The 57671-nt window shown below is 64.3% G+C and carries 51 protein-coding genes; 21 read left to right on the plus strand and 30 right to left on the minus strand.

The window, feature by feature from the left end:
• Window positions 1-127 precede the first annotated feature (127 nt).
• The 11 genes from AC1DXS_RS15995 to AC1DXS_RS16045 form a co-directional block, all read right to left on the minus strand.
• A complete protein-coding gene (locus AC1DXS_RS15995; protein ID WP_477738467.1) occupies window positions 128-1114 on the minus strand; it encodes a 2-hydroxyacid dehydrogenase in 987 nt (328 codons plus the stop codon).
• Window positions 1111-2412 (minus strand): citrate transporter, encoded by a 1302-nt coding sequence (locus AC1DXS_RS16000; RefSeq protein ID WP_477738468.1) that lies wholly within the window; start codon window positions 2410-2412, stop codon window positions 1111-1113. The genes AC1DXS_RS15995 and AC1DXS_RS16000 overlap by 4 nt, the downstream gene beginning before the upstream one ends.
• 52 nt (window positions 2413-2464) lie before the next feature.
• The gene (gene pncB, locus AC1DXS_RS16005) at window positions 2465-3661 is read right to left on the minus strand and encodes a nicotinate phosphoribosyltransferase (protein WP_477738469.1); all 1197 of its coding nucleotides are present in this window, start codon (window positions 3659-3661) and stop codon (window positions 2465-2467) included.
• 101 nt (window positions 3662-3762) lie between these two features.
• Window positions 3763-4119, minus strand: coding sequence for an FKBP-type peptidyl-prolyl cis-trans isomerase (locus AC1DXS_RS16010; RefSeq protein WP_477738470.1), 357 nt, complete (start codon window positions 4117-4119; stop codon window positions 3763-3765).
• Between the two features lie 75 nt (window positions 4120-4194).
• On the minus strand, window positions 4195-4851 hold the full coding sequence (locus AC1DXS_RS16015; RefSeq protein ID WP_477738471.1) for an ABC transporter ATP-binding protein: 657 nt from the start codon (window positions 4849-4851) through the stop codon (window positions 4195-4197).
• Window positions 4844-5599 (minus strand): ABC transporter ATP-binding protein, encoded by a 756-nt coding sequence (locus tag AC1DXS_RS16020; RefSeq protein WP_477738472.1) that lies wholly within the window; start codon window positions 5597-5599, stop codon window positions 4844-4846. The genes AC1DXS_RS16015 and AC1DXS_RS16020 overlap by 8 nt, the downstream gene beginning before the upstream one ends.
• Window positions 5599-7482, minus strand: coding sequence for an ABC transporter permease (locus AC1DXS_RS16025; RefSeq protein WP_477738473.1), 1884 nt, complete (start codon window positions 7480-7482; stop codon window positions 5599-5601). The genes AC1DXS_RS16020 and AC1DXS_RS16025 overlap by 1 nt, the downstream gene beginning before the upstream one ends.
• Before the next feature lie 13 nt (window positions 7483-7495).
• Window positions 7496-8242 carry a nitroreductase gene (locus AC1DXS_RS16030; RefSeq protein WP_477738474.1) on the minus strand — a complete coding sequence of 249 codons (747 nt, stop codon included), beginning with the start codon at window positions 8240-8242 and terminating at the stop codon, window positions 7496-7498.
• Complete coding sequence (locus AC1DXS_RS16035) at window positions 8239-8682, minus strand: acyl-CoA thioesterase (protein WP_477738475.1); 444 nt, start codon at window positions 8680-8682, stop codon at window positions 8239-8241. Before AC1DXS_RS16035 ends, AC1DXS_RS16030 begins: the two co-directional genes overlap by 4 nt.
• A gap of 6 nt (window positions 8683-8688) precedes the next feature.
• Window positions 8689-9675 (minus strand): NAD(P)H-binding protein, encoded by a 987-nt coding sequence (locus tag AC1DXS_RS16040; RefSeq protein WP_477738476.1) that lies wholly within the window; start codon window positions 9673-9675, stop codon window positions 8689-8691.
• Window positions 9676-9757: 82 nt separating this feature from the next.
• The gene (locus AC1DXS_RS16045; protein WP_477738477.1) at window positions 9758-10705 is read right to left on the minus strand and encodes a histone deacetylase family protein; all 948 of its coding nucleotides are present in this window, start codon (window positions 10703-10705) and stop codon (window positions 9758-9760) included.
• 278 nt (window positions 10706-10983) lie between these two features.
• Here AC1DXS_RS16045 and AC1DXS_RS16050 point away from each other — a divergent pair, with 278 nt between their 5' ends.
• Window positions 10984-11532: a phasin family protein gene (locus AC1DXS_RS16050; protein WP_477738520.1), complete on the plus strand. Its 549-nt coding sequence runs from the start codon at window positions 10984-10986 to the stop codon at window positions 11530-11532.
• A 158-nt stretch (window positions 11533-11690) separates the two neighbouring features.
• Here AC1DXS_RS16050 and AC1DXS_RS16055 read toward each other — a convergent pair whose 3' ends face one another.
• Window positions 11691-12566, minus strand: a complete 876-nt coding sequence (locus tag AC1DXS_RS16055; protein WP_477738521.1) for a patatin-like phospholipase family protein — start codon at window positions 12564-12566, stop codon at window positions 11691-11693.
• 132 nt (window positions 12567-12698) lie between these two features.
• On the opposite strand from AC1DXS_RS16055, the gene AC1DXS_RS16060 reads away from it, so the two are divergent.
• Window positions 12699-13742 carry an extracellular solute-binding protein gene (locus AC1DXS_RS16060; RefSeq protein ID WP_477738478.1) on the plus strand — a complete coding sequence of 348 codons (1044 nt, stop codon included), beginning with the start codon at window positions 12699-12701 and terminating at the stop codon, window positions 13740-13742.
• A gap of 180 nt (window positions 13743-13922) precedes the next feature.
• Window positions 13923-14690, plus strand: coding sequence for a 3-hydroxyacyl-CoA dehydrogenase (locus AC1DXS_RS16065; RefSeq protein ID WP_477738479.1), 768 nt, complete (start codon window positions 13923-13925; stop codon window positions 14688-14690).
• An 18-nt stretch (window positions 14691-14708) separates the two neighbouring features.
• On the opposite strand, the gene AC1DXS_RS16070 is transcribed toward AC1DXS_RS16065, so the two are convergent.
• Entirely contained in the window at window positions 14709-15641 is a 933-nt protein-coding gene (locus tag AC1DXS_RS16070) for a LysR family transcriptional regulator (RefSeq protein WP_477738480.1), read from the minus strand.
• Between the two features lie 127 nt (window positions 15642-15768).
• On the opposite strand from AC1DXS_RS16070, the gene ggt reads away from it, so the two are divergent.
• Complete coding sequence (gene ggt, locus AC1DXS_RS16075; protein ID WP_477738481.1) at window positions 15769-17637, plus strand: gamma-glutamyltransferase; 1869 nt, start codon at window positions 15769-15771, stop codon at window positions 17635-17637.
• A gap of 7 nt (window positions 17638-17644) precedes the next feature.
• Here the strand turns inward: ggt and AC1DXS_RS16080 are convergent, their stop codons facing one another.
• Window positions 17645-18538 carry a YihY/virulence factor BrkB family protein gene (locus AC1DXS_RS16080; protein WP_477738522.1) on the minus strand — a complete coding sequence of 298 codons (894 nt, stop codon included), beginning with the start codon at window positions 18536-18538 and terminating at the stop codon, window positions 17645-17647.
• A 181-nt stretch (window positions 18539-18719) separates the two neighbouring features.
• Between AC1DXS_RS16080 and dnaG the strand changes: the two genes are divergently transcribed.
• A complete protein-coding gene (dnaG, locus tag AC1DXS_RS16085) occupies window positions 18720-20732 on the plus strand; it encodes a DNA primase (RefSeq protein WP_477738482.1) in 2013 nt (670 codons plus the stop codon).
• A 388-nt stretch (window positions 20733-21120) separates the two neighbouring features.
• A complete protein-coding gene (rpoD, locus tag AC1DXS_RS16090; RefSeq protein WP_477738483.1) occupies window positions 21121-23622 on the plus strand; it encodes an RNA polymerase sigma factor RpoD in 2502 nt (833 codons plus the stop codon).
• Window positions 23623-23953: 331 nt separating this feature from the next.
• Here rpoD and AC1DXS_RS16095 read toward each other — a convergent pair whose 3' ends face one another.
• The 14 genes from AC1DXS_RS16095 to AC1DXS_RS16160 form a co-directional block, all read right to left on the minus strand.
• The gene (locus AC1DXS_RS16095; RefSeq protein WP_477738484.1) at window positions 23954-24856 is read right to left on the minus strand and encodes a dienelactone hydrolase family protein; all 903 of its coding nucleotides are present in this window, start codon (window positions 24854-24856) and stop codon (window positions 23954-23956) included.
• Window positions 24857-24910: 54 nt separating this feature from the next.
• Window positions 24911-25999 carry an aldose epimerase family protein gene (locus AC1DXS_RS16100; RefSeq protein ID WP_477738485.1) on the minus strand — a complete coding sequence of 363 codons (1089 nt, stop codon included), beginning with the start codon at window positions 25997-25999 and terminating at the stop codon, window positions 24911-24913.
• The gene (locus tag AC1DXS_RS16105) at window positions 25996-26904 is read right to left on the minus strand and encodes a TRAP transporter substrate-binding protein (protein WP_477738523.1); all 909 of its coding nucleotides are present in this window, start codon (window positions 26902-26904) and stop codon (window positions 25996-25998) included. Before AC1DXS_RS16105 ends, AC1DXS_RS16100 begins: the two co-directional genes overlap by 4 nt.
• A gap of 210 nt (window positions 26905-27114) precedes the next feature.
• Window positions 27115-28092: a Bug family tripartite tricarboxylate transporter substrate binding protein gene (locus AC1DXS_RS16110; RefSeq protein ID WP_477738486.1), complete on the minus strand. Its 978-nt coding sequence runs from the start codon at window positions 28090-28092 to the stop codon at window positions 27115-27117.
• Window positions 28093-28191: 99 nt separating this feature from the next.
• The gene (gene glxR / locus AC1DXS_RS16115; RefSeq protein WP_477738487.1) at window positions 28192-29082 is read right to left on the minus strand and encodes a 2-hydroxy-3-oxopropionate reductase; all 891 of its coding nucleotides are present in this window, start codon (window positions 29080-29082) and stop codon (window positions 28192-28194) included.
• Window positions 29083-29148: 66 nt separating this feature from the next.
• The gene (gene garL / locus AC1DXS_RS16120; protein WP_477738488.1) at window positions 29149-29931 is read right to left on the minus strand and encodes a 2-dehydro-3-deoxyglucarate aldolase; all 783 of its coding nucleotides are present in this window, start codon (window positions 29929-29931) and stop codon (window positions 29149-29151) included.
• Window positions 29932-29994: 63 nt separating this feature from the next.
• Entirely contained in the window at window positions 29995-30981 is a 987-nt protein-coding gene (locus tag AC1DXS_RS16125; protein ID WP_477738489.1) for a Bug family tripartite tricarboxylate transporter substrate binding protein, read from the minus strand.
• Between the two features lie 61 nt (window positions 30982-31042).
• Window positions 31043-32146, minus strand: a complete 1104-nt coding sequence (locus tag AC1DXS_RS16130) for a lactonase family protein (RefSeq protein ID WP_477738490.1) — start codon at window positions 32144-32146, stop codon at window positions 31043-31045.
• 55 nt (window positions 32147-32201) lie between these two features.
• Entirely contained in the window at window positions 32202-33776 is a 1575-nt protein-coding gene (garD, locus tag AC1DXS_RS16135; RefSeq protein ID WP_477738491.1) for a galactarate dehydratase, read from the minus strand.
• A gap of 15 nt (window positions 33777-33791) precedes the next feature.
• Window positions 33792-35090, minus strand: coding sequence for a TRAP transporter large permease (locus tag AC1DXS_RS16140; RefSeq protein ID WP_477713416.1), 1299 nt, complete (start codon window positions 35088-35090; stop codon window positions 33792-33794).
• A 7-nt stretch (window positions 35091-35097) separates the two neighbouring features.
• Window positions 35098-35586 (minus strand): TRAP transporter small permease, encoded by a 489-nt coding sequence (locus AC1DXS_RS16145; protein WP_477738492.1) that lies wholly within the window; start codon window positions 35584-35586, stop codon window positions 35098-35100.
• A 116-nt stretch (window positions 35587-35702) separates the two neighbouring features.
• Complete coding sequence (locus AC1DXS_RS16150; protein ID WP_477738493.1) at window positions 35703-36674, minus strand: TRAP transporter substrate-binding protein; 972 nt, start codon at window positions 36672-36674, stop codon at window positions 35703-35705.
• A gap of 54 nt (window positions 36675-36728) precedes the next feature.
• Complete coding sequence (locus AC1DXS_RS16155) at window positions 36729-37622, minus strand: SMP-30/gluconolactonase/LRE family protein (protein ID WP_477738494.1); 894 nt, start codon at window positions 37620-37622, stop codon at window positions 36729-36731.
• Between the two features lie 15 nt (window positions 37623-37637).
• Window positions 37638-38447: an NAD-dependent epimerase/dehydratase family protein gene (locus AC1DXS_RS16160; protein WP_477738495.1), complete on the minus strand. Its 810-nt coding sequence runs from the start codon at window positions 38445-38447 to the stop codon at window positions 37638-37640.
• Window positions 38448-38673: 226 nt separating this feature from the next.
• On the opposite strand from AC1DXS_RS16160, the gene AC1DXS_RS16165 reads away from it, so the two are divergent.
• The 5 genes from AC1DXS_RS16165 to AC1DXS_RS16185 all read left to right on the plus strand — a co-directional run bounded on the left by AC1DXS_RS16165 (window position 38674) and on the right by AC1DXS_RS16185 (window position 43660).
• Window positions 38674-39447: a FadR/GntR family transcriptional regulator gene (locus AC1DXS_RS16165; protein ID WP_477738496.1), complete on the plus strand. Its 774-nt coding sequence runs from the start codon at window positions 38674-38676 to the stop codon at window positions 39445-39447.
• Window positions 39448-39510: 63 nt separating this feature from the next.
• Window positions 39511-40878 (plus strand): glucarate dehydratase, encoded by a 1368-nt coding sequence (gene gudD, locus AC1DXS_RS16170; protein WP_477738497.1) that lies wholly within the window; start codon window positions 39511-39513, stop codon window positions 40876-40878.
• 168 nt (window positions 40879-41046) lie between these two features.
• Complete coding sequence (locus AC1DXS_RS16175) at window positions 41047-42039, plus strand: Bug family tripartite tricarboxylate transporter substrate binding protein (RefSeq protein WP_477738498.1); 993 nt, start codon at window positions 41047-41049, stop codon at window positions 42037-42039.
• Between the two features lie 79 nt (window positions 42040-42118).
• A complete protein-coding gene (locus tag AC1DXS_RS16180; RefSeq protein ID WP_477738499.1) occupies window positions 42119-43180 on the plus strand; it encodes a Gfo/Idh/MocA family protein in 1062 nt (353 codons plus the stop codon).
• Window positions 43181-43339: 159 nt separating this feature from the next.
• Window positions 43340-43660 (plus strand): winged helix-turn-helix transcriptional regulator, encoded by a 321-nt coding sequence (locus AC1DXS_RS16185; protein ID WP_477738500.1) that lies wholly within the window; start codon window positions 43340-43342, stop codon window positions 43658-43660.
• Window positions 43661-43767: 107 nt separating this feature from the next.
• Here the strand turns inward: AC1DXS_RS16185 and AC1DXS_RS16190 are convergent, their stop codons facing one another.
• On the minus strand, window positions 43768-44781 hold the full coding sequence (locus tag AC1DXS_RS16190; protein WP_477738501.1) for a Bug family tripartite tricarboxylate transporter substrate binding protein: 1014 nt from the start codon (window positions 44779-44781) through the stop codon (window positions 43768-43770).
• A 182-nt stretch (window positions 44782-44963) separates the two neighbouring features.
• Here AC1DXS_RS16190 and AC1DXS_RS16195 point away from each other — a divergent pair, with 182 nt between their 5' ends.
• A complete protein-coding gene (locus tag AC1DXS_RS16195) occupies window positions 44964-45665 on the plus strand; it encodes a GntR family transcriptional regulator (protein WP_477738502.1) in 702 nt (233 codons plus the stop codon).
• 1 nt (window position 45666) lies between these two features.
• Here the strand turns inward: AC1DXS_RS16195 and AC1DXS_RS16200 are convergent, their stop codons facing one another.
• Window positions 45667-46257 (minus strand): carboxymuconolactone decarboxylase family protein, encoded by a 591-nt coding sequence (locus AC1DXS_RS16200; RefSeq protein ID WP_477738503.1) that lies wholly within the window; start codon window positions 46255-46257, stop codon window positions 45667-45669.
• Between the two features lie 172 nt (window positions 46258-46429).
• Here AC1DXS_RS16200 and AC1DXS_RS16205 point away from each other — a divergent pair, with 172 nt between their 5' ends.
• The 9 genes from AC1DXS_RS16205 to AC1DXS_RS16245 all read left to right on the plus strand — a co-directional run bounded on the left by AC1DXS_RS16205 (window position 46430) and on the right by AC1DXS_RS16245 (window position 57321).
• Window positions 46430-46765 (plus strand): winged helix-turn-helix transcriptional regulator, encoded by a 336-nt coding sequence (locus tag AC1DXS_RS16205; RefSeq protein ID WP_477738504.1) that lies wholly within the window; start codon window positions 46430-46432, stop codon window positions 46763-46765.
• 125 nt (window positions 46766-46890) lie between these two features.
• The gene (grpE, locus tag AC1DXS_RS16210; RefSeq protein ID WP_477738505.1) at window positions 46891-47451 is read left to right on the plus strand and encodes a nucleotide exchange factor GrpE; all 561 of its coding nucleotides are present in this window, start codon (window positions 46891-46893) and stop codon (window positions 47449-47451) included.
• Between the two features lie 162 nt (window positions 47452-47613).
• Window positions 47614-49560 carry a molecular chaperone DnaK gene (gene dnaK / locus AC1DXS_RS16215; RefSeq protein ID WP_477738506.1) on the plus strand — a complete coding sequence of 649 codons (1947 nt, stop codon included), beginning with the start codon at window positions 47614-47616 and terminating at the stop codon, window positions 49558-49560.
• Window positions 49561-49760: 200 nt separating this feature from the next.
• Window positions 49761-50900, plus strand: coding sequence for a molecular chaperone DnaJ (gene dnaJ, locus AC1DXS_RS16220; RefSeq protein WP_413328200.1), 1140 nt, complete (start codon window positions 49761-49763; stop codon window positions 50898-50900).
• A gap of 163 nt (window positions 50901-51063) precedes the next feature.
• Window positions 51064-52287, plus strand: coding sequence for a glycerophosphodiester phosphodiesterase (locus tag AC1DXS_RS16225; RefSeq protein WP_477738507.1), 1224 nt, complete (start codon window positions 51064-51066; stop codon window positions 52285-52287).
• Window positions 52288-52494: 207 nt separating this feature from the next.
• Window positions 52495-53601, plus strand: a complete 1107-nt coding sequence (locus tag AC1DXS_RS16230; protein WP_477695463.1) for an S-(hydroxymethyl)glutathione dehydrogenase/class III alcohol dehydrogenase — start codon at window positions 52495-52497, stop codon at window positions 53599-53601.
• Window positions 53602-53728: 127 nt separating this feature from the next.
• Entirely contained in the window at window positions 53729-54601 is an 873-nt protein-coding gene (gene fghA / locus AC1DXS_RS16235; protein WP_477738508.1) for an S-formylglutathione hydrolase, read from the plus strand.
• A 44-nt stretch (window positions 54602-54645) separates the two neighbouring features.
• A complete protein-coding gene (locus AC1DXS_RS16240) occupies window positions 54646-56352 on the plus strand; it encodes a phosphoethanolamine transferase (protein ID WP_477738509.1) in 1707 nt (568 codons plus the stop codon).
• 186 nt (window positions 56353-56538) lie between these two features.
• Complete coding sequence (locus AC1DXS_RS16245) at window positions 56539-57321, plus strand: transporter substrate-binding domain-containing protein (protein ID WP_477738510.1); 783 nt, start codon at window positions 56539-56541, stop codon at window positions 57319-57321.
• Window positions 57322-57671: the final 350 nt, after the last annotated feature.

Below are 57671 nucleotides of genomic sequence, written 5' to 3' on the forward strand. Positions count from 1 at the left end.
TGCAAAGCCTTGACGGGGTCTACCCCGCCTGCGTTTTGCGCCTTGCTCAAGGCCTTTTTGACTCGCAACGCATCTTGCAAACATAGTATTAACAGGCCCTATTGTCCGCTTGTCGCCTTCTTCCTGCTTATTGACCGGCCAGTACCGCGGGATTGAGCGGGGTCAGCGGCTTCTTGCCGCTGAAAAACGCGATCAGGTTGTCGGCGGCGAGGCTCGCCATGGCCATGCGCGTGGGAATGGTGGCGCTGGCGATATGGGGAGTCAACACCACATTGGGAACGGTCAGCAAGTCCGGATGCACCTTGGGTTCGCCCTCGAAGACGTCCAGCCCGGCGGCCGCGATGCGCTTGTCACGCAGGGCCGCGGCCAGCGCGGCATCGTCCACGATGCCGCCGCGTGCGATGTTGATCAGGTTGGCGGTTGGCTTCATCAAGGCCAGCTCCGCGGCGCCTATGGTGTGATGAGAGGCTGGAGTGTAAGGCAGGACCAACACCAGGTGGTCGGCTGTCCTGAGCAGCTCGTCCTTGCCGACGTAGCTGGCCTTGCATTCGGCTTCCAGCGTCGCGTCCAGGCGCGAACGGTTGTGGTAAATCACCTTCATGCCGAAACCGTGGGCCCCGCGTTTGGCAATGCCCTGCCCTATGCGGCCCATGCCCAGGATGCCCAGGGTCGCGCCGTGGATGTCGGAGCCGGCAAACATGTCATAGCTCCATTTGGTCCATTTGCCGGCGCGCAGGTAATGCTCGCTCTCCGTCACGCGGCGGGCCGTGGCCATCAGCAGCGCGAAGCCGAAATCCGCCGTGGTCTCAGTCAGCACGTCGGGCGCGTTGGTGGCCAGCACACCGGCCGCCGTCATCGCGTCGATGTCGAAGTTGTTGTAGCCCACGGCCATGTTGGCGCAGATTTTCAGGCCCGGGCAAGCGGCCAGCACCTCGGCGTCAATTTTGTCGCCGCCTGTGGTGAAGGCGCCGTCCTTGCCCTTGAGGCGCTCGGTCAGTTGGGCCTTGGACCAGGTCTCGTCGTTCTGGTTGGACTCGACCTCGAAATGCCGCTCCAGGCGTGCAATGACTTCGGGGAACACGGCGCGTGCGACGAGGATTTTGGGTTTGTTCATGGTGTTCGGGAAGGAGTGGAGGACGATGCTACCGGCTCAGAAGACGAACCAGTAGCCGATGTAAAAGGTGAAGTGCCCGCAGCTTGCCGGACCCGTGGCGCGTCGGGATGCCAGCCCAGCACGGCCAGCAGCACGAAGAATCCGATCACGTAGCCCAGCGCCACATGCCAGCCGCCCTTGAGCCAGGCGACGACGGACTTGGCCTCGGGGTAGATACCGGCCAGCGCCACGCCGGCCGAGGACCCAAACCACAACATGCTGCCGCCGAAGCCGACGGCATAAGCCAGGAAGCCCCAGTCGTAGCCGCCCTGGTGCAGGGCCAGCGCCGTGAGCGGGATGTTGTCGAACACCGCGCTCACGAAACCCAGGCCGAAAGCGGTTTGCCAGCTGGCGGCAGGCAGGTGCTGCACCGGCATCATGGACGCGCACAGCACCAGCGACAGCAGGAAGACGCTGCCGCGCGCGGCCTCGGGCAACAGGCCCCAGTTGGAGCGGCGCCAGGGCGTGGTCAGCGCGATCGCCACCCACACGGCGATGCCTATCACCGGAAGCCGCTCGAGCACCGCGGGGTCACGCAGGTTGAAGTACACATTGGCGGCCACCGCCGACAGCAGGATGATGGCGACGATGCCCAGGCGCGCCCAGTGCAGGTGCGCGCCCGGCACGGCGTCCTTCATGATGGGCTGGAAGGCGTGCTGCTGGCGCGCCGCGACCACGCCGAAGATGGCCAGCGCCACCACAGCGCCCACATAAGACTCAAACACCTGGCCGGGTGAAACGCCGGCAATCCACATCATGGTGGTGGTGGTGTCGCCCACCACGCTGCCCGAGCCGCCTGCGTTGCTCGCGGCCACGATGGCGGCCAGGAAGCCGATATGCACACGCTTGCGGTACAGCACAGCCGCCATGGTGCCGCCTATCATGGCCGCCGCGATGTTGTCGAGGAAGCTGGAGATCACAAAGACCAGCACCAGCATCACGAAGCCGCCCTTCCAGTCATCGGGCAGGTAGCGCGGCAGCAGCGCCGGGATGCCGCTTTTTTCGAAATGGTCAGACAGCAGCGCGAACCCGAGCAACAGGCCCAGCAGGTTGGCCAGCGTCACCCACTCATGCACCAGCAATTGCAGCAGGCCGCCCAGGCCGGGCACGCCGGAGAAATCGCCCAGCGCGAGTTTGTAGAGCGTGATCAACGCCAGCCCCGCCAGTGCAACCTTGAGCGTGTGGTGGTGCCACAGCGCCACACCGAGCAGCGTCAGGCCGAACAACACGAAATCAAGGGGAACGCCTGCAATAGTCACGCGCTGGTTTTTGAGGTAGGAGTTATCAGGTAGATGATAAGTAAGCTGTGGATTATGCCGGTGAGGCGATTTCAAACACCTGGCGCAGGTAGGCCAGGTATTTTTCGTCGTCGCACATATTCTTGGAAGGGGTATCTGAAAGCTTGGCCACCGGCTGGCCGTTGCAGCGGATCATCTTGATGACGATCTGCAGCGGCTCGTAGCCGAGGTCGTTGGTCAGGTTGGTGCCTATGCCGAAGGCCAGTTGGCAACGGCCCTTGAACTGGTGGTACAGCTCTATGGTGCGCGGCACCGTGAGGCCGTCGCTGAAGATCAGCGTCTTGGTCTTGGGGTCGACCCGGTTCTTGGTGTAGTGCGCGAGCATGCGCTCGCCCCACTGGAAGGGGTCGCCGCTGTCATGGCGCGCGCCGTCGAACAGCTTGCAGAAATACATGTCGAAGTCGCGCAGGAAAGCGCTCATGCCGTAGACGTCGGACAGCGCGATACCGAGGTCGCCGCGGTATTCCTTGGCCCACGATTCAAAAGCGAAGACCTGGCTGTCGCGCAGCCGCGGACCCAGCGCCTGGCAGGCCTGCAGGTATTCGTGCGCCATGGTGCCCAGCGGCGTCAGGCCCAGTTTCATGGCAAACAACACATTGCTGGTGCCGGCGAACTGGCCCTGCGCCCCCGTGCCGAGTCGGCCCACCAGGGTGCGCAGCACTTCTTCGTGCCAGGCCTTGCCGAAGCGCCGGCGTGTGCCGTAGTCGGCGATCTTGAGCGCCCCCAGGCCTTCGGCCTGCAGCTCGCCGATCTTGGTGTCCAGCCGCCTGCGGCCTTCGCTGAAGTCGGCCTTTTTCTGCGTGTTGCGGAAGTAAACCTCGTTGATGATGGCCAGAACCGGGATCTCGAACAGGATGGCGTGCAGCCAGGGGCCCTTGATGGACACCTCGATCTCGCCCGAGGGCAGCGCCGTGACGCTCACGTATTTTTCATTGAGCCGGAAGATGCCGAGGAAGTCGACAAAGTCGCTCTTGATGAAGCGCATGGCCTTGAGGTAGGCCAGCTCGGCATCCTGGAAACGCAGGTTGCACAGGCCGCGGATTTCCTCGCGGATCTCGGTCACGAAAGGTGCAAGATCGCCGATGCCCTCGGCGCCGGCATTGCGGCATTTGAACTTGTACTCGACCTCCGCGCCCGGAAACTGGTGCAAGACCACCTGCATCATGGTGAACTTGTACAGATCCGTATCCAGCAGACTTGTGATGATCATGGAGAACGCTTGAGGGCCGCGGCGCTTGGGGCGCCTTGGCGGTTAATCAGGTGAACAAGCCCGGCGCGAATGCCACGCCAGGACCTTCAACTTGCGCTGGCTCAAGTGCCGAGGAAATCCACTTCAAACAGCAAGGTTGCGTTGGGCGGAATCACGCCGCCGGCGCCGCGCGCGCCGTAGCCCAGCGCAGCCGGGATGATCAGGCGGCGCGTACCGCCCACCGACATGCCCTGCACACCTTCGTCCCAGCCGCGGATGACCTGGCCCGCGCCCAGCGAAAACTCGAAAGGCTGGCCACGATCCTTGCTGGAGTCGAACTTGGCGCCCTGCACGCCGTCGTTGTACAGCCAGCCGGTGTAGTGGACCTTGACGTTCTGGCCGGCCTTGGCGATGGCGCCCGTGCCCAGCACGGTGTCTTCGTACTGCAGGCCGGAAGGAGTGGTGGTGATGTTGCTCATGGGGTCCTTAAGGGAAAGGGGAGGATAAAAAAGAAGGGAAGAAGAGGAAAAGATGGGAAAGAAGCGGGTCTTTCTTCACGAACCCCTGACTTTACCCGCAACCAGCAAAACCAGCCTGTCAGCACGGGTAGCAAGCAGCTGATTCTGTTCGGCCACGAGCAGGCCCAACCCTTGCTGGCGCAACGCCAGCAGCGCATCGCGAATCGATTCGACGAGGACGGGGGCAATGCCCTCGCAAGGCTCGTCGAGCAGCAGGATGCGCGGGCCGGTCATCAGCGTGCGGGCAATCGCGAGCATCTGCTGCTCACCGCCGCTCATCTGCGCGGCCGTACGCCCCAGCATGGACTTGAGCGCGGGGAACAAATCGAGCGCCCTCGCCTCCTGCGCCTCAACATCACGGCCCGCCGCGATGCGCAGGTTCTCGCGCACCGTCAGTTCGGTGAAGAGGCGGCGGTCTTCGGCCACATAACCCAGGCCGGCCTGCGCGCGGCGATGCGTTTCCCAGCGCTCAATCGGCGCCAGGCCCGTGCCCTGAGGGCCAGCCGGGTCGCGGTAGCGGATGAGGCCTTCGGTGCGCACTTCCAGGCCCATCACGGATTTGAGCAGTGTGGACTTGCCGGCACCGTTCAGGCCCTGCAGCACCACCAGCTCGCCCGGCGCGACCTGGAGCGACACCCCGAACAGCGCCTGGGCCGGGCCGTAAAAAACATTGAGCTTGTCGACCTCAAGCACGGCCTGCCCCTTCGCCGCCTTGGCCCAGGTAGCGGCTGCGCACCACCGCATCGCGCGAGATCTCTTCGAACGAACCCTCGGCCGCCAGCCGGCCTTCTATCAGCACCAGCACGCGGTCCGCCACGCCGGCCACGGCGTCCATATTGTGTTCGGTATAAAGCACGGCCATGCCCTCGCCTGCCAGGCGCCTGACCAGTTGCATCAGCTCGGCGCGCTCGGGCCCGGCCAGGCCGGCGGCGGGCTCATCCAGCAGCAGGAGCTGCGGCCGCGCCGCCAACGCCACGGCGAGTTCGAGCCGTTTCTTCGCGCCATAGGGAAGGCTCAGCACGTCCTGCGCGGCCACTGCCTGAAGCCCGGTCTGCTCCAGCAACGCCAGGGCGGGCTCGCGCGCCTGGTCGTCCAGCTTGCGGAAAGCGGAGATGGCTCGCCATCCCTGGCTCGCCCGTATTGCCAGTTGCACGTTCTGCAGCACCGTGAGCGCTTCAAACACCTGGGCCACCTGGAAGGTGCGCGCCACGCCCAGACGCAGGCGCGCCTGCGGGCTGAGCCCTTGCAACGGCTGGCTGTTCCAGGCGATGTCACCGCCCGTGAGCGCGTACTGGCCGGCGATGCAGGCAAAGGTGGTGGACTTGCCGGCGCCGTTGGGGCCTATCAGCGCCACGCACTGGCCGGGCAACACCTCAAAGCCCACGCCGTCCACGGCGCGCAGGCCGCCGAAATGTTTGATGAGTTGCCTGACCTGCAGCATCAGGCAGATCTTTCAGGGCTGCGCCGGCGCCAGACCTCGGCAAGGCGTGGCAGCAAACCCAGCAGCCCGGAGGGCGAGGCCACCATGATCAGCATGATGAAGACACCCAGCAGGCCGCGCCAGTAATTCACCTCGCGGCCCAGTTCAGCGCCGGCATAACTCAGCACCATGCTGCCCGCCACAGCGCCCCAGAGCTGGTGCACGCCGCCCAGCAGGACCACCAGCAAGGCATCAACGGAGGTGGAGACCGCCGCAAGCGAGGGAAACACCGCCCCCTTGTGCGCGGCGAACAGGCCGCCGGCCAGGCCGGCCAGCACGGCACTCTCCACAAAGATACGGTACTTGAGCCAGCCCACCGCCAACCCAGAAGCAGAGGCACGCAGAGGCGCATCCCGCAGGGCCTGCAGCGCGCCGCCCATGACGGAGCGGCCCAGAAAGCGAAGGGCCGCCACGGCCACCAACGCCAAAAACACGAGCAGCGCGTAAAACACCGGCCGGCCTTCGTCGCCGACCAGCGTGAGGCCGATCAGGCCGTTGTCGCCGCCGGTGAGATCCACCCATTGCGTGGCGCCGGCCCAGATCACCTGCGCGAGCGCCAGCGACAGCATGGCCAGGTACACCCCGCTGCTGCGCACCACCGCCGCGCCGAACACCGCGGCCACGGCCAGGGCCGCGCCGCAACCGGCCGCCAGTGCCAGCGGAAGCGAGGCGCCCCAAAAGCTGTGCGACAGCGCCGCGCCGTAAGCGCCCAGCGCGAAGAACGCGGCATGGCCAAAGCTGACCAGGCCACCCAGCGCCATCATGGACTGCAGGCTGATGCCGAAAATCATGAGGATCAGCGCATCGGCCGCCAGTGCCTGCCAGTAAGGCCCGCCCATCCAGGCCAGGGCGGCAAGCAACACCACGGCAGCCACGATGACCGAGGACCCGATGGCGCCCATCGCCAGGCCGTGAAACTTCTGGGCTGCCTCACGCACGCCACTGCCGGCTTCCTGCGCCGAGACCGCCTTGCCATTGAGCCCCTGGGGCCGGAACACCAGCACCACGGCCATGGTCAGGAACACGATGACCAGCGTGGCCTGCGGAAACACATTGATGCCAAAGGCATGGACCAGCCCTATCAGCAGGGCCGCCACAAACGCGCCGCCTATGCTGCCCAAGCCGCCGGTGACCACCACCACAAAGGTTTCCACGATCACATTCATGTCCATCTGCAAGTGCGCGGGCTCACGAGGCAACTGCAGCGCGCCGGCCAGGCCGGCAAGCGCGCAGCCCAGCACCACGGCGCCCAGCATCAGCGGGCGCGGGTTGACGCCCAGCGCGGCGAGCATGGAACGGTCCTGTGTGGCCGCGCGCAGCTGCTGGCCGAAACGCGAACGCCGCAGCAGCAGATGCAGGCCCAGCCAGACCAGCGGGCCCAGCGCGATCATCGCGAGCTGGTAGACCGGAAAGAACTCGTCGCCGATTTGCACCGAGCCCTTGAGACCCGGGAAGCGCGGCGCGAACACTTCGTCGGGACCGAAGCCCCACTGCATGGCATCGTGCATGGCCAGCGTGAGGCCGAAGGTAGCGACCAGTTGGTACAGCTCAGGCGCGCCGCTCATGCGCCTGAGCAGCAAGAACTCGGCCGCGGCGCCCGCCAGGCCCGCGCAGGCCGCGCCCATCAGGATCGCCAGCAGATACAGCGGCGCGCTTTCACCCCAGGCGGGAAACCAGCGGGTGACCCAGTGCGCCGTGAACAGCGCGCCCAGCATGAAAAAACTGCCATGCGCGAAATTGACAATGCGCGTCACGCCGAAGATCAGGGTGAGGCCCGCCGCCATCAGGAACAGCGTGGTGGCGTAAGACAGTCCACCRAGCAGCTGGACCAGGGAAAAAGTCATCCAGTCAGCCCAGTCAATCTAGCCAGGTGGTGAACTCGGTGGCCGGCACGCGCGGCGTTCTGAAGGTATTAACCAGCGCCGCCTCATCGGCATAGCCCAGCGACATGCCGCAGACCAGCATCTCATCAGGACCCGCGCCTATATGCGGCAGGATGATTTTGCCGAAGCCGTTCCAGGCGGCCTGCGGGCAGGTGTGCAGGCTCAGGCCGCGCGCGGCCACCATCAGGTTTTGCATGAACATGCCGTAGTCCACCAGCGAGCCCCGGCCCATCACGCGGTCCAGCGTGAACATCAGGCCCACGGGCGCATCGAAGAACTTGAAGTTGCGGTGGTGCTGCGCATGCATCCTGTCCTTGTCGCCCTTGGTGATGCCCAGCAGGCCGTAAAGGCCCCATCCGTTGGCGCGGCGCCGGTCTATATAGGGCGAGACCCACTTCTCGGGGTAGTAGTCGTATTCCTCCTGGTACTCGGCCGCCAGCGCCGGGTTGGCGTGCAGCGCGTCGTGGGCATCGCAAACCTTTTCGACCAGCGCATCGCGGCTCGCGCCCTGCAGCACATAGGCCTTCCAGGGCTGGGTGTTGGTGCCCGACGGTGCGCGGCTGGCAAGCTCCAGCAGGTGGGCGATGGTTTCGCGCGGCACCGGTTTCGGCAGAAACTGGCGTATGGACTGGCGGCTCAGGATGGCTTCGTCCACCGCGTTGCGCGCATCGCCGGCCTGGCGCGGGGTGATGTAGGGAAGCACGGGCGGTGCCTGGGTCATCGGAGGGTCTCCAGTACGGAAAGCAGTTCGGGCGGAAGCGGCGCCGGCCGGCGCGTGGCGCGGTCGACGTAAACATGGATGAAATGGCCCCTGGCGGCGCACAGCTGGTTTTCGTCGCCGGGAAATAGAGCCACCTCGTAGCGCACGCTGGACGAGCCCACATGCGCCACACGGATGCCGGCCACCACGGGCTCGGGAAAAGCCAGCGGCGCGAAGTAGTTGCACTGGGTCTCTATCACCAGGCCGATCACGCTGCCGCTGTGGATGTCAATGGCACCGCGTTCGATCAGCAGGCCGTTGACCGCGGTGTCGAACCAGCTGTAATAAACGACGTTGTTGACGTGGCCGTAGAGGTCGTTGTCGGACCAGCGGGTGCCGATGTCGCGAAAAGCTTTGTAGGCGCTACGGGCTTCGGCTTGCGGTCGTGTCGGAGAACTCATGAGGACTTATTTTGCCAGCGCGGGCCGCGCCGGGCTCAGGGGCATTTTTAACCCGATCGCCGCGGGCTCACGCCCCAGCAACTCGGGCAGCCGGTTCGGCACAGGGATGTTGTCCCGCTGCAGCAAGATCCAGTGCCCATAAGAGAAGGGCGAGAAATGCAGCACATCGCAGGCATGCGCGCCCAGCCGTGCCGCCCAGTTGGGCAGCGGCAGTTGGAGCGCGCGGGTGGCGGCGTAGTCGGCGCGCAGTTCGCGCAGGTATTCCGCATAGCCATAGCGGCGGCTGCCGCCGAGTTCGACTTCACGATGCGCGGCCAGGGCAGGCAAAGCCGCCAGGGCGGCAAACGCCAGGCCGAGGTCGGTGGCCGTCATGGCCGCGATGCCGCCACGCGCGCCGCGCGGGATGGCATGCACCGGCGAGCGCGACAGGCCGCGCAGCCAGCGCGCGCCAAAGCCGCCCTCGCCATCGAGCAGCGAGGGGCGCACGATGGCGTAATCGCTGCCCGAGGCTGCGATGGCGCGCTCGCCCAGCAGCTTGCTGGAAAGAAAGCGGCTTTTGGCGCCTTCGTGCAAACCCAGGGCCGAGGTATGTATGAAGCGTATGCCCGCCTTGGCACAGGCGATAGCCAGTGCCGCAGGCGCGCGGTGGTGCACATGGTCGTAAGACTCATTGGGCCGCTGACGCAGAATGCCCACGCAATTGACAACCACATCGACGTCTTTGAGCAGCGCGGCCCAGGCGTCAGGCTGCAGCAGTTGTTCGAAACGCGCCGCACGCATATCCGCAAAGGGATAGGCGGCTGCGTGGCGCTCGGGATGACGGCTGCCTATCGCGACCTGCGCGCCCGCAGCGTGCAGCGCCGCCACGGCATGGCGGCCGATAAAGCCGGCGCCGCCCAAAACGAGTACGCGAAGGCGCGACGCTGTTTGAAGATCATCGGGAATATCGGTGGTGTGGGGGGCGTCAGGGATTTCGGCGGTGGGCAGCGGCATGTCTTGCTTCTTCTATGTCCAGGGTCTATGTCCACGGGTCGGGGGCGAATCTCTGGCAATGTAGCAGCAATGTCTGGCGAGGTCAGGGATTCCAGCGCGCCCAGTATTCGAGTGCCAGCGTGTAAGTGTTCATCTGCACCTGCACGGTCTCGTCGATGTTGACGCCGTAACCGCCCGCCATCGCAAACGCCAGCGGGATGCGGCGCTGCCAGGCCCAGTCGAAGACGCGTCGGTCGCGCGCCTCCAGGCCGTCGAAGCTCAAGGCCAGGCGGCCCAGGCGGTCGCCCTCGTAGGGGTCGGCGCCGGCCAGGTACAGGACCAACCCGGGCTCGAAGCGCCGCTCGAGTTCGTCCAGCGCATGCTCCAGCGCCTGCAGGTAGGCCGCGTCGCCGCAGCCGTCGGGCAGGTCCACGTCGAGGTCGCTGGCTTCCTTGCGAAAGGGAAAGTTCTTTTGCCCATGCAGCGACAGCGTGAACACGCTAGGGTCATTGGCGAAGATGCTGGCCGTGCCGTTGCCCTGGTGCACATCGAGGTCGATGATGGCGACCTGCAGCGGCTTGCGCCCATGCCTGTGCTGCCGCGCCCATTCCGCCTGCATCAGCCGGGCGGCCACGGCCGCATCGTTGAACACGCAAAACCCGCCGCCCTTGTGCGCATAGGAGTGGTGCGTTCCTCCCGCGAGGTTGGCCGCAATGCCTTCCCCTGGCCGGCCGGGCGAGCCCATGGCCACGCGGGCCGCCGCAACGGTGGCGCCGGCCGAGCGGCGCGCGCGTTCGGCCATGCCCGGGCTCCAGGGAAAGCCGATCTCGCGCTGGGCCGCGGCCGGCAGGGTCCCGTGGCTGATGGCGTCTATGTAGTCTGGCGTGTGAACCAGCGCCAGTTCACCGTCCGTCGCGGCCGGCGCCTGCGTCATGCGCACCCGCGGGCATTCGTTGACCAGGCGGTCGCGCAGCAAACGGTACTTGGCCACGGGAAAGCGATGGCCTGCCGGAAGCGGCAAAACAAAGTTATCGGCGTAAAAGGCTTGCAAGATGGCGAGTGTGTGGCGATGTCAGGGTTGAGACCATTGTGGCCTTGAGCCGGGCACGCAGCAAAACGGGTGCATGCAGGCAATTCAAGTAAACCTTTTTGGGTACTTTTCAGTGCTGTTTCAGAGCGTTACCTAGGGCTTGACCTCTAAATTGGTGCACCGCAACATAAAATACTTGCAATGGTGCACACAGTCCCTATACTTGGACTTATGTTGCAGTGCAGCAATTCAGCGCAAAGCAACACCATTGCCCTCACCTAAACCTATTTTGGAGATTCATTATGCTGACCGCTGAACAAGTCCTCGCTTCCCACAAAGCCAACATCGAAACCCTGTTTGGCCTGACCCACAAAGCCTTCGAAGGCGTTGAAAAGCTGGTCGAGCTGAACGTGCAAGCCACCAAGGCTGCCCTGGCTGAAAGCGCCAACCACACGCAAGCCGTGCTGGGCGTGAAAGACGCACAAGAACTGCTGGCCCTGCAAGCCGGCTTGGTCCAGCCCCTGGCTGAAAAGACCGCCGCTTACAGCCGCCACCTGTATGACATCGCTTCGGCCGCCGGCGCTGAACTGGGCAAGACCTTCGAAGGCCAAGCCGCTGAAGCCCAGAAGAAGTTCGTCGGCCTGGTCGACAACGCCGCCAAGAACGCCCCCGCCGGTTCCGAAACCGCTGTGGCTGTCCTCAAGAGCGCCGTTGCCGCCGCCAACAACGCTTTCGAGTCGGTCCAGAAGGCCGTCAAGCAAGCCAGCGACATCGCTGAAGCCAACTTCAACACCGTGGCTGCTTCCGCCGTGAACGCCACCAAGACGACCGCCGCCAAAAAGCGCTGATCGCAGCGCCTGGCGCGCCAACCTTCATGGAGCCTGTTTCGCGAATCCTGTTTGACTGAACAGGTTTCAAGCCAGTTGTCTCCTCGGGTCCTTTCCGAAATTCATTTTCACGGACCCCTTAAAGCCCGATCGCACGATTGGGCTTTTTTTTGCCTGCGCTATTTCTGCGCCGTGACCGCCGCTGCGAGTTTTGCCTTCAGCTGCGGCAGCGCCGCCAGCATGGCCGCCCTGCCCGCATCGATGGCGCGCTGGCGCGCCGAGAAGTCGGCGCTTTTGAGGCCCGTCAGCGAAGGCCGCACGACCACATCGGCGTCCTTGAGCTCGTACTGGTTGATGCTTTTGCCCATGATGGCAAAGGTCTGCAGCAGGATTTGCAGGGTGTCGCCAGCGGGGTTGCCTTCCGGCGGGCTGGAGATGTCGACCGCGACCACGATGTCGGCGCCCATCTGCCGCGCAAAGCGCACCGGCACCGGAGAGACCAGGCCGCCGTCCACATACTCGCGGCCGCTGATCTTGACCGGCAGGAACACCGCCGGCACTGCGCTGGATGCACGCACCGCCGTGCCGGTGTCGCCGCGCTGGAAGAGCACGGCCTGGCCGCTGTTGAGGTCAGTGGCAACGATGCCCAGCGGAATCGCCATGTTTTCCATGGTGCGGTTGGCGACCAGGTCGTTCACATAGCGGGCCAGCGCATCGCCGCGAAACATGCCGCGGCTGAAGATGGGCAGCATCCAGTCGGTGATGGCGACCTCCTCCATATTGAGCGCCGTCTGCTGCAGCTGCGCGCTGGTCTTGCCGCTGGCATAGAGCGCCGCCACCAGGCTACCGGCCGAGGTGCCGACCACCTGTTGCGGCTTGAGCCCGGCCTCCTCCAGCACGGCGATCACGCCCACATGGGCAAAGCCGCGCGCCGCGCCGCCGCCCAGTGCCAGGCCGATGCGCACCGGCTTTTTTGCGGCCTCGGCCGGCGGTGCCAGCACGGGTGCGCCGGGGCCCTGGGGCGTGGTGCAACCAGCCAACAGCAGCACCGCCATGGCCACGCAGGCGCTTGCATGCCGCGCCGGCCCGCGCGAAAGCTTGCCCACCGTAGGGACTCTACCAAGAATGATTCTTATTTGCTTTATCATGGCCGGGCTTTAAAAACACCTGTAAGGAAGTGGAAAGTCATGTTCAAAAAAGTGGTTCTCTCGTCGCTGCTGTTGCTGGCAGGTTTGGCCTCGGCGCAGGAGCAGGTGGTCAACCTGTATTCTGCCCGCCATTACCAGACCGACGAGAAGCTCTACAGCGATTTCACCAAGGCGACCGGCATCAAGGTCAACCGTGTGGACGCCGACGACGCCGGCATCCTGGCTCGGCTGAAGGCGGAAGGCGCGGCCTCTCCCGCCGACGTGATTTTGCTGGTCGACGCGGCCCGCCTCTGGAAGGGCGATGCGGACGGCCTGTTCAAGCCCATCAAATCGCCGGCCCTCGAGGCCGCCATTCCTGCCAAGCTACGCGCCAAGGAAACGGCGGAAGGCACGACCTGGTTCGGCTTTTCGACTCGCGCCCGCGTGGTGGTGTTCGACAAGCTCAAGGTCAAAAAGGCCGACGTCGATACCTATGAAAAGCTGGCCGATCCGAAGAACAAGGGACTGCTGTGCACCCGCTCGGGCGCCCATCCTTACAACCTCTCGCTGTTCGGCGCAGTGACCGAACACCTCGGCGAGGCCAAGGCGGAGGAGTGGCTCAAGGGCCTGGTGGCCAATATGGCGCGTGACCCCAAGGGCGGCGACAGCGACCAGATCAAGGCCGTGGCCAGCGGCGAATGCGGCATCGCATTGACCAACACCTATTACCTGGCGCGCATCATGCGCTCCAATGCAGCTGAAGACAAAGTCGTGGCCGACCGCGTCGGTGTGGTCTTCCCCAACCAGTCCAGCTGGGGCACCCACGTGAACATCGCCGGCGCGGCGGTCGCCAAAAATGCCAAGAACACGGCCAACGCCGTCAAGTTCATGGAATACCTGGCCAGCCCGAGCGCACAGGAATACTTCGCCAACGGCAACAACGAATGGCCCGCCGTGCCGGGCCTGGGCGTCAGCAACCCGGCGCTCAAGGCCATGAGCCCCTCGGGCAATGGCAGCTTCAAGTCCGAAACCATTCCGATCAGCGCCGTGGGCAACAACCAGCTCAAGGTGCAGCAGATGCTGGACCGCGTCGGCTACAAGTAAAAACACAAACCCAGCGCCTTGTTTTTGCGAAAGCCCGGCCGCCGAAAGGCGCCGGGCTTTTTTCATGCGCCATAATTGACGTTTACGTTAACGTCATATCGTCCCGGCTTATGCAGGGCCAAGCGTTCACACAAAGCTTTATCAACCCTCACTCTTCATTCTTTCATTCAAGGAATCACCATGGAAATCGCAGGCAAAGTATTTATCGTCACCGGCGGCGCATCGGGCCTGGGTGAAGGCACGGCGCGCATGCTGGTGGCCAACGGCGCCAAGGTCGTCATTGCCGACATGCAGGCCGACAAGGGCGAAGCCATCGCCAAAGAACTGGGCGCCGACAAGGCCGCCTTCGTCAAATGCGACGTGAGCCAGGAAGCCGACGGCCAGGCCGTGGTGGCCAAGGCGGTCGCCATGGGCAARCTGATGGGCCTGGTGAAYTGCGCCGGCATCGCGCCCGCCGAAAAAACCGTGGGCAAGAACGGCGCGCACGGCCTGGCCCTGTTCAGCAAGACCATCACCGTCAACCTCRTCGGCAGCTTCAACATGATCCGCCTGGCGGCCGACGCCATGTGCAAGAACGAGCCCGAAGCCACCGGCGAGCGCGGCGTACTGATTTCCACCGCCTCGGTCGCGGCCTATGACGGCCAGATCGGCCAGGCCGCCTACAGCGCCTCCAAGGGCGGCATCGTCGGCATGACCCTGCCGATTGCCCGCGACCTGGCACGCAACGGCATCCGCAACATGACGATTGCCCCCGGCATCTTCGGCACGCCCATGCTCTTCGGCATGCCGCAGGAAGTGCAGGATTCGCTGGCCGCCGGCGTTCCCTTCCCTTCGCGCCTGGGCACGCCGCAGGACTACGCGCGCCTGGCCAAACACATCATCGAAAACGACATGCTCAACGGCGAAGTGATTCGCCTGGACGGCGCGATCCGCCTGGCGCCGCGCTGAACTTCACGCTGAGCGTGTTCAGGCCGCGGGCAGGTGCAGCGCGGCCAGCCTTTCGGTCAGCAGCGCCGACAGCTTGTTGATCACCTCGTTGACGCGGGCCGGCACATACTGCCGGCTCGGCACCACCGCATAGAGCGGCGCCGGCTCGCCCAGGTAGCCCGCGAACAGGCGCACCAGCTTGCCGCCTGCGAGAGAGGCCATGAGGTCTATCTCCGACTGATAGACGATGCCCCGTCCCTCCAGCGCCCATTGCAGTGCGATGGAGGCGTCGTTGCAGGCCAGCGGCCCGGCCACGCGTACCTGGAAAGGCGCGCTGGCCTCCCCCTGCAATTCGAACTGCCACTGGTCCTGTCGGCGCTCGCGCACATGGCAGACCAGGCAATCGTGCTGCGCGAGTTCGCAGGGTTGCACGGGTGTTCCGCGGCGCGCCAGGTACTCAGGGCTGGCACAGGCCACGCGGCGGGCCGGCGCCAGCAGGCGCGCCGAATGCGTGGAGTCCATGAGCGGCCCATTGCGCAACGCGACATCTATGCCTTCGCGCACCAGGTCCACACGCACGTCGCTGATCTGCAGGTCGATTTCAATGCCGGGATGGAGCGCGGCAAACTCCGCCAGCCAGTAAGCGAGCATCTCGCGCGCCAGCATGGCCGTGGCCGTGATGCGTATGCTGCCCGTGAGGCCGAAAGTGCCGGCGCGCACCTTGGCCTGGCCTTCGGACACCAGCTCGAGCGCGCGCCGCGCATGGTCGACCATGACCGCGCCTTCGGCCGTGGGCCGGACGGCACGCGTGGTGCGCTCGAACAGGCGCACACCCAATGAAGTTTCCAGCCGCTTGATCGCCGCGCTCACGGCCGCCGTGGAGAGCCGGCAACGCTTGCCCGCCGCCGTGAGGCTGCCGGTTTCCGCAGTGGCCAGCAGCACACGCAGGGTATCGAGATTGTCAAATTCCATGGAAGAGTGATTTCTTCTAAACGCCATTGTGAGGCGCGGAGGCCCTCGATATATTTCCCAGCGGGCGAGGGCACAGAACTCAACGGCCCGACCCCCGACAAGCAACAACGACATTCAAGGATATCCCATGAGACACGCCTTCCCGGCGCTCGCAGCCACCGCGCTGCTGGCCGCCTGCGCCAGCAGCCCCTCCTCCTTCACCTACCAGGTCCCGGCCGACGAAGTCGCGCGCGGCGCCAAGTACATGCAGCCAGAAGGTTCTTCGGGCTTCACGCCCAAGCCAGGCTGGGCCACGAAGAAGTTCGCCGTGGCCGCCGCCAACCCGCTGGCCACCGATGCCGGCTACCAGGTGCTCAAGGCCGGCGGCTCGGCCATAGACGCGGCGATTGCCGTGCAGATGGTGCTCACACTGGTGGAGCCGCAGTCCAGCGGCATAGGCGGCGGCGCCTTCCTGCTGCATGCCAGCGGCGGCAAGGTCGAGGCCTTTGACGGCCGTGAAACCGCGCCCGCGGCCGCCGATGAAAAGCTCTTTATCGGCGCCGACGGCAAGCCCCTGGCTTTTTACGACGGCGTGGTCGGCGGCCGCTCCGTCGGCACACCCGGCACCGTGCGCATGCTGGAGATGGCCCACAAGCAGTACGGCCGGCTTCCCTGGGCCCAGCTGTTCGCGCCGGCCATCCAGCTCGCCGAAGGCGGCTTCAAGGTCAGCCCGCGCCTGAACACCCTGCTCAAGGGCGAGCAGCACCTGAAGAAGGACGCCACGGCCGCAGCCTACTTTTACAAACCCGACGGCAGCCCGGTGGACGTGGGCCAGACCCTGCGCAACCCGGCCCTGGCCGAGGTGCTGCGCCAGATCGCGGCCAAGGGATCTAACGCACTGCTCGAAGGCCAGGTGGCGCAGGCCATCGTCGCCAAGGTGCAGGGCCACCCGACCAACCCCGGCAAACTGGCCCTGGCCGACCTGGCCGGCTACCAGCCGAAAAAACGCGAACCGATCTGCTCGGACTACAGCGCCGCCGGCAAGGCCTACCGCCTCTGTGGCATGCCGCCACCCAGCTCGGGCGCGATTGCCGTCGGGCAAATCCTGGGCATCCTGAACAACACGCCGGCAAGCACCCTGGGCCTTGTCACCGGCAGCGGCGGCGTCCCGGGCTCGGTCTCGCCCACACCTTCGGCCGACTGGCTGCACCTCTACACCGAAGCCTCGCGCCTGGCCTTTGCCGACCGTGGCCAGTACCTGGGCGACCCGGACTTTGTGCAGCCGCCGGGCGGCAGCTGGATGAGCCTGCTGGCTCCGGCCTACCTGAGCGAGCGCGCCAAACTGATACAGCCCACAGGCCCCAGCATGAAGACCGCCAAACCCGGCGTGCCCGGCGTGGTGAAGACGGCGTACGCGCCCATGCCCGACCAGCCCGAGTACGGCACCTCGCACATCAGCATCATCGACGGCTACGGCAACGCGATCGCCATGACGACGACGATTGAAGACCAGTTCGGCTCGCGCCTGATGACCGACGGCGGCACCGGCAAGGCCGGCGGCTTTTTGCTCAACAACGAACTCACCGACTTCAGCTTCGCCCCGGCGGACGCCGAGGGCAAACCCGTGGCCAACCGCGTGCAGCCCGGCAAGCGCCCGCGCTCGTCCATGGCCCCCACGCTGGTCTTCGACAAAAACACGGGCCAGCTCGTCATGAGCGGCGGCAGCCCCGGCGGCGCGCTCATCATCCACTTCACGGCCAAGACGCTTTACGGCACGCTGAACTGGGGCCTGAACGCCCAGCAGGCAATTGACCTGCCCAACTTCGGCTCGCTCAACGGCCCCAGCATCCTGGAAGAAAAACGCTTCTCGCCGGCCACCGTCGAGGCGCTGCGCAGCCGCGGCGCCGAGGTGCGTGAGCAAACCATGACCAGCGGCCTGCAGGCCATCCAGAAAACGCCGGAGGGCTTCTTCGGCGGCGCCGACCCCCGGCGCGAAGGCCTGGTGCTGGGAGACTAAGGGCACATCAGCCCAGCCGCATGGGTTTGGCGGGCTGGTCCTGCCGGCCCGTGCCCAGGCGCTCGTACTCCGAAATCACCTGCGCGCCCAGCAGCAGCAAGGTGGCCGCGACTTCCAGGCTCAGCAGCACCACGATAGCGGTGGTGAGCGAGCCGTAGACCAGGCCGACCTGCGACAGCGTGGAGAAATACCACACCAGCAAATGCCGCGTCAGCTCCCAGAGCAGCGCGGCGGTGACGCCGCCCAGCAGCGCATGCCGCCATTGCAATCGGCCCACCGGCATCACCATGTACAGCGAAGTCAGCAGCAGCACCTCGCCCGCCAGGCCCAGCAAATACAGCAGCACGCCGGAAAACCCGCTGAGCGACCATTCCCAGCCCAGGAAGTCCAGACTTTTTTCGCCGAGCGCTTCCAGGCTCCCCGACACCAGCGTTACCAGCAGCAAGCCCAGGCCCACAAACAGGATGTAGCAATAGGGCAGGATGGCCGACACCAGCAGATGCCGGCGCCGGATCGCCACACGGTGCAAAAAGATGACCGACATCGCGTTTTCCAGCACCGTGAACGCCAGCGAACTGAAAAACAGCATGGTCGCTAGCAAAACCCAGCCCAGCAGTTCGCGGTGGGCCAGGAAGTTGGCCAGCTCGGCCGTGATGAAGCCGCCCTGCCCCGGCGCAAGCCAGCCGATGTAGCGGCCCAGCGCCTCCAGCAAGGCCTCCTGGGCTATCACATGCGACAGCGCGATGGCGATCAGGATCAGCAGCGGGACGATGGACAGCAGCGCGTAATAGGCCACCGCGCCGGCCAGCAGCAAGCCCTGGTTGGCGCGAAAACCCTTGAGCACCCGCAGCGCGAAGGCGCCGGGATGACTGAAAACATAGGCGAGATTGGGGGCAAGCATCATTGGAAACCCCGCTCCCGGGGCGGCAGGGAAAAGCCCATTGTGGAAACTGCCGGGCCGCCCCGCTGCCACCGGATGCCGCCAATGCGTGTCAGCCCGGCGCCCATTCCCCTTCAAGGCCATAGGGGCCGGCAGCCCCCGGCCAGGGACGCGTGTGCTAAATTGACCCCCCTTCCTCCCCATGGCCATCCCACAAACATTCATCCAGGAATTGCTCGCGCGCGCCGACGTGGTGGACATCGTGGGCCGCCATGTGCAGCTCAAAAAGGGCGGCGCCAACTTCATGGGGCTGTGCCCCTTCCACGGCGAAAAATCGCCCTCCTTCAGTGTCAGCCCGTCCAAGCAGTTCTACCACTGCTTCGGCTGCGGCAAGAACGGCAATGCCATCAGCTTCCTGATGGAGCACGCCGGCATGACCTTTATCGAGGCCGTCAAGGACCTGGCCCAGCAATACGGCCTGCAGGTCCCCGAGGACGACGTCTCGCCGCAGGACCGTGCCCGCGCCGCGCAGATGCGCGAGCAGCAGGCCACGCTCACCAGCGTGCTCGAAAAAGCCGGCATCGCCTACATCAAGGCCTTGCGCAACTCCGAGCGCGCCATCGACTACTTCAAGGGCCGGGGCGTTTCGGGTGAAGTCGCCAAAACCTTCGGCCTGGGTTATGCACCCGAGGGCTGGCGCAGCCTGGCCAGCGTGTTTCCCGACTACAACGACCCGCTGCTGGTCGAAAGCGGCCTGGTCATCACCGGCGAGCCCGGCGAGGAAAACGCCGCCGGCGAAGCCAAACGCTATGACCGCTTTCGCGACCGGGTCATGTTCCCCATCCGCAACGTGAAGGGCGAATGCATAGGCTTCGGCGGCCGCGTGCTGGGCGACGACAAACCCAAATACCTCAATTCACCCGAAACCCCGGTCTTCAGCAAGGGGCGCGAACTCTACGGCCTGTTCGAAGCCCGCACCGCCCTGCGCGAGCACGGCTACGCGCTGGTCACCGAAGGTTATATGGACGTGGTGGCGCTGGCCCAGCTGGGCTTTGCCAACGCGGTAGCCACGCTGGGCACCGCCTGCACGGCCGACCATGTGCAAAAGCTGTTCCGCTTCACCGATTCCGTGGTCTTCAGCTTCGACGGCGACAGCGCAGGCCGCCGCGCCGCGCGCAAGGCGCTGGACGCCGCCCTGCCCTTTGCCACCGACGTGCGCACCGTCAAATTCCTGTTTCTGCCGGCCGAGCACGACCCCGACAGCTACATCCGCGAACACGGCAAGGAAGGCTTCGCGGCCTACGTCAGCAAGGCCGTGCCGCTGAGCCGCTTCCTGCTGGAAGCCGCCGCCGAGGGATGCGACCTGGACACCGCCGAAGGCCGCGCCCACATGGCCAGCAATGCCCGCCCGCTGTGGAGCCTGATGCCCGACGGTGCCTTAAAGCGCCAGCTGCTGGCCGAGATCGCCGACAAGGTGCTGATCGACAGCCGCGAGCTGCTGCAGCTGTGGCAGCCCGCCGCTAGCGGCTACAAATCCGGCGGCAAAAACAGCGGCGGCCCGCGCTCTGGAGGCAAGGGCCATAGGCAGGACGCCGCGCCGGCCCCCGTGCGCCATGAAGAGATGCCCGACCCGAGGAACTACCCGCCGGACTATCTCGAGGAGCGCGACTACAGTGCCTCCGAGCCGTCCGGGTATTCGGGGTCTTCCGGCTATCCGCCCCCATCGGCCCCGGGGCGCAGCTTTGGCGAGCGCGGCAGCAACACCCGGGCACCGCGCCGCGTGGCCGGGCGCATCCTGCCGGCCAGCCGCGAAGACCGCGTGCTCCGGCTACTGCTGACCGAGGCCCAGACCTGGGACAGGCTCAGCACCGAGGAGCACCACCTGCTGGTCGAGCTGCCCGAGCCCCACGGCCCGCTCTTTGTCTGGCTGGAAAGCCAGTTGCACGAACACGGCCCCCAGCCCTGGGCGGCCCTGCGCGAGGGCCTGCGCGGCCACGCTTACGAGAGGCACGCCACGGCGCAAATCGCGCAGATTCCCGAAGGCATAGAAAGCGACTGGACCGAGGTGAGAAACATCCTGGACCAGTTGCTGCGCCTGCGCCGCCAGCAGGAAATGAGCGAGCTGGCGGCCCGCGCCGCCACCGACCCCGCAGCCCGCCAGCGCTACCTGGAATTGCTCGCGAGCCTCAAAACCCCGGCCGACACGACACGCTAGGCTCGCCAAGACCGTAAAAATAGCTGTTTTTCCACGGCAAAAACCGCCCAAAAAACAGGCAACAGGGTATAATCCGATTTTCGACGGCAAGCGCGACAGCAGCACCTCCGGCCCGGCCACCCCGAAACTTCGGGTTACTCACAGATGAGACGGCCACTTCCCCAGGGAATTCCGCAAGGACTGCACACCAAATGTTCGCCCAAACAGCTTGCCCGGAAAAATAAACCGCAACGCACCCCTGGTGCTGCCCGGCCTGTTTTTCCGTCCTCTCCGTTCCTGACCCTGAATCCTTGTCACCGTGCCTGTGTTTTGCGCAGGCGCCAAGGCGCATTTTTGTTTACTGGTAGCTGATCGATATTTAGAACAATTTCCGACAACTGGAGGTCCCATGCCTACTGCCAAGCCGAAGAAGCCGAGCACGTCCAAGAAGCCGCAAAGCGCGCAGCCCAAAGCCGCCGCCAAGCCCAAAGCCAAGACGGCGTCCAAAGCCGCGGCCCGGCCCTCAGGCAAGCCTCCAGTCAAAGCAGCCGCCAAAGCCTCGGCCAAGTCCGTGGCCAAGGTGGCCGCAAAGCCCGCCGCCAAGAGCGGCAAGGTTGAAAAACCCGGAAAAACCGCTATCTCTGTCAAACCCAGCAAACCCAATGCCCTGGTGAGCAAAGCCCCCCTGAAAACCGCGAAATCCGCGATTTCCGATTTGCCCCTGAAGAAAGCTCCTGCCGTGCCGACCAAGTCCAGCCCCGAATCCAAGCCCCTCGCCGCCCCTGCCGACGTGCCCGTGAAAAAGAAACCCGGCCGCCCGCCCAAGAACCCGGCGGCCGACGGCAGCGCGCCTGCCGCCACCACCGGCGCCAAGCGCGGCCGCAAGCCCAAGAGCGCCACCGCCGCGCCCAAGGACGGCGAAGACCTCGACCTGTCCGACATTGAAGACGACCTGGTCGGCGAACCCGTGGCGGAAACGACCGAAAAGGTCAAACCGCTGCGCATGAAGATCAGCAAGGCGAAGGAACGCGCCTTGATGAAGGAATTCGGCCTGGACGAAACCGTCCTCTCCGAAGAAGACATGCTCAAGCGCCGCCTGCGCCTGAAGACCCTGATCAAGCTCGGCAAGACGCGCGGCTACCTCACGCACGGCGAAATCTCCGACCACCTCCCCGACAAGCTGGTCGACGCCGAAACGCTGGAAGTCGTGGTCAACATGCTCAACGACATGGGCGTGGCCGTGTACGAGCAGGCCCCCGACGCCGAAACCCTGCTGCTGAACAACACCGGCCCCACGGTCGCGACCGAAGAGGAAGCCGAAGAAGAAGCCGAAGCGGCGCTGTCCACCGTCGACAGCGAATTCGGCCGCACCACCGACCCGGTCCGCATGTACATGCGCGAAATGGGCACGGTCGAGCTGCTCACGCGTGAAGGCGAAATCGAGATCGCCAAGCGCATCGAGGGCGGCCTCATGAAGATGATGGAAGCCATCTCGGAAAGCCCCGCCACCATCGCTGAAATCATGCGCCTGGGCGAGGAAATCCGCGAAGGCAAGATCGTCATCTCCACCGTGGTCGACGGTTTCTCCAACCCCAACGAGGCCGACGACTACGTGGCCGAGGAAGACTTCGACGAATTCGACGAGGAAGACGACGACGACGGCAAGGGCGGCTCCAAGGCCCTGACCAAAAAGCTTGAAGAACTCAAGAAGGAAGCCCTCAGCCGCTTCGACAAAATCGCCACCCTGTTCGAGAAGGTCCACAAGACCTACGACAAGGAAGGCTACGGCACGCCCACTTATGTGAAGGCGCAAAAAGCCCTGAGCGACGAGCTGATGACCGTGCGGTTCACCGCCAAGACCATCGAAAAGCTCTGCGACATGCTGCGCGGCCAGGTGCTGGACGTGCGCAAGAAAGAGCGCGAGCTGCGCCGCATCATCGTCGAGAAGTGCGGCATGCCACAGGAAGTCTTCATCAAGGACTTCCCGCCCAACCTGCTCAACCTGAAGTGGGTTGAAAAGCAGGTTGCCGCCGGCAAGCCCTGGTCGGTGGTGATGGCGCGCAACGTGCCGCCCATCCAGGAACTTCAGACCAAGCTGGCCGAACTGCAGGCCCGCGTGGTGGTGCCGCTGGCCCAGCTCAAGGACATCAACAAGCGCATGAACGAAGGCGAGTCCAACTCGCGCGACGCCAAGAAAGAGATGATCGAGGCCAATTTGCGCCTGGTGATCTCGATCGCGAAGAAGTACACCAACCGCGGCCTGCAGTTCCTCGACTTGATTCAGGAAGGCAACATCGGCCTGATGAAGGCCGTCGACAAGTTCGAATACCGCCGCGGCTATAAGTTCTCGACCTACGCCACCTGGTGGATTCGCCAGGCGATCACGCGCTCCATCGCCGACCAGGCGCGGACCATCCGGATCCCGGTGCATATGATCGAGACCATCAACAAGATGAACCGCCTGTCGCGCCAGCACTTGCAGGAATTCGGTTTCGAGCCGGATGCCAGCATCCTGGCCGCCAAGATGGAAATCCCGGAAGACAAGATCCGCAAGATCATGAAGATCGCCAAAGAGCCGATTTCCATGGAAACACCGATCGGCGACGACGACGACTCGCACCTGGGCGACTTCATCGAAGACAGCGCCAATACCGCACCGCTGGAAGCCGCGATGCAGGCCGGCCTGCGCGATGTGGTGAAAGACATCCTCGACAGCCTGACGCCGCGCGAAGCCAAGGTGCTGCGCATGCGCTTCGGTATCGAAATGTCCACCGACCACACGCTGGAAGAAGTCGGCAAGCAGTTCGACGTGACGCGCGAGCGCATCCGCCAGATAGAAGCCAAGGCGCTGCGCAAACTCAAGCACCCTTCGCGTTCGGACAAGCTGCGCAGCTTTATCGATACGCTGTAAACGCGCTTTCCCCCAAAAGCCCGGCCCCGCAAGGCGCCGGGCTTTTTTACGCCTAAGAACCTGTTCACGGTCTAAACGGGGCCGCGCAAGCGCCTTCTCGGGATGGGATGCAAGGCGCGGTGCGACGCCCATAGTTCACCTATGGGCTAGCGCCGCAACGCCGCAGACCGCCCGAGAAGGCWCTTGCCCTCCGGGTTGGGGTGAAATCGGGCGATTGAGCCACCCAGGCCCTTGCATGGGCATTAGCCCATGCGGCGTGCCCGGTCGGCCCACTCATCCCGATTGCACCCCAACGCGGCCCCGTTTAGACCGTGAACAGGTTCTTAGAAACTCAGGGGGCTGTCAGCCCTATCTTGCGCACAAATGCATCCAGCGGAACCGACCACATCTTGCCGCCGTAGGTCAGCAATGAATGCCCGTCGTGCCCCGCGAGCGGCCCGGTCTGGATGAATTGCGTGTCGCTGCCGCCTGCCTTGAAGGCCTCGTGCCACTGGCGCGGCGCCTCGGCGCCCCAGAACTGGTCGTTTTCTGCATAGAGCCACAGATTGGGAACCTTGACCAGCTTGCCGAGCTCGTCGTAGGTCTTGCGCATGTTGTCCGGGCTGCAGCTTTTGGTGGGCGACGTTTCGGGATTGCCGCCCGAGCCACCCGCGAAATTGACAGCGCCGACAACGCCCGGCAGGTTGAGCGCGGCCACCGACACCGTGGTCATGCCGCCCACCGACTGCCCTTCCAGCAGCAGCCTGTCCTTGCGCACCCAGGGTTGCTGCAGCGCCCAGTGATGCAGCGCGACCACGGTCTGCCCGGCCCGGCTGGCGACACCCGTGAAATCGGGGTTTCCGCTGCAGACGCTGCCGCTCCAGCGCGCACCTGAGTCTTCCCGGTCAAAGCCGCCCGTGTCACCGTAGCCGGGCCGCACCGGCGCAATCACGGCCACCCCTTTGCGCAGCCAGTAATTCGCGTGCCCCACCAGCACCGGGTATTCAAGCTTGGCCCTGTCGACGCGCGACGGCGCGCGCCCATGGGAAAAAATCACCAGCGGAAACGGGCCTTCGCCTTCGGGTTTGTAGAGATGGGTGACGACCTCAAGCTGCTTGCCGTCGACCAGCAATGGCAGCTTGACGATCTGCGGCGGCACACGTTCGGGCTGCTGCGCCCAAGCAGGCCAGGCGGCGAGCTGCGCCGCCCACAAGACCCCCAGCATCCACCCCAGCTTCAACCACCGCATGTTCATGTTCGGCTCCCTGTTTGTTGCCGGAGCATTCTGACACGCGTAAGCCGTCTGCGGTTATGAAGTGCTGAAGCGGTACAAGGTGCGGCCCTGGCGGGGCTGGCCCGGCTGGTAGACCGCTGAGGGGAAAGCAGGTATGTTGGGCGCGTTGGGGTAAGCCTGCGGTTCAAAGCACAGGCTTTGCTGCTGCAGGTAGCGCCTGCCGCCCTTGCCCGCCCCGCCGGCCAACGGCTCGCCGGCTACCATGCCGGTGTAAAACTGCATGGCGGGCTCGGTCGACCAGACCTCCATCACGCGGCCGCCGGCCGGCGCGCGCACGTGCGCGCACAGCGCCAGCTCGCCGGCCTTGGCCGTATCGCGGTCTATCGCAAAACAGTCGTCATACCCGGCAACTCCGCCATTGCCCTGCGGTTTGCCCACACGCCTGGCAAGCACGTCCGGATCACGGAAATCAAACGGCGTACCCGCCACCGGAAGCAGTTGGCCCGTGGCGATCAGCTCGGGAGTCATCCCGAAATAGCGGCTTGCGCAAATCGTCAGCTCGTGGCCCAGCGCACTCGTGCTCTGCGCGCCTTCGAGGTTGAAAAAAGCATGGGTGGTGAAGTTGGCGACCGTGGGCGCGTCCAACGCCACGGCTTCGTAATCGAGCGCCAATTCGTTGGCTTCTGTTACGCGGTACACCACGCGCAGGGCCAGCGCACCGGGAAAGCCTTCTTCGCCATCGGCGAACACGTAGCGCATCTCCACGCTGGCGCCGTCGGTTTGCACTGCATCAAAGACCTGGAAGCGCGAGCCCCGCAGGCCGCCGTGCAGGCAGTGCGGGCCGTTGTTGGCGGCCAGCTGATGCTCCACGCTGCCGAGGGTGAAGCGCGCGTTTTCTATGCGTCCCGCGTAGCGCCCCACAAAGGCCCCCACGGAAGGCGAGCCGCCCACCACGCCCTCAATGCTGTCGTAGCCCAACACCACGTCGTCGAAACGACCGTCGCGATCAGGCACCAGCACCTGCTCGATCTTCGCGCCGTAGTTGGTCACGCAAACCGCCATGCCGCGCTGGTTGCGCAGGGTAAACAGCCTGACGGGCTTGCCGTCAATCTCGCGCGCAAAACGCGCCGGATCGAGCAACAGGGAAGCGTCCGGCCCGCTCACTTGGAAATAATCGTCAGCAATTCTTCCCGCGTGGTCGGGTCGGCCATGTACTTGCCGTACAGCGGCCCCATGCGCCTGACCATGGGTGATGCGTCCCTGACCTTGACGAACTGCGAGCCCTGCTTGGTCGTGGCCTCCAGGGCCGCGGCGACGCGCTTGTTCCACAGCTCGCGCATCAGGATCGCGGATTTTGCGCCAGCCTCACTGAAGGCGGCCTTGTCTTCCTTGCTGAGCTTGTCCCACAGCTTGGTCGACACCACCAGGGCCTCGGGCGAGATCACGTGGTTGGTCACATAGACGTTTTTGGCCACCTTGTAATGCCCCGTGGATTCATAGGACGGCAGGTTGTTCTCGGCGCAATCGACCTTGCCCTGCTCCAGGGCGCCAAGCACGTCCTTGAACGGCAAGGCCACYGGTTTGGCATCCATGAGCTTGACCATCTCGATGTAGACCTCGGACTGCTGCACGCGGATGTTCATGCCGGCCAGGTCGCGGAGGTTGTTGACGGGCTTGACGCAATAGAACGAACGGCCTCCGCCGTCATACCAGCCCAGCACCACAAAGCCGGCGGCCTTCAGGTTGGCGGAAAAACGCCCGCCCAGCTTGCCGTCCAGGTGACGGAACATGTGGGCCGAATCGGTGAACAGGAAAGGCAGGTTCAGCACCTTGATGCCTGGCACGGCGTCCGACAAGGGGCCCGAACTGAACTCGGCCACGTCGATTTCGCCGCTCTTGAGCATTTGCACCGCCTTGGGCTGGTCGCCCAATGCGCCGCTGTTGAAGAGTTCGATGTTGTAGCGGCCGCCGGTGCTCTTGGCGACCTGCTCCACAAAGCTCTTCATGGCTTCGGTGACCGGATAGCCGTCGGGGTGGATGTTCCAGGCCCTTAACTTGGTCTGGGCCATCGCGGCGCTCGCGCACAGCGCGAAGGAGAGGCATAAAAGCCCCTTGAAAGATATACGCAATTTTGTCTCCTGGAGTGGGGCTAACGGCCGCCTCTGCGGGCTGGCTCGTAGTGTGTCAGTGTTCAAATCCCTGCAGGGATCTTCGCACGGATGACTCGCCTTCATCAAAAGATATCAGGCGATATCACCACTAATTCACGCAAGCGTTTTTCAGTCCAGCTTGATGTTGGCGTCTGACACCACCTTGGCCCAACGGCTTCGTTCCTGGTTGAAAAAGCTGTCCTGCTGCGCCGGCGTCATGGTTACAACTTCGGCGCCCTGCCCCGCGAGCTTGGCGCGTATGTCGGGGCTGCGAATGATCTTGATAAGTTCGGTGTTCAGGCGGTTGATGATGGCTGCCGGCGTGCCGTTGGCCACCAACAGGCCCTGCCAGGTGCCGGATTCGAAGTTGGCCAGGCCTTGCTCGGCCAGCGTCGGCACATTGCCTATCAGCGGCATGCGCGTGCTCTTGGAGACGCCGAGGATTTTCAGCTTGCCGCTTTGCACATGCGGCAAGGTGGCCAACATGCCGTTCATCAAAATCTGCGTTTGCCCCGCAATGGTGTCGCTGACGGCCTGCGAGCCGCCCTTGTAGGGGATGTACTGCCACTTGGCCTTGCTGGCGCGCTCGACCGCCACGCCGGCCAGGTGCGGCGCGCTGCCCATGGCCGTCACCGCGAAATTCAGCTCGGTCTTATGCGACAGGGCCACGAGTTCCTTGAGGTTGCTCGCGGGCACCGAGGGATGGACCACCAGCAGGTGCGGTGAATAGGCGAGCATGGTGACGCCGCGCAGGTCCTTGGACGGATCAAAGCCCAGCTTGGGGTAGACCGAGGGGCTGATGGCCAGCGCGCCGGTGTCGCACAGCAGCAGCGTGTAGCCGTCAGGGGCGGATTTGGCCACGATGTCCGCGCCCAGGTTGCCGTTGGCGCCGGCCTTGTTGTCCACGATAACGGACTGCTTGAGCGCCTCGGACAGCGGCTGCGAAATGGCGCGCGCGATGATGTCCGAAGAGCCGCCCGGCGGATAGGGCACCACCAGGCGTATCGGTTTGGACGGCCATCCGGCCTGGGCGTTCGCGGCGCCGCTTGCGGCACCCATGCCCGCAGCCAATGAGGCCGCGATAAGTTCTCGTCGATTGATAGCCATACTGTCTCCTGAAGTTCTCAAAACGGAAGGACCCCTCCGTCGCGCCGGGAGCCTCTGCCGGGCTCCTCGCACGCGCCTGTCTTGTCTGGTCTATCTGGTTTATGCCGATTTCGCGACTTCGTGGTTGCCTAGCAGTTCCAGCGCCCGCACCAATGCGGAATGGTCCAGGTCCTGCATGCCGTTGGCGGCGCAGGCCTGCATCAGCTGGGCGGCGCTCGCCGTTTGCGGCAGGGCCAGGCCCAGGGTGCGCGCGCCGCTGAGTGCCAGGTTCAAGTCCTTCTGGTGCAGGCCGATGCGGAAGCCCGGTGCGAAGGTGCGCTTGATCATGCGTTCGCCGTGCACTTCCAGGATGCGCGACGAGGCGAAGCCGCCCATCAGCGCCTGGCGCACCTTGGCCGGGTCGGCGCCGGCTTTGCTGGCGAACAGCAGGGCTTCGCCCACGGCCGCGATGTTCAGCGCCACGATGATCTGGTTGGCCACCTTGCAGGTCTGGCCGTCGCCGTTGCCGCCCACCAGCGTGATGTTTTTGCCCATCAACTCGAACAGCGGCTTGACGAGGTCGAAGGCCGCTTGCGGGCCGCCGACCATGATGGTGAGGCTGGCCGCCTTGGCGCCGACCTCGCCGCCGGACACCGGAGCGTCCAGGTAGTCACAGCCCAGGGCGTTGATCTTCTTGGCGAATTCCTTGGTGTCCATGGGCGAGATGGAGCTCATGTCCACCACGGTCTTGCCCTTGGTCAGCGAGGCGGCCACGCCGCCTTCGCCGAACAGCACCTTGGCCACATCGGGCGTGTCGGGCAGCATCAGGAAGATGATGTCGGCCTGCTTGACGACGTCGGTGATGGAATCGCAAGCCTTGCCCTTGCCGGTCAAAAGTTCCGCGGGCACCTTGCCCAGCGTGGTCATGAAAACCTCGTGCCCCGCCGCGATCAGGTGCGCCGCCATCGGGTTGCCCATGATGCCCAGGCCGATAAATCCAAGCTTGCTCATTCAAATACTCCAGTCTAAAAATCAGTCGGAAAACAATGCGCACATGCGGCGCGATACCAGGTGCGATCAGGTGCGGTAGCGGTCGTGCAGGGCTTGCGTGGCCGCACGGAACACACCGAGGTCGCTGCCCACGGCAACAAAAGTGGCGCCCATTTCCATGTAGCGCCGCGCGTCGGCTTCCACCGGCGCCAGAATGCCCGTGGGCTTGCCGCAGGCCTTGGCATCGGCGAACACACTGGCGATGGCTTTTTGCACATCGGGATGCCCCGCGTTACCCAGATGGCCCAGGCCGGCGGCCAGGTCTGAAGGGCCCACAAAAATGCAGTCCACGCCTTCCACCTCGGCAATCGCGCGCGCAGCGGCCACACCGGCGCTGCTTTCAATCTGCACCGCGACGCAGATCTGGTCGTTGATGCCCTTGAAGTACTCGGGCACGGTACCGTAGCGGTTGCTGCGCTGGGATACCGAAACCCCGCGTATGCCCTGGGGTGGATAGCGCGTGGCGGCAACGGCCTGGCGAGCCTCGTCGGCGCTTTCAACAAAAGGCACGAGGAAGTTGTAGAACCCCGCATCGAGCAGGCGTTTCATTTCCACCGGGTTGTTGGACGTGGGACGCACAAAGGGCGCGCTCGGGCTGTCCTTGAGCGCCATCAGTTGCGGGATGAAGGTGCCTACGTCATTCGGCGAATGTTCGCCGTCCAGAAGAATCCAGTCGAAACCGGCCACGCCCAGCACCTCCGTGGTAATGGCGTTGGCCAGCGACGACCAGCAGCCGATCAGTTTTTTTCCGGCCAGCAGGTCGCGCTTGAAGCTATTGGGATACGGTTGGTAAGGAGTTGCTTGTGTCATGGTGTTTGCTTCTACGATGTCTGTTGGATTCGATTGCCGACGGGTTGCCGGGGGCAAGCGGTGTTATTCAGCCTTGATGTTCGCGGCCTTGATGACCTGCGCCCACTTGGCGACTTCGGCGCGCTGGAAGGCGGCGATCTGGGTCGTCGTCATGTTGGCCGGCTCCATGCCGAAGCCCTTGAGTTTTCCCTGCATCTCGGGTTCCGCCAGGATGCGGCCAATCTCCTTGTGCAGGCGGTCGACGATAGGCGCGGGCGTGCCGGCCGGCGCAAAAATCGCCTGCCACGACAGCAGCTCAAAATTGGCCAGGCCCGGCAGGCCGGACTCGGCCACTGTCGGCACATCAGGCATGGAGGCGAGCCGGCTGGCAGAGGTCACCGCAATTGCACGCAGCTTGCCGCTTTGCACGTGCGGCGCGGCCACCACGCTGGTGTCGAACATCATGTCGACCTGCCCGCCAATCACGTCCTGGATGGCCGGGCCGCTGCCCTTGTAAGGCACGTGCGTGAACTTCACGCCGGAGCGGAAGGCCAGCAACTCCAGCGAGAGATGCTGCGACGTGCCGGTGCCGGCCGAGGCCGACGACAGGCCGCCGCTTTTGCCCTTGCTGGCTTCGAGCACGTCCTTCAAGGTTTTGTAGGGACTGGCCTGGTTGACCACCAGCACCAGCGGGTTGGTGCCGATGAGCGTGACCGGCACAAAGGACTTGATGGGGTCATAGCCGATCTTGGGATACAGGCTGACGTTGATCGCATGCGAGCTGACCGTGCCGCCGACCAGGGTGTAGCCATCCGGCGCGGCACGCGAGCCGACTTCCGAACCGACACTGCCGCCCGCTCCAGGCTTGTTGTCGACGATGATGGTGGTGCCCAGCACGGTGCCGAGCTTCTGTCCAATCAGCCGGCCCAGCACGTCGGTGGTGCCGCCCGCAGCGAAGGGCACCATGTAAGTGATGGGCTTGCCGGTCGGCCAGTTGCCCTGGGCGAAGGCGGGCAGCGTTGAAAGGCCGGCCATGGCCAGTGCGGTGGTGATCAGGGTGCGGCGTTGCATGAGGGTGTCTCCTTCAGGTGTATCGGGGTGATGTGGCCGGGTGTATGGAGTGTTCGCGCACTCAGGGCATCTCGACAATTTCAATCCAGTTCGGGTTCTTGCCCACAGGCAGGCGCTTGGGTGCGCCCAGAGCGCCTGTCGCGGCATCGATCGCGTAAACGGACACGCTGTGCGAGTCCTGGCCCGACGCGATCAGGTACCGGCCCTGCGGATCGATGGCAAAACCGCGCGGGGTTTTTTCCGTGGGCATCTGGCCCAGCGGCTCGAGCAAGCCGGTGGCGGCGTCGACACGGAAGGCCGACAGCGTGCTGGAGGTGCGCTCCGACGCGTAGAGGTAACGGCCGTCGGGCGTGAGGTGCAGGTCTGCGGCCCAGGGCTTGTCGGTAAAACCAGCAGGCAGCGTGGTGCGGGTTTGCAGCAGCTTGAGCGTGCCGCGAGCGCCGTCCCAGCCGAACACATGGAGTTGCGCGTCGAGTTCATCCAGCAGGTAGACGAAGCGATGCGACTTGTCCCAGACAAAATGGCGAGGGCCGGCTTTGGCGGCGGTCGTGGTCAGCGCAGGTTCATTCGCCGAGAGCACGCCGGTGGCGGCATCAAAGCGCCAGCTGGAGACGTTGTCGTTGCCCAGGCTGGTGGCCAGCACAAAACGGTTGGCCGAGTCCGCATGGATGGCGTGCGCATTCGCGATGCCGGGAATCAGTTGCTGGATGGCGCCGACCTTGCCTTCCTTGTCGATGGCGTTGACGGTGATCTTGTGGCCCGGGTAGGAGGCCGCGAAAAGCCAGCGGCCGGTCAGGTCGGTATCGATGTTGGCCATGCTGTCGGCCAGGGACGCCTCCCCCAGCTTGCGCAGCTTGCCGCTGGCGCCGTCGATGGCAAAGCTCACGACGCGAAAAGGCTGGGAGCGCAATGCCGCATAAAGGAAGCGCTTGTCCGGGCTCACGGCCATGGGCATCACGGTCCCGCCCACATTCAAGGTCTCGACAGGCTTGAGCGTGCCCTGGGCACGGTCCAGCTCGAGCACTGAAATTTCCTGGCTGTCGGCGTTCGACACATAGACCCAGGTGGCCGCGGATACCGTGCCGCCAAAAGCCGAAAGGCCGGCCGCTGCGAGCAATTGAAAAGCCAGGCGCAGCGCGCGCAGGTTTTTTGGAACGATGAACATGCTCTGTCTCCTTCTGTTTATTTCTGCTTATTTCTGTTTTGGGGGTGATGCCGGCTCACGTCACAGGCGCCGGGTTGAACAGCACGAGCGCGTTGTGCAGCTTCCATTGTTCGGCCCAGGTTTTCTTGCGTCCGCTGGCCACGTCCAGCATGAACTTGAACAGCTCCCAGCCCACTTCCTCGATCGTGGCGTCGCCGTCGGCGATGCGCCCGGCGTTGATGTCCATCAGGTCGTGCCAGCGCCGCGCCAGGTCGCTGCGTGTGGCGACCTTGATGACGGGCACTTCGGCAAGGCCGTAAGGCGTACCGCGGCCGGTGGTGAAAACGTGGATGTTGATGCCGGCGGCCAGCTGCAGCGTGCCGCAGATGAAGTCGCTGGCGGGCGTCGCGGCGTAGATCAGGCCTTTTTGCTTGACCTTCTCGCCGGGCGAGAGCACGCCGCTGATGGGCGCGCTGCCCGACTTCACGATGGAGCCCATGGCCTTTTCGACGATGTTGGAAAGGCCGCCTTTTTTGTTGCCCGGGGTGGTGTTGGCACTGCGGTCCACCTTGCCCTTTTGCAGGTAAGCGTCGTACCAGGCCATCTCGCGAATCATGGCGTCAGCCACTTCGGGTGTGCTGGCGCGCGAGGTCAGCTGATCTATCCCGTCGCGCACCTCGGTGGTTTCGGAGAACATCACCGTCGCGCCGGCGCGCACCAGCAGGTCGGTGGCAAAACCCACCGCCGGGTTCGCCGTCACGCCGGAGAACGCGTCGCTGCCGCCGCACTGCACGCCGACCACCAGCTCGCTCGCGGGCACGGTCTCGCGCCTGCGCGCGTTGAGCCGCTCCAGGTGCAGCAGGGCGGTCTCCATGATGGAGTCGATCATGGACATGAAGCCGATGTGGTTTTCGGACTGCAGGCAGACCACGTCCAGCTTGGCTTCCGCGCTGGTGCCCACGTCGGCCACATTGCGCTCGTCGACGATCTGTATGCTGCCCGGCGGCAGCAGGCGCTCGGGCTGCAATTTTTCGCAACCCAGGCTCACCACCATCACCTCGCCGCCGAAGTTGGGGTTCAGGCTGATGTTGCGCAGGGTGCGTATGGGAATGATGGCGTCGGGCGCGTCGATGGCCACGCCGCAGCCGTAGGTGTGCTCCAGCCCCACCACGTCGTCCACGTTCGGGAAACGCGGCAACAGTTCGGCCTTGATGCGCTTGACGGCGAAGTCCACCACGCCGGCCACGCACTGCACCGTGGTGGTGATGGCCAGGATGTTGCGGCTGCCGACGGAGCCGTCCGGGTTGCGGAAGCCCTCGAAGGTATAGCCTTCCAGCGCCGGCAAGGGCTCGGGCCGCACCGTGGCCTTGGGCAGGTTCTCCAGCGTGCGCGCATCGGGCATTTCGAGCAGGCGCTCATGCACCCAGCTGCCCGCGGGAATGTCTTTCAACGCATAGCCTATGGGCACGTTGTAGCGCAGCACCGCGGCGCCCTTGGGCAGGTCCACCAGCGCCACCTTGTGGCCCTGGGGAACGCGCTCCACCAGCCGCAGGCCGTCCTCGAAAACGCTGCCCTCGGGCAGGCCGCCGTCGTTGGCGACGATCGCGACGTTGTCGCGAGGATGCATGCGGATGTGAAGCGGTGCGGCCATGGTGATGCTATTTCCTTACTGGCCGACCGTCATGTACAGGCTGGGCAGCCACATGGAGAAGGCGGGTACAAACGTGACCAATGCGAGCGCGAAAATCAGCGCGCCATAGAAAGGCCAGATGGTGCGCATCACGGTGCCGACCGAAACGCCGCCAATCGCGCAACCCACAAACTGGGTCGTCCCCACCGGCGGCGTGTTCAGTCCCAGCGCGCAGTTGATCAGCATCACGATGCCGAACTGCACCGAGCTCATGCCATAGTGCTGGGCAATCGGCAGGAAAATCGGCGTGCACAGCAGGATGGTGGCGGCCATATCCAGGAAGGTTCCGAGTACGAACAGGATGATGTTGATCAGCAGGAAGATCACCCAGGGTGTGCTGCTGATTTGGGACAGCATCTGGCCCGTCAGCTCGGCCACACCGTACAGGCTGATCAGGTAACCGAAGGTGCTGGAAATGCCGATCAGCAGCAGGATGACGCCGGTCGTCTTGACGGCCTTGGAGGCGGCCTTGATGAAGTGTTCCCACTTGAGCGTGCGGTAGACGAAGATGGTCAGCGCCAGCGCATACAGCACCGCAACGGCGGCCGATTCGGTGGCGGTGAAGATACCCGACAAAATGCCGCCGAGAATCAGCACGACGATCATCAGGCCCGGCAGTGCCGCGGCGAGCGAACGCCAGACAATCGCCCATCCCGGGAAACTGCCGGCCGGATAACCGCGTTTCACGGCGACCAGATAGGCCGCCGCAAGGTTGCAGATGGTCAGGATGGCAGCGGGCAGCAGGGCTGCCAGGATCAGCGCGGCAATCGAAACCTTGCCGCCGGCGGCCAGCGAATAAATGATCAGGTTGTGGCTGGTCGGCATCAGGGCCCCCACCAGTGCGGCATGCGTGGTCACGTTGACCGCGTAGTCGGCGTGGTAGCCCTCTTTTTTCATCATCGGGATCATCACGGCGCCCATGGCGGACACGTCCGCAACAGGGGAACCGGAAACGCCGCCGAACAGCGTGCAGGCTACGACGTTGGACATGCCCAGGCCGCCGCGCACATGGCCGACCAGGTTGCGGGCCAGGTTGACGATGCGGTCGGCGATGCCGCCGTAAAGCATCAGCTCACCGGCGAAGATGAAAAACGGAATCGCGAGAAAGGAAAAGATGCCCATGCCCGAGGTCATCTGCTGGAAGCCAACCGCCAGCGGCAGGCCTTCGTACAGCAGCGTGGCCAGCGCGGACAGGCCGATGGAAAACGCCACCGGCACGCCCAGCAAAAGAAAGAGCGTGAAGGAAATACAAAGGATCAACAATGGGATAGTCATGATTTTTTTAGCCCCAGGCTGGTTCGACTTCTTCGCCCTTGGCGAGCGCGATGATGTGCTCGATGGAGAACATCACAATGAGAACGCCCGCAATGGTTGCGGGAACATAGCGCCATCCCTCGGAAATCCACAGGGTGGGCAGGCGATAGCTCCACACGGACTGGGCCAGCGAGGCGCAGTTGTAGGCCATGGCGGCGCCGAACAACAATACCAACGCGTGAATCAGGTATTCCATCTTCAGGCGGATGCTTTCAGGCGCGAGGACCAGGAAGGATTCAAGCCCGATGTGGCCGGCGTCTCGAACGCCCACAGCCGTGCCGAACATGGTGACGTACAACACCAGCAACAAAGCCAGGCTCTCCGCCCAGGTCGGGGTGTTGTTCAGGACATAACGGCCAAACACTTGCCAGCTGACGGCGCAAATCACCGCCACCAGGCCGAGTATGCCCAGCCACATGCAAGTCCGGGCGAGCCGGCGACAAATTTTTGTATACATATAAAGTGCGGACGTGGAAGCCGCCCCAGGGAAAACTTGCTAAGCGGCAAGAATGAAGAATTGCCGAAAAAAAACGCGCCAGCCCCTCAAGGCAGGGCCGGCGCGGGGATCAGGACTTACTTGGTGTCCTGGATCCGTTTGACGAGGCTCTTCAGCGCTGCGTCGGTGATGAACTTGTCATACACGGGCTTCATGGCGTTCTGGAAAGACACCTTGTCAACCTGGATGATCTCGGCACCGCCGGCCTTCACGGTAGCCAGCGATTTTTCCTCGCGCTCGTCCCACAGCTTGCGCATGTAGGGCACCGACTCCTTCGCCGCCTGGCGGACGGCCTTCTGGTCGTCGGCGCTCAGGCCGTCCCAGGTGCGCTTGGAGAACAGCAGCATTTCAGGCGCCATCGAATGCTCGGTGATCGAGTAGAACTTGGCCACTTCAAAGTGGCGCGAGCTTTCATACGAGGGGTAGTTGTTTTCGGCGGCGTCAACCAGGCCGGTCTTCAGCGCGGTGTACACCTCGCCGAAAGGCATGGGGGTCGCGTTGGCGCCCATGGCTTCGAGCAGGGAAACCCAGAGGTCCGACTGCTGGACGCGCACTTTCAGGCCTTTGGCGTCGGCAAGCGAACGAACCGGCTTTTTGACCGTGTACAGGTTGCGCGCGCCGCTGTCGTAGTAGGCCAGGCCGATAAAGCCCTGGGGTGCGCAAGAAGCCAGGATCTGTTCACCGATAGGGCCGTCGAGCACATGGCGCATATGTTCCTTGGAACGGAACAGGAAAGGCATGGTCGGGACTTGCGTTTCAGGGCAGATGTTGTTCATCGGCGCGATGTTCACGCGGGTCATCGCCAGTGCGCCGATCTTGGTTTGCTCGATCGTGTCTTTTTCGCTGCCAAGGGCGCTGTTGTTGAACACCTTGATGCTGTGCTTGCCGTTGGTCAGCACCTTCAGGCGCTCACCCATGAACTTGACGGCCTCAACCGTGGGGTAGCCGTCGGGGTGAATGTCCGACGAGCGGAATTCCGTGGCAAAACCGGCCAGCGGCATTACCGCCAGGGCGGCAGCGACTGCGAACAGTGTTTTTTTAATCTTCATGTCTCATCCTCTAGGTTGGTGGTGGAAACGGGAACGGAAACTTTTTTGGTACTTTTAATACAGGCACGCCGGCTCGGGCAGCCCACGCACGCCGGGGCGCAACGCGAACACACCACCGGCCAGCGGCTGGTCAGATAAATCGACACCTTCGGGGCGTATCGATGTCACGAACAGGGTGTCAAGCCCGGCGCCGCCAAAGGCGCACATGGCGGGCTTCTTCACGGGCACGGCCAGGGAGCGGTCCAGCTTGCCGGCGGGCGTGAAGCGGTGAATGAGGCCTGCGTCATTGCCGCAGATCCAGTAGCAGCCGTCGGCGTCGACGGCCGCGCCGTCGGGCCGCCCGGGCAGCGGGTTCATGTCGATGAAAAGGCGGCGGTTCGACGGCGTGCCGGTGCCGGTGTCGTAGTCGAAGGCCCAGACCGACTGCACCGAAGGGTGCGAGTCGGACAGGTACATGGTACGGCCGTCCGGGCTGAAGGCCATGCCGTTGGGCGTGATGAAGCCTTCGAGCAGCACCTTGAGGGCGCCGCCCTGGTAACTGTAGATACTGCCGACGCGCGCGCCGGCGGCCATGTTCATCTGCATGGTGCCAGCCAGGAAGCGCCCCTGCCTGTCGCAACGGCCGTCGTTAAAACGCATGCCGGCCTGGGCGTGGGTCACATCGGCAAGCCGCTGAAAACCCAGCCGGCCGCCGGCCCCGGGGCTCAGGCGGAACACGCCGCTTTCGGCGCCGGCAATCCAGTCCCGCGTGTTGCCCAGCCGGGCGATGCAGGCGGGCATTTCAGGGGCCAGCCATTCGGTCAGCGCGGCATCGGCCACGCTCCAGCGGCACAACCGGCGCGCCGGGATATCGACCCAGTACAGCGCTTGCTCATTCGCGTCCCAGACGGGGCTTTCGCCCACGCCGTTGCGCGCATCCAGAACCAGTTCGACCTGCAGTTCACTCATGCGAATGCCTGCCGCTCAGTCGCCGAAGGGGCCGGCCACGACAAAACCGCCGCCCTGGTACTGGGCAACCGGGTCCTTCAGGTCGGGCGCGGGTGTGCGGGCATAGACCGCCTCGCGGAAGATGTCGGAGCTGTCCTTGGGCACGTAGCCGATGTGGCGGGCGCGGCTGTTGTCCCACCAGGTGACCGCGTTGTCGGACATGCCAAATATGATGCTGTGGCCCAGCACCGGCGTGGTGAGGCAGGCGGTGATCAGGCGGTGCAGGTCGTCAAAGCTCAGCCAGGTAGCGAGCATGCGGCGGTCCTTGGGCTCGGCAAAAGAGGAGCCGATGCGCACGCAGGCGGTTTCAATGCCGTAGCGGTCGAAATACAGGCGCGCAAGGTCTTCGCCGAAAGCCTTGCTCAGGCCGTACAGGCCGTCCGGGCGCGGCGGGTGGTCGGCGTTGATGGTCTGGTCCTGGCGGTAAAAGCCGGTGACGTGGTTGGAGCTGGCGAAGACGATGCGCTTGACGCCGTTTTTGCGCGCTGCCTCATATAAGTTATAGGCGCCCAGGATGTTGGCCTGCAGGATGGGGCCGAAAGGCCCTTCCACCGAGACGCCGCCCAGGTGGACGATGGCGTCCACGCCCTGGACCATGGTGTGCACTGCTACGGAGTCGGCCAGATCGGCCAGGACGACTTCCTCACCGGCCGCCGCGGCGCCGAACGGCTGCACATCCGACAGGCGCAGCACCGAGCAATTGGCCTTCAGGCGCTCGCGCAGGGCCTTGCCCAAACCGCCGGCGGCGCCGGTCAACAACAGTTTTTCGTGAACTTTGATGGTCATTTTTGGGTTCTGGATCCGATGCCGTCATCAATGCGGACAAACACTGGACTTTTTTTTGGAGTTTGTTAAAGTCAACCTAGAACTGCATCAGTCATAGGTTGTCTGATGACTTAGAATTCTCGGTTTCGCCCCCTAGCTTGTCAATGGTTTTTTAATGGACTCAAGGAAAACCCCTAGTCGCCCGGAAGCAGTGCTTACGCCTGCCTTTCACGGTGAGCCTGCACGCATGCGCCGGCCCCGTGGGCTGGTGGGCGAAATCGTTGAAAGCCTGGCCGGCAGCATCCGCGAGGGGCGTCTTCAGCCTGGTGAAAAGCTCCCCACCGAAGCCGAAATTATGGCCCGCTTCGACGTCAGCCGCACCGTGGTGCGCGAGTCGCTGTCCAAGCTGCAGGCCTCGGGCCTGGTGGAGACGCGCCACGGCATCGGCACCTTTGTGCTGCAGCCGCAGAACGCCGGCAACTTCAAGATCACAGCCGAAGACTTCGCTACGGTGGCCGACGTGATCTCGGTGCTGGAGCTGCGCATCAGCCTGGAAACCGAGGCCGCGGGCCTGGCCGCCCAGAGGAGAACGCCCGAAAACCTCAAGGCCATGGAGGCCGCCCTGCGCGCCTTCCACGACTCCATCAGCCTGGACTCCGACGCGGTGCCGCCCGACTTCCAGTTCCACATGGAAGTGGCCCGCTCCACCGGCAACCGGCACTTCGCCGACCTGATGACCTACCTGGGCACCATGATCATCCCGCGCACCCGCGTGAACACGGCGCACAGCGCGCCCGAGGGCCGTTTCAATTACCTGCAGCGGGTCAACAGCGAACACGAGAACATCTACAACGCCATCCGCAGCCAGGACGCCGAGGCCGCCCGCGCGGCCATGCGCACCCACCTGTCCAACAGCCGCGAGCGGCTGCGCCGGGGCAACAATGCGCATACCATGCAGCCGCCTGAGGGGTCCACGCTCCCACTGGCCTCCCCACCCCTGGGTACAAACCTGGTTGCATAAATAATCGGCGAGTTGTACGATAACTGATAAATCAGCTTTATCAACCCACTACAACACGCCGGTATGCCCGCCTCCCAAGCCTCCCCCGTTTCCTCTTCCGCCGCTTCGCAAACTCCCCGCATCACCCGCGTCCAGGTGATTCCCGTGGCAGGCCAGGACAGCATGCTGCTGAACCTGAGCGGCGCGCACGGCCCTTTCTTCACCCGCAACATCCTCATCCTCACCGACAGCTCCGGCCGTACCGGTGTGGGCGAGGTTCCCGGCGGCGAGAAGATTCGCAACACCCTCCAGGACGCGACCCCGCTGATTGAAGGCCAGTCGATCGGCGACTGGAACCGCATCCTCAACACGCTGCGCACCAAGTTCGCCGACCGCGACAGCGGCGGCCGCGGCAACCAGACCTTTGACCTGCGCGTGGCCATCCACGCCGTCACCGCCGTGGAAAGCGCCCTGCTCGATTTGCTCGGCCAGTTCCTCGGCGTGCCGGTCGCGGCCTTGCTCGGCGACGGCCAGCAGCGCGACTCGGTGGCCATGCTGGGCTACCTCTTTTACGTCGCCGACCGCAAGAAGACCGACCTGGCTTACGCCTCGGCGCCCGACGCCGATGACGACTGGCTGCGCCTGCGCCATGAAGCCGCGATGGACGCCAAAGGCATCGTGGCGCTGGCCGAGGCCGCCTACAAGCGCTACGGCTTCAAGGACTTCAAGCTCAAGGGCGGCGTGCTGCGCGGCGAAGAAGAAATGGAAGCCATCGTCGCGCTGTCGGAGCGTTTCCCCGACGCGCGCATCACGCTGGACCCGAACGGCGGCTGGCTGCTCAAGGACGCCATTCGCATCTGCAAGGACCGCCACAAGGAACTGGCGTACGCCGAAGACCCTTGCGGCGCCGAAGGCGTGTTCTCGGGCCGCGAAGTGATGGCGGAATTCCGCCGCGCCACCGGCCTGCCCACCGCCACCAACATGATCGCCACCGACTGGCGTGAGCTCTCGCACACCATCCACCTGCAGTCGGTCGACATCCCGCTGGCCGACCCGCACTTCTGGACCATGCAGGGCTCGGTGCGCGTGGCGCAAATTTGCCAGACCTGGGGCCTGACCTGGGGCTCGCACTCCAACAACCACTTCGACATATCCCTGGCCATGTTCACGCACGTGGCCGCCGCCGCGCCGGGCAAGGTCACCGCGATCGACACGCACTGGATCTGGCAGGACGGCCAACGCCTGACCAAGGCGCCGCTGCAAATCGTGGGCGGTGAAGTCGCCGTGCCCAAGCAGCCCGGCCTGGGTGTTGAGCTGGACATGGCGGAAGTGGAAAAAGCCCATCAGCTTTACCTCAAGCACGGCCTGGGTGCGCGCGACGATGCCGTCGCCATGCAGTACCTGGTGCCGAACTGGACCTTCAACAACAAGATGCCCTGCATGGTCCGCTAAGAAGGGCCAGGGACCGTCAGGACAGCAGGCCGTCCGGGAAGTTAGAGGCTCCCGGACGTCTTTTCTTGCATTGGGCTGGTTCGGCCCAGTCGGGCGCCGGGGGCGGTATACCGCGGCGCTTTCCCCGCCAGAGATACCCGTCCACAAACAACATAGCAGGAGACAAGCATGCAACGCCGTTCCCTCATCCAGTCAGCGCTTGCCGTCGCCGCCCTGCCCCTGCTTTCCCTCCAGGCCCTGCCTGCCTGGGCGCAAGGCGCCTGGCCTTCGGCCAAGCCGGTGGTCATCGTCGTGCCTTTTCCCGCGGGCGGCTCCACCGACATGGTGGCGCGCGCACTCGCGCTGCAGCTGCAGGCGAAACTGGGCGGCAGCTTCGTTGTCGACAACCGGCCCGGCGCCACCGGCACCATAGGCACCGGCCAGGTCAAGCGCGCGCCCGCCGACGGCTACACGCTGCTGGTGTCCTCGCTGGGCTCATTTGTCATCACGCCGCACCTGCTCAAAGGCGTACCCTACGACGCCACCAAGGACTTCGATTACATCAGCGTGCCTGTGCAGGCACCCAATGTGCTGGTCGCCAACATCGCGCGCCCCGAACGCAGCGTGGAGGATGTGCTGGCATTGCTGCGCAAGACGCCGGGCAAGGTCTCGTTTGCAAGCTCCGGCAATGGCTCGTCCGACCATCTTTCGGCCGAGCTTTTCTGGCAGCAGTCCAAAACCGAAGGCGTGCACGTGCCTTACAAAGGCGGCGCTCCCGCAGTCAACGACCTGCTGGGCAACCAGGTCGACTTCTCTTTCCAGAACGTCAATGCCGTGCTGCCGCACATCCGCGCGGGCAAGCTGCGCGCCATTGCCGTCACCGGCGACAAGCGCTCGCCCGTGCTGCCTGAAGTGCCCACACTGGCCGAAGCGGGAGTCAAAGGCGCCGAGGTCTACTCATGGCAAGGCATGGCCGCACCCAAAGGCTTGCCTGCCGCGACCAGGAAGGCGCTCAGCGACGCGGTGATTGCCGCCATGCAGGACCCGGAACTCAAAAAACGCATGCTGGACCAGGGCTTGGAAATCGTCGCCAGCACGCCGGAAGAATTCACCGCCTTCCAGTTGCGCGAGTCGGCACGATGGAAGACTTTGATAGACACGCGCCGCATCACCGCCGATTGAGGCTGGGTTCGAAAAGCGTTTCCCCAGAGCCTTCAGCGCTACCGCACTCGCGGCCGGCAAACCCCATCCCGGACAAAAAATGTCTCTCCTACACGCCCAGCGGCTGCGCATCGCCGCCATAGGCGCGGGCCTCGGGTCCGCACCGCACTTCCACAGCCTGCGGGACCTGGCCGATGAAGCCGAACTCGTGCATGTCTACGGCCGCAACGCCGAACGGCTGGCAGGCGTGCAGCTGCCCGCAGGGGCGCGCAAGACCACGCGGCTCGAAGACATCCTGGAAGACGCCGGCATTGAGGCCGTGCTGGTGCTGACGCCGCCCAACACGCATCTGGAGATCGTGCAGCGTGTCGCGCGCGCGGGCAAACACGTGCTGGTTGAGAAACCGCTGGCGACAGACCTTGACCGCGCCCACGCACTGGTCGAGGCTTGCGAGCAAGCCGGCGTCACGCTGGCCGTCATGCTGCAGCACCGCCTGCGCGAAGCCGCGGTGGCGCTGCGCGCCTTGATGGCGTCAGGCGAACTGGGGCAGCTCGTGAGCGCCAGCGCCGCCGTGCGCTGGTGGCGGCCGCAGAGTTACTACGACGAGCCCGGGCGCGGCACGCTTGCACGAGACGGCGGCGGCGTGCTGATCACACAAGCCATCCACACGCTGGACCTGCTGCTGGACCTCATCGGCATGCCGGCACGCGTGACGGGCGTTGCAAGCACCAGCGCCGTGCACCGCATGGAAGGCGAAGACACGGCGGCCGCGCTGCTGCACTATGACAGCGGCGCGGTGGCCGTGCTTCAGGCCACGACGGCTGCCTACCCGGGCTTTTCCGAGCGCATCGAGCTCAACTTCACGCGCGGCACGGCAACGCTGGAAGGCGGCGCGATGCGGGCGGCTTTCCAGGACGGCCGAACCCTTAACGCGGGCGAGCGCCAAACCTCGGGCGGTGGCGCGGACCCCATGGCTTTCGACCACGCCGCGCACAGGACCGTGCTGCAGGATTTCATACGCGCGGTGAAAACAGGCACCGCGCCTGCCGTCACCGGTCGCCCAGCGCTGCGCGTGCAACAGGTGATAGAAGCCGTCATCGCATCGTCACGGTCGGGCGGTGCGGTGTCGCTGCCGCCGCCACCCCTTATTCCCGTGATATAGCACTTCCGGCCCTCGTCCAGATGTGGCGGGCATGTGCAGCTATAAAACTCGTAGCACCCAGGAAATTGCGTTATATTTGGTCCCCTACGATAGAAGCTTTTTGCTTAATGACCACTTGTGACCGGACAATGACCGGACTGTGACCGAGGAGACGAGCCGATGAGCGCCAAAGAAAATGCAGCGGTAGGCCAGCTACTTGAATTGCTGGAAGCACGCTATGCATTGCGCGTGTTGTGGGCGCTGAAGGACGGTCATCCCCAGACCTTTCGCCTGCTGCAAGACAGTGTCGGCAACATCACTCCCAACACCCTCAACACCCGCATCAAAGAGCTGCGCGCGGCCGGCCTGATCAGCCATGGCAGCGACGGCTACATCGTCACCACGATGGGCGCCGACCTGCTCAAGCGCCTGAACGACTTGCAGGCCTTCGCCGGTAAATGGGTGATCAGCCAGACCAAAAAAATCAAGCCTGCAGCATAGGCGCGGGCGTGGGCGTGGGCTGATAGCCGGTTCCGGTTCGCCGGCTTGCGTTCACCAACAAAAAGCGACCACCCGGGTTGCTTTTTTCACGGCCGCTCGCGGCCGCCCTAGTCCACCGCGGCACCCGACCGCTTCACCGCATCGCCCCACAAGGTCATGCTGCTCGCGATGTGTTTGGCCAATTCTTCCGGCGTGCCCGGTGCGGCCTCCGCGCCGCGCGACTGCAGCTGCGCGCGCAACTCGGGATCGGCCAGCGCCTTGTGAATCGCGTCATTGAGCCGGTTGACGATGGTGCGCGGCGTTCCCGCCGGCACAAAGATCGCGTCCCACGCGCTGACGTCGAACCCGGCCAGGCCCGACTCCGCGATGGTGGGCAGCTCGGGCCAGCCCGCGACGCGTGTGGCCGTGGTCACCGCCAGCGGCTTGACCCGGCCGCCCTTGGCCTGGGGCGCGGCATTGGGCATCACCTCGATCATCATGTCGACCTGCCCACCCATCAGGTCGGTCATGGCCTGTGCGCCGCCGCGGTAGGGAATGTGCACCACCGCCAGGCCCGCGCGCGATTTATAAATCTCGCCGGCCAGGTGCGAGGTCGTGCCGTTGCCGGCCGAGCCAAAGGTGTATTTTCCTGGGTTGGCCTTGAGCAATTTGGTGAGCTCGGCCATGGAGTTCACCTGCAGCGTGGGCCGCACCACCACCATGGCCGCGATGCGCGTCAGCTGGCTCACCGGCTCGAAGTCGCGCACGCTGAAGCCCGGCGACTTGTAGATCGCGTGGTTGATCGCGTGCGTGCCGTTGGTCCCGTAGAGCAAGGTGTAGCCGTCGGCCGGCGCCTTGGCTGCGGCCGCGCTACCCACATTGCCGCCGGCGCCGCCCAGGTTCTCCACCACGATGGGCTGGCCCAGTTCCCTGGCCGCGCGCAGCATGACCAGGCGCGCGAGCGTGTCGCCGCCGCCGCCGGCCGGAAAGGGCACGATCAGCTTGATGGGTTTGATGGGATAAGCCGCCGCCGGTTGGGCCTGGACGGCGGGCGCCGCCAGGGCCAGTCCGACGGTGAGGGCCAGCAGCAGGCGGAAGCTGGGGGCGGCAAACGGCAAGCCACGGGAAAGGGTCGAATTCATCATGTCTCCTGGAAAATCATGCGCACCACAGGTACACCGCGGCTCCATCCGGTGGCCGGTGAGCCCGAAAATACTTAGTCATCTTATTTTATTGCACGCAATGACGGGAGTAATTAGCTAGTTAACCCTTAGTTGCCCATGGATTGCATGCAATAATCGCAACCTTCATCCAAGCAGCCCGCATGTCCTCACAGATCGACTACACCACCAACGAGCTGAGGCGAAGAATCCTCAGCGGCCAGGCCGCGCCCGGCGAACGCATGGTGGAGCTGGAGCTTTCCGCCCAGCTGGCCGTGTCGCGCACACCCATTCGCATTGCGTTGGGAGAACTCGAAAAAGAAGGCCTGCTCGAGCGCCTGCCGACGCGCGGCTTCCGCGTGCGGCAGTTCAGCGTGGATGAGATCGCCAACGCGGTCGACGTGCGTGGCGCACTCGAAGGCATGGCGGCGCGGCAAGCCGCCGAGCGCGGCATCGCGCCGGACACACGGGCGGACCTGCAGGCCTGCATCGCCGAAGGACGGCTATTGCTGGAAAAAGCCGCGGCCGCCGATCACGTGATTGACGCGGCGCGCTGGGTGCCGATGAACGCGCGTTTTCACGCTGCGCTCGTGGAGGCCGCCCGTAACAGCACGCTGGTCTCGGCGCTGGCGCATGTGAGCAAGACCCCGATGGCCGGCGCGGGCGCGCTGAGCCTCAACGGTGCGCTGCCGCTGCTGGAGTTCGGCTACATCCAGCGTGCCCAAAGCGACCATGAAGACGTGCTGGCCGCGCTGCTCGCGGGCGAAGGCACGCGCGCCGAAGCGCTGATGCGCGAGCACGCCCACCGCAGCCGCGACAACAAGCGCGAACTGATGGCGCGCATGCAAAAATCCGCCGCGGCTTGAATCATTCCCTGATCGGCCAGCGCGCGGCCCAGCTCTCCAGCGGCACGCGCACCGCATTGCAGACATAGCTGATCGCGTGGTACCAGCCGGCCAGCATCAGCAGTTCTATGAGCTGGGGCGGTGACCACACGCCGGCCAGTTCCTGCCACAGCGCATCGCTCAGCGTGCTGCTGTCATGCAGCTCATCGACCAGTTGCAGCAAGAGCTTGTCGCGGTGCGCCAGGCCGCGTCCATCCGATGCCGGGTCGGCAATCGCGGCGTTGTCGGCGTCGCTGAAACCCGCCGCCCGGCCGAAGGCGCTGACGTGCACACCCCACTCGTATTCCGCCCCGCAGCGCGCGCAGACCCGGTTGATCACCACCTCGCGGTCGCGCAGGGACAGGCTGGCGCTGCGGCCGAGCAAATACCCGCCCCATGAAGGCAGGCGTTCGGCCAGCCCGGGGTTGACGGCCAGCACACGAAACAGCGCCAGCACATTGGGCGCCCCGGGCGGCGTGATCTTCTTGAGCAGCGCATCCTGCTCCGGCGTGTAGGGTGGCGCCAGCGGCGTGATGCGTGGCACGGGCGCGATGGGGTTTGTCATCGTGGTCATGGTGATAAGGCTTCCTGTTGTGTTGAAGGGCTGATGGGCTGATGGGCTGATGGGCTGATGGGTCGAAGGTCTGAATATCGCTACGGATTTCGTAGCGAATGGCAACTATATCGCTACGCATTCCGTAGCAATCGTCGCCGACACGACAGGCGCAGCCCCTACAATCCGGGGGATGACTTCCACCCTCCCCCTTCCCGGCAAACCGGTCCGCGGCTCCGCCACGGGCCGTCCCGTGATGGCGCTGCTGGACCTGCTGGGCCGCCGCGGCACGCTGCGTTTGCTGTGGGAGCTGCGGGATGGGCAGGCACAAAATTTCCGGCAATTGGCAGCAAGTGCCGGAAAGATGTCGCCTTCAGTCATGAACGACCGGCTCAAGGAATTGCGCGAGGCGCGGCTGGTCGAGCTCGGAAGCGGCGGCTACGGCCTCACCGCCACGGGCAGCGGCCTGCTGCACAAGCTCAAACCGCTCCACCAGTGGGCAGAAGAATGGGCCGCCCAGGACGCATAAGCCGATCCGGCCCGCCCAATCCGGTGCAGCCAAAACTTTCGTAGCCAAAACCGAAGCCCTTGTCTTGAAAAGGGCTTTGCCATCCCCAGTTGGGTACCTTACCAACACCAACCCTGTTGTCTCGCATGTCTGAAAACAAACAACCCGAACAAAATCAACCCCTTAGCGGCGAACCCAGCCCCGAAGAACTGGAAGCGGCGCAAGCGGCCAACGAGTTCGACGCGCTGACCGTCGCACAGGCCGAGGTCGCCACGCTTCAGGCCAAGAACACGGAGCTGGCCGACAGCTATTTGCGCGCCAAGGCCGAGACCGAAAACGCCCGCCGCCGTGCCGACGAAGACGTCGCCAAGGCCCGCAAGTTCGCGCTCGAAAGCTTTGCCGAAAGCCTGCTGCCGGTGGCCGACAGCCTGGAAGCCGGCCTGGCCATCAAGGAAGCCACCCCGGAGCAGATCCGGGAAGGCGCCGAAGCCACGCTCAAGCAGCTCAAAAGTGCGCTCGAACGCAACCGGGTGGTGGCCATAGACCCGGCCGCAGGCACAAAATTCGACCCCGCCCAGCACCAGGCCATCAGCATGGTGCCGGCCGACCAGGAAGCCAACACCGTGGTCACGGTGCTGCAAAAGGGCTACCTGATCGCCGAGCGCGTGCTGCGCCCCGCGCTGGTCACGGTGGCGGCTCCCAAGTAAAAACACCCGAAAAAACCTTGAAAACCTTGTTGAACCCCTTGAAGCCGCACAGCTTACCCACAAGTTATCAACACAGTTAATCCATACCGCGGCCAGCGGCCCAACGCCCCGGCCACCCCACTTTCAATCTTTCACGAATCAAAAAAGCAGGAGTAAATCATCATGGGAAGAATCATCGGCATTGACCTCGGCACCACCAACAGCTGCGTGTCCATCATGGAAGGCAACACGCCCCGCGTGATCGAGAACTCGGAAGGCGTGCGCACCACCCCTTCCATCGTGGCTTACCAGGAAGACGGCGAAGTGCTGGTCGGCGCGTCCGCCAAGCGCCAGGCCGTGACCAACCCCAAGAACACCCTGTACGCCGTCAAGCGCCTGATCGGCCGCAAGTTCAGCGAAAAAGAAGTCCAGAAGGACATCTCCCTCATGCCTTATTCCATCGTGGCCGCCGACAACGGCGACGCCTGGGTGGAAGTGCGCGGCAAGAAGATTTCGGCACAGCAGGTCAGCGCCGACATCCTGCGCAAGATGAAGAAGACCGCCGAAGACTACCTCGGCGAGCCCGTCACCGACGCCGTGATCACCGTGCCCGCGTACTTCAACGACGCACAGCGCCAGGCCACCAAGGACGCCGGCCGCATCGCCGGCCTGGACGTCAAACGCATCATCAACGAGCCCACCGCTGCGGCCCTGGCCTTCGGCCTGGACAAGCAGGAAAAGGGCGACCGCAAGATTGCCGTGTATGACCTGGGCGGCGGCACCTTCGACATCTCCATCATCGAAATCGCCGACGTCGACGGCGAGAAGCAGTTCGAAGTGCTGTCCACCAACGGCGACACCTTCCTGGGCGGCGAAGACTTCGACCAGCGCGTCATCGACTACATCGTGGCCGAGTTCAAGAAAGACAGCGGCATCGACCTGTCCAAGGACGTGGTCGCCCTGCAGCGCCTGAAAGACTCCGCTGAAAAAGCCAAGATCGAGCTGTCCAACAGCCCGCAGACCGAAGTCAACATTCCCTACATCGCGCACGACCCCGCGACCGGCCCCAAGCACCTGCTGGTCAAGCTGACCCGCGCCAAGCTCGAAAGCCTGGTCGACGAGCTGATCGAGCGCACCATCGCTCCCTGCCGCGTGGCCATGAAGGACGCCGGCGTCAGCGCCTCCGACATCCATGACGTGATCCTGGTCGGCGGCCAGACCCGCATGCCCAAGGTGCAGGAAAAGGTCAAGGAGCTGTTCGGCAAGGAGCCGCGCAAGGACGTGAACCCCGACGAAGCCGTGGCCGTGGGCGCCGCGATTCAAGGCCAGGTGCTGTCCGGCGACCGCACCGACGTGCTGCTGCTCGACGTCACCCCGCTGTCCCTGGGCATTGAAACCATGGGCGGCGTGATGACCAAGATGATCAAGAAGAACACGACCATCCCGACCAAGTTCGCGCAGACCTTCTCGACCGCCGAAGACAACCAGCCGGCCGTGACCATCAAGGTGTTCCAGGGCGAACGCGAAATCGCCTCGGGCAACAAGGCGCTGGGCGAGTTCAACCTCGAGGGCATCCCGCCGGCAGCGCGCGGCACGCCGCAGATTGAAGTGTCCTTCGACATCGACGCCAACGGCATCCTGCACGTGGGCGCCAAGGACAAGGGCACCGGCAAGGAAAACAAGATCACCATCAAGGCAAACTCCGGTTTGTCCGAAGCTGAAATCCAGCAGATGGTGAAAGACGCCGAACTGAACGCCGAAGAAGACAAGAAGAAGGTCGAGTTCGTGACCGCGAAAAACAACGCTGAAGCCCTGGTGCACAGCGTGAAGAAATCGCTGGGCGAATACGGCGACAAGCTCGAAGCCGGCGAGAAGGAAAAGATCGAGGCCGCCATCAAGGACATGGAAGAGGCGCTCAAGGGCGACGACAAGGCCGCCATCGACGCCAAGAACACGGCCCTGATGGAAGCCAGCCAGAAGCTCGGCGAAAAAATGTACGCCGACATGCAGGCTTCGCAGGCGGCGGCCGGCGGTGACGCGGCAGGCGCAGCGGGCGCCGAACAGGCCCAGGCCAAGCCGGCCGACGACAATGTCGTCGACGCTGAAGTCAAGGAAGTCAAAAAAGGCTGAGTGCCGTAAGGCAACAAGCCCCGCATTGGCGCGATAACTGCATGCAAAGGCAGGCGGCACAGGCGGACGCACAAGGGCGGAAACCAGGAGCAATCCCGGCTTTCCGCTTTTGCGCATCTGCCGCCGTCCGCGAATGCGCGGTTTGAGCGCCCGCCTCCCGGCTGACCCGACGACCCGATCAACGAAGACCCAGAGCTGCCATGGCCACCAAAAAAGACTATTACGACGTACTGGGCGTTCCCAAGAACGCCAGTGACGAGGACATCAAGAAAGCGTATCGCAAGCTCGCGATGAAGCACCACCCCGACCGCAACCAGGGGGATGCATCCAAGGTCGCCGAGGAAAAATTCAAGGAGGCCAAAGAGGCCTACGAGATGCTCTCCGACGAGAACAAGCGCGCGGCCTACGACCAGTACGGCCACGCGGGCGTGGACCCGAATATGCGCGGCGGCCCCGGCGCGGAGGGCTTCGGCGGCTTTGCCGAGGCCTTTGGCGACATCTTCGGCGACGTGTTCGGCGGCCAGCGCGGCCAGCAACGCGGCGGGCGCCAGGTGTACCGCGGCGGCGACCTCAGCTACGCCATGGAGATCACGCTCGAGGAAGCGGCCCACGGCAAGGAAGCGCAGATCCGCATCCCGAGCTGGGACGACTGCAACACCTGCCACGGCAGCGGCGCCAAGCCCGGCACCAAGGTGGTGACCTGCACCACCTGCCACGGCCACGGCGTGGTGCAGATGCGCCAGGGCTTTTTCAGCGTGCAGCAAACCTGCCCGCAGTGCAAGGGCACGGGCAAGCTGATCCCCGAACCCTGCGTGACCTGCCACGGCGTGGGCAAGACCAAGAACAACAAGACGCTGGAAGTCAAGATCCCCGCGGGCATCGACGACGGCATGCGCATACGCTCGACCGGCAACGGCGAGCCCGGCACCAACGGCGGCCCGCCCGGCGACCTCTACATCGAAATCCGCCTGAAGAAGCACGACATCTTCGAGCGCGACGGCGACGACCTGCATTGCGCCGTGCCCATCAGCTTCACGACGGCCGCGCTGGGCGGCGAGATCGAGGTGCCGACCCTGGCGGGCAAGGCCGCCATCGACATCCCCGAAGGCACCCAGGCCTCCAAGCAGTTCCGCCTGCGCGGCAAGGGCATCAAGGGCGTGCGGTCCAGCTACCCCGGCGACCTGTACTGCCACATCACCGTGGAAACGCCGGTCAAGCTCACCGAGCACCAGCGCAAGTTGCTCAAGGAGCTCGACGAGTCGCTCAAAAAAGGCGGCGCCAAGCATTCGCCCAGCGAAGAAGGCTGGGCGGACAAGCTGAAGAGTTTCTTCAGCGCCTGAACGTTTTTTTCCCCAAACCCAAAAATGCCGGACCCGTTCCGGCATTTTTTATGGTCGGCCGAAAAGCTGCGGCTGTTGTTTTTGCCAACAAGGCGCACATCCTGTCACAGGCCTGTCGTCATCGCGCGCCTACGATCAGCCCTTTCAACTCAGGGAAACACCCATGACCGTATCGACCCGCAAGGCCTTGACCTTCAAGCAAGGCAGCTTGCTCGCCCTCGTTTGCAGCAGCGTGCTGCTGGCCGCCTGCTCTTCCTCGGGCACGACCTCCCAAGCCGGCCTCTCCACACTCGACGGCAAGGCGCCCCTGGTCATCGCCCACCGCGGCGCTTCGGGCTATGTGCCGGAGGAAACGCTGGAAGCCTACACGCGCGCCATCGAACTCGGCGCCGACGTGATCGAGATGGACCTGATCGTGACCAAGGACGGCGTGCTGATGACGCGCCACGACCCCAACCTGGCCATCAGCACCGACGTGGCCAAGCACCCCGAATTCGCCTCGCGCAAGAAGACCATCAAGGTCGACGGCGAAACGCAGACCGGCTGGTTCAGCGATGACTTCACGCTGGCTGAAATCCGCACGCTGGGCGCGGTCTCGACCGACGCCGAGCGCCCCCAGCAATTCAACGGCCAGTACAAGGTGCCGACCTTCCAGGAAGTCGTGGACCTGGCCAAGGCCCAGTCCGCCAAGACCGGCCGCACCATCGCGATCTACCCTGAAACCAAGAACCCGACCTACTTCCGCGAGCGCGGCCTGCCGATGGAAGACAAGCTGATCGCCATCATCAACGCCGCCGGCTGGAACAGCAAGACCGCGCCCATCTACGTGCAGTCCTTTGAACCGGGCAGCCTCAAGTACATGAAGAGCAAGGGCCTGAACACGCGCCTGATTCAGCTCATAGACGGCGACGGCATAGACCCCAAGACCGGCAACGTGACCTTTGCCCTGCCCAGCGACCGTCCCTATGACTGGACCCTGGCCGGCGACAAGCGCTTCTTCGACGCCATGGTCACGCCCGCCGGCCTGGCCGAGATCAAGACCTACGCCGACGGCATAGGCCCGTGGAAGCGCTACATCATCAGCACCAAGGGCACCATAGGCGCCGACGGCAAGCAGGTCGACATCAACCGCGACGGCAAGCTCAATGATGCCGACTCGACCTCACAACCCGCCACCAGCCTGGTGGCCGATGCGCACAAGGCCGGCCTGTTCGTCCACCCCTTCACCTTCCGCAACGAATCGCGCCGCCTGGCCGTGGACTACCAAGGCGACCCCAAGGCCGAATACCTGGCCTTCTACCGCGCCGGCGTGGACGGCGTGTTCACCGACTTCACCGACACCGCGATTGCCGCGCGCGCGCAGTACCTGAAGGAAGCCGGCCGCTAAGACCCGTCCTCTTCATACGACGCGAGCCGCCTGCGCTCCCTTCCGGGGAGCACAGGCGGCTTTTTTATTGGGGCTCCACCGTGCTGGGGTTTTCTCAAAATGAAACATCTTGCGGGCCGTGCTCCCGGGGGACTGGCTTATAGTGCTTTACGCAGCGCAATGCAGCGCAACGCGCCATCGCTCACTTCCCACACAAGCCCTCCCACCATGAAAACCAAAGCCGCCGTCGCCTGGAAATCAGGCCAGCCCCTGACAATTGAAACCGTGGACCTGCAAGGCCCGAAATTCGGCGAAGTGCTCGTCGAGATCAAGGCCACCGGCATCTGCCACACCGACTACTACACGCTCTCGGGCGCCGACCCCGAAGGCATCTTCCCGGCCATCCTGGGCCATGAAGGCGCGGGCATCGTGGTCGACGTCGGCCCCGGTGTGACCACCCTCAAAAAAGGCGACCACGTCATCCCGCTCTACACACCGGAATGCCGGCAGTGCAAGTTTTGCCTTTCGCGCAAAACCAATTTATGCCAGTTGATTCGCGGCACGCAAGGCAAAGGCCTGATGCCCGACGCCACCAGCCGCTTCAGCCTGGACGGCAAGCCCATCTTCCACTACATGGGTACCTCCACCTTCAGCAACTACACCGTCGCGCCCGAGATCTCGCTGGCAAAAATCCGTGAAGACGCGCCCTTCGACAAGGTCTGCTACATCGGCTGCGGCGTGACCACCGGCATAGGCGCGGTGCTCTTTACCGCCAAGGTCGAAGCCGGCGCCAACGTCGTGGTGTTCGGCCTGGGCGGCATTGGCCTCAATGTGATCCAGGGCGCGAAGATGGTGGGCGCCGACAAGATCATCGGCGTGGACATCAACCCCGCGCGCCAGGAAATGGCGCGCAAGTTCGGCATGACGCACTTCATCAACCCGAAAGAGACCGAGAACGTGGTCGACGCCATCGTGCAACTGACCGACGGCGGCGCCGACTACAGCTTTGAATGCATAGGCAATACCAAGGTCATGCGCCAGGCGCTGGAATGCACCCACAAGGGCTGGGGCCGCAGCATCATCATCGGCGTGGCAGAAGCCGGCGCCGAAATCAGCACCCGGCCCTTCCAGCTGGTCACCGGCCGCAAATGGGAAGGCTCGGCCTTCGGTGGCGCGCGCGGCCGCACGGATGTGCCCAAAATCGTCGACTGGTATATGGAAGGCAAGATCAACATCGACGACCTGATCACGCACACCATGCCGCTGGAGGACATCAACAAAGGTTTTGATTTGATGAAGAGCGGCGAGTCGATTCGCGGAGTTGTTCTGTACTAAAAGCCCACGGCCTTGTTTTCCGTTCGCCCTGAGCTTGGCCTGTCCTGAGCTTGTCGAAGGGCGAAGGGCCTGCCTGAACAATCAAGGCTTCGACAAGCTCAGCCCGAACGGAAAGACAACCCTGCTCATGAACTCGACTCCAGAACTCCTCAGCGAACACGGCTGCTTCGGCGGACTGCAGCGCTTTTACCAGCACGGCTCGCGCGAGATCGGCCTGCCCATGCGCTTTTCGGTCTTCCTGCCGCCGCAGGCCCTGGCCGGCAACAAGGTGCCCTTCCTGGTCTACCTTGCGGGCCTGACCTGCACCGAAGAAACCTTCATGATCAAAGCCGGTGCCCAGCGCCTGGCGGCCGAGCTGGGCCTGGCCCTGGTCACTCCCGACACCAGCCCACGCGGTGCAGGGGTTCCCGGCGAGACCGAGAACTGGGATTTTGGCGTGGGCGCAGGCTTCTACCTCGATGCCACGCAAGCCCCATGGTCGCGGCATTACCGCATGGAGAGCTACATCACTGCGGAGCTGATGCCACTGCTGGCCGACACGCTGCCACTGGATGCGGGCCGTGCAGGCATCTTCGGCCACTCCATGGGCGGCCACGGCGCGTTGACGCTTGCGCTCAGGCATCCTGACTTGTTCAAGTCGGTCTCGGCCTTTGCGCCCATCTGCGCGCCCAGCCAGTGCCCCTGGGGACGCAAGGCCTTCACCGGCTATCTTGGAAGCGATGAATCAGCCTGGGCCGAACACGACGCCACGGCCTTGATGGCCCAACGCCAACAAGCCCCCTACCCCGGCGGCATACGCATAGACCAGGGCCTGGCCGACAAATTCCTTGCCGAACAGCTGCACCCTGAATTGTTTGAGGCGGCCTGCGCCAAAGCAGGCCAGCCGCTGGCGCTGCACCGCCATGCGGGTTACGACCACGGCTACTACTTCATCGCCACCTTCATGGCCGAGCACCTGCGCCACCATGCGCGGCACCTGGGTCTGGGCAGTGCGGCCTGAGGCCATAAGCTCACCCTAAGGCACGGCAAATACAATGCAGCGCTATGCCGCTGCGCCCCGCATCCTCCGCCTCACCTGCCTCGTCGTTCGCAACGCGGCCCGCCCCCCTGCCAACCGTTCGGCAAGCGCCCGGCATGCGCCCCCTGTGGCTGGTGATCGTGTCCAGCCTCTGGATCGCCACCGTGTGCAACGTGGCGCTGTGGCGCGAGCTGTTTCGCCTGCCCGGCCTCAGCGGAGGCCAGGCGGTTGTCATCAGCGTCGCGCTGGTACTGGTGATCACGCTGGCCACCACAGCCCTGCTAAGCCTGCTGGCCTGGCGCTGGACGCTCAAGCCGGCCATCACCCTGTTCCTGCTCTCGGCGGCCTTCGGTGCCTATTTCATGATGGCCTACGGCGTGGTCATCGACAAGACCATGATGGTCAACACCCTGCAGACCGATGTGCGCGAAACCCGCGACCTGTTGAACTGGCGTTTGCTGGCCACGGTGCTGGTGCTGGCGGTGCTGCCGCTGGTGCTGCTGTGGCGGCAAAAAGTCAGACGCGCCAGCGCCGCGCGGCAATTGCTCGGCAACTTTGCCACCCTGGCCGGCGCCTCTGTGCTGCTGGTGCTGGTGGTGTTTCTGTTTTTCCAGAGCATTGCGTCTGTGATGCGCAACTACACCCATGTGCGCTACCTGATCAACCCGCTCAATTCCTTTTACGCGCTGGGCTCCATCGCGGCCAAGCCTTTCCAGCGCGATGAATCCGTGGTGCTGCCGCTCGGTGAAGACGCCAAGCTGGGCGCCAGCTACAACGCGCAAAACAAGCCGCCGCTGTTGCTGCTGGTGCTGGGCGAGACAGCGCGCAGCGGCAACTTCTCGCTCAACGGCTACGCCCGCCCCACCAACCCGCTGCTCGCCAAAGAGAATGTCGTGAGCCTGCGCAATGCCTGGTCCTGCGGCACCAGCACGGCAGCCTCCGTGCCCTGCATGTTCTCCCACTTCGGGCGCGAAGCCTACGACTCGCGGCCGGCCAATTACGAAGGCCTGCTCGACGTGCTGCAGCGCGCGGGCCTCGCCGTGCTGTGGATAGACAACCAGTCGGGCTGCAAGGGCGTGTGCGACCGCGTGCCCAACGTCAACACGGTGCAGTTGCAGGTGCCCGGCCTGTGCGACAGCGGCGAGTGCTTTGATGAAGTGATGCTGCAGGGCATCGACGAGCGCATCGCCGCGCTGCCCGCTGAGCGACGCGCCAAGGGCGTGGTGGTTGTGATGCACCAGATGGGCGGCCACGGCCCGGCCTACTACAGACGCTCGCCGCAGGCCGTCAAAAAATTCCTGCCCGAATGCACCGACAACGCGCTGCAAAGCTGCAGCCGTGAAGGCCTGGTCAATGCGTATGACAACAGCATCGTCTACACCGACAAGCTGCTGGCCTCGTCCATCCAATGGCTGAAGGCGCAGGAAGCGCGCAGCGCGCCCGCCCTGCTCTACCTGGCCGACCACGGTGAATCGCTGGGCGAGAACAACCTCTACCTGCACGGCATGCCCTACGGCATCGCGCCCGATGTGCAAAAGCGCGTGCCCTGGATCACCTGGCTGTCGCCCGGCTTCGAGCAGCGCAGCAAGCTGACGACGGCCTGCCTCAAGCAGCAGCTGGACGTGCCTGTCAGCCATGACAACTACTTTCATTCGGTGCTGGGCCTGATGAATGTGCAGACCAGCGTCTACAAGCCCGCGCTCGACATCTACGCGGGCTGCGCCAAGCCCTAGGCCCGCCAAGAATTCATCCGCAGATGACGCAGATTTACGCAGATTGAAAACAAGGAAACCAGCGGCTTTCGGTTCGCCATCACCAGATGCCACGTAGGGCTTTTGCGGCTTGCCCTGCGCCTCTGTGGTGATACGCCTAATATTCACATTCATCTCAATAACAATTCTCTTATGCAAGGGTTGAATATGAATATTCGCAAGGCCGTCGCCTCCGCACTCCTTCTGACATTCGCTTTCGGCGCCAGCGCCGCCGACCTGCTGGACACCGTCAAGCAGCGCGGCACGCTCAAGGTGGCCCTCGAAGGCACTTACCCCCCGTTCAATTACAAGGAAGGCGGCCAGCTCGCCGGCTTTGAAGTCGAGCTGGCCAATGCCCTGGCGCAAAAGCTGGGCGTGAAGGCCGAGTTCTCGACCAGCGAGTGGAGCGCCATCCTGGCCGGCCTGCAGGCGGGCAAGTACGACGTGGTCATCAACCAGGTCGGCATCACCGACAAGCGCAAGGAGACCTTTGATTTCTCCGAGCCCTACACCATCTCGGCCCCGCAGCTGATCGTGCGCAAGGATGAAAAGCGCGAGTTCAAGTCGCTGGCCGACCTCAAGGGCAAAAAGCTGGGCCTGGGCCAGGGCACCAACTACGCCGACATCGCCAAAAAGGTGGGAGGCATAGACGTCAAGACCTATCCCGGCGCGCAAGAGTATTTGCAGGACCTGGCACTGGGCCGCATCGACGCGGCGCTTAACGACAGCCTCTTGATCCCCTATATCGTCAAGCAGACCAAGCTGCCGCTCAAGCCCGGCGCACCCGTGGGCGATCTCGAAAAATCCGGCATCCCTTTCGTCAAGAACAACCCCAAGTTCAAGGCCGCCATCGACAAGGCAATCGCCGACCTGCAGGCCGACGGCAGCTTCGCCAAAATCTCCACCAAGTGGTTTGACCGCGACGTGAGCAAACCGCCTGTGGCGAAGTAACATCCCATCAGCCGCGCGCCTTTCTTCGGCAGGCGCCTGAAACACCCCGGCTCTTAGAACCTGTTCACGGCCTAAACGGGGCCGCGCAAGCCCCTTTTCGGGATGGGATGCAAGGCGCGGTGCGACGCCCATAGTTCACCTATGGGCTAGCGCCGCAACGCCGCAGACCGCCCGAGAAGGGGCTTGCCCTCCGGGTTGGGATGAAATCGGGCGATTGAGCCACCCAGGCCCTTGCATGGGCATTAGCCCATGCGGCGTTCCTGGTCGGCCCACTCATCCCGATTGCATCCCAACGCGGCCCCGTTTAGGCCGTGAACAGGTTCTGGGGGTTTTTATTTGTGGAGACCCCC

This window comes from Polaromonas sp. P3_B1, assembly GCF_056402935.1.

Coding starts and splice junctions, on each gene's coding strand:
- AC1DXS_RS15995 (WP_477738467.1), bottom strand. CDS start 1,114: ATGAACAAACCCAAAATCCTCGTCGCACGCGCCGTGTTCCCCGAAGTC.
- pncB (WP_477738469.1), bottom strand. CDS start 3,661: ATGATCATCACAAGTCTGCTGGATACGGATCTGTACAAGTTCACCATG.
- AC1DXS_RS16010 (WP_477738470.1), bottom strand. CDS start 4,119: ATGAGCAACATCACCACCACTCCTTCCGGCCTGCAGTACGAAGACACC.
- AC1DXS_RS16020 (WP_477738472.1), bottom strand. CDS start 5,599: ATGCTGCAGGTCAGGCAACTCATCAAACATTTCGGCGGCCTGCGCGCC.
- AC1DXS_RS16030 (WP_477738474.1), bottom strand. CDS start 8,242: ATGACCCAGGCACCGCCCGTGCTTCCCTACATCACCCCGCGCCAGGCC.
- AC1DXS_RS16035 (WP_477738475.1), bottom strand. CDS start 8,682: ATGAGTTCTCCGACACGACCGCAAGCCGAAGCCCGTAGCGCCTACAAA.
- AC1DXS_RS16040 (WP_477738476.1), bottom strand. CDS start 9,675: ATGCCGCTGCCCACCGCCGAAATCCCTGACGCCCCCCACACCACCGAT.
- AC1DXS_RS16055 (WP_477738521.1), bottom strand. CDS start 12,566: ATGGCGGTGCTGCTGTTGGCTGGTTGCACCACGCCCCAGGGCCCCGGC.
- AC1DXS_RS16060 (WP_477738478.1), top strand. CDS start 12,699: ATGTTCAAAAAAGTGGTTCTCTCGTCGCTGCTGTTGCTGGCAGGTTTG.
- AC1DXS_RS16070 (WP_477738480.1), bottom strand. CDS start 15,641: ATGGAATTTGACAATCTCGATACCCTGCGTGTGCTGCTGGCCACTGCG.
- ggt (WP_477738481.1), top strand. CDS start 15,769: ATGAGACACGCCTTCCCGGCGCTCGCAGCCACCGCGCTGCTGGCCGCC.
- AC1DXS_RS16080 (WP_477738522.1), bottom strand. CDS start 18,538: ATGCTTGCCCCCAATCTCGCCTATGTTTTCAGTCATCCCGGCGCCTTC.
- dnaG (WP_477738482.1), top strand. CDS start 18,720: ATGGCCATCCCACAAACATTCATCCAGGAATTGCTCGCGCGCGCCGAC.
- rpoD (WP_477738483.1), top strand. CDS start 21,121: ATGCCTACTGCCAAGCCGAAGAAGCCGAGCACGTCCAAGAAGCCGCAA.
- AC1DXS_RS16095 (WP_477738484.1), bottom strand. CDS start 24,856: ATGAACATGCGGTGGTTGAAGCTGGGGTGGATGCTGGGGGTCTTGTGG.
- AC1DXS_RS16110 (WP_477738486.1), bottom strand. CDS start 28,092: ATGGCTATCAATCGACGAGAACTTATCGCGGCCTCATTGGCTGCGGGC.
- glxR (WP_477738487.1), bottom strand. CDS start 29,082: ATGAGCAAGCTTGGATTTATCGGCCTGGGCATCATGGGCAACCCGATG.
- garL (WP_477738488.1), bottom strand. CDS start 29,931: ATGACACAAGCAACTCCTTACCAACCGTATCCCAATAGCTTCAAGCGC.
- AC1DXS_RS16125 (WP_477738489.1), bottom strand. CDS start 30,981: ATGCAACGCCGCACCCTGATCACCACCGCACTGGCCATGGCCGGCCTT.
- AC1DXS_RS16130 (WP_477738490.1), bottom strand. CDS start 32,146: ATGTTCATCGTTCCAAAAAACCTGCGCGCGCTGCGCCTGGCTTTTCAA.
- garD (WP_477738491.1), bottom strand. CDS start 33,776: ATGGCCGCACCGCTTCACATCCGCATGCATCCTCGCGACAACGTCGCG.
- AC1DXS_RS16140 (WP_477713416.1), bottom strand. CDS start 35,090: ATGACTATCCCATTGTTGATCCTTTGTATTTCCTTCACGCTCTTTCTT.
- AC1DXS_RS16145 (WP_477738492.1), bottom strand. CDS start 35,586: ATGTATACAAAAATTTGTCGCCGGCTCGCCCGGACTTGCATGTGGCTG.
- AC1DXS_RS16150 (WP_477738493.1), bottom strand. CDS start 36,674: ATGAAGATTAAAAAAACACTGTTCGCAGTCGCTGCCGCCCTGGCGGTA.
- AC1DXS_RS16155 (WP_477738494.1), bottom strand. CDS start 37,622: ATGAGTGAACTGCAGGTCGAACTGGTTCTGGATGCGCGCAACGGCGTG.
- AC1DXS_RS16160 (WP_477738495.1), bottom strand. CDS start 38,447: ATGACCATCAAAGTTCACGAAAAACTGTTGTTGACCGGCGCCGCCGGC.
- AC1DXS_RS16165 (WP_477738496.1), top strand. CDS start 38,674: ATGCGCCGGCCCCGTGGGCTGGTGGGCGAAATCGTTGAAAGCCTGGCC.
- gudD (WP_477738497.1), top strand. CDS start 39,511: ATGCCCGCCTCCCAAGCCTCCCCCGTTTCCTCTTCCGCCGCTTCGCAA.
- AC1DXS_RS16175 (WP_477738498.1), top strand. CDS start 41,047: ATGCAACGCCGTTCCCTCATCCAGTCAGCGCTTGCCGTCGCCGCCCTG.
- AC1DXS_RS16180 (WP_477738499.1), top strand. CDS start 42,119: ATGTCTCTCCTACACGCCCAGCGGCTGCGCATCGCCGCCATAGGCGCG.
- AC1DXS_RS16185 (WP_477738500.1), top strand. CDS start 43,340: ATGAGCGCCAAAGAAAATGCAGCGGTAGGCCAGCTACTTGAATTGCTG.
- AC1DXS_RS16190 (WP_477738501.1), bottom strand. CDS start 44,781: ATGAATTCGACCCTTTCCCGTGGCTTGCCGTTTGCCGCCCCCAGCTTC.
- AC1DXS_RS16195 (WP_477738502.1), top strand. CDS start 44,964: ATGTCCTCACAGATCGACTACACCACCAACGAGCTGAGGCGAAGAATC.
- AC1DXS_RS16200 (WP_477738503.1), bottom strand. CDS start 46,257: ATGACCACGATGACAAACCCCATCGCGCCCGTGCCACGCATCACGCCG.
- AC1DXS_RS16205 (WP_477738504.1), top strand. CDS start 46,430: ATGACTTCCACCCTCCCCCTTCCCGGCAAACCGGTCCGCGGCTCCGCC.
- grpE (WP_477738505.1), top strand. CDS start 46,891: ATGTCTGAAAACAAACAACCCGAACAAAATCAACCCCTTAGCGGCGAA.
- dnaK (WP_477738506.1), top strand. CDS start 47,614: ATGGGAAGAATCATCGGCATTGACCTCGGCACCACCAACAGCTGCGTG.
- dnaJ (WP_413328200.1), top strand. CDS start 49,761: ATGGCCACCAAAAAAGACTATTACGACGTACTGGGCGTTCCCAAGAAC.
- AC1DXS_RS16225 (WP_477738507.1), top strand. CDS start 51,064: ATGACCGTATCGACCCGCAAGGCCTTGACCTTCAAGCAAGGCAGCTTG.
- AC1DXS_RS16230 (WP_477695463.1), top strand. CDS start 52,495: ATGAAAACCAAAGCCGCCGTCGCCTGGAAATCAGGCCAGCCCCTGACA.
- fghA (WP_477738508.1), top strand. CDS start 53,729: ATGAACTCGACTCCAGAACTCCTCAGCGAACACGGCTGCTTCGGCGGA.
- AC1DXS_RS16240 (WP_477738509.1), top strand. CDS start 54,646: ATGCCGCTGCGCCCCGCATCCTCCGCCTCACCTGCCTCGTCGTTCGCA.
- AC1DXS_RS16245 (WP_477738510.1), top strand. CDS start 56,539: ATGAATATTCGCAAGGCCGTCGCCTCCGCACTCCTTCTGACATTCGCT.